Raw genomic sequence first — 49,896 nt, forward strand, 5'->3', positions numbered from 1 at the left:
GTGAACTGGCTGAACACACCAAAAATATTCAGGCCGATAACAAAGTGGCGTTAACCATCACTGATATCGAAAATGAAAACAGCCCCGGTAGCGGTGCCCGCATCACCTGCCTCGCTGAAGCGGTAAGAAGTAACGAGCAACAAGCTTTGAGTCTACTTTATCAACAGCGTTTCAGTGATGCCGAGATAATTCTGCAGCTGCCCGGTTTCCAGTTTTACCAACTCAATCTACAGGCCGTCAGACTAATTGCAGGCTTTGGCGACATCCAGTGGCTGACCCCTGATCAATTAACGTTAATATAACAAGGCGTCTGAACATTCAATAATGGCCGTATGAGTATCTGAAGAGCATGGCTTGACGCATTTCAGACATCAATGGCAATGAACGCATTGAACTCTGTAAGTCATGCCGCTAAGCCACCTTGAAAAGGAAATACCATCATGAATATGAGCAAACGCATTCTCATCTCATTGGCCGTCAGCAATCTGCTGCTGATTGGCAGCGCTCAGGCTGACTGGAAAACCATTCTTAATGATCTGGGAGAAGCAGGCAAAACGTTCTTGCCTGGTTCTGACTCCAGTGAAGATCTTGATACCAGTACCATTATTTCCGGGCTGAAAGAAGCATTAAGTGTCGGCAGCCAGCGTGCCATCGACAATATCAGTCAAACCAACGGCTTTCTGGATAATCCCCAGATCCGTATTCCCATGCCCCCGCAGGTGGAGAAAGTCGGCAGTCTGATGCGACAGTTCGGCATGAGTGAACTGGCTGACGAGTTTGAAACCAGTATGAATCATGCTGCTGAGAAGGCGGCACCCGAAGCCACTGATATCGTTGTCAATGCTATAAAAGACATGACGATTGATGATGCCAAACAGATTCTGAATGGTCCTGATGATGCCGCCACACAGTACTTCAGAGAACAGACCAGCGACAGACTGACCACCCTGTTTCGCCCGGCAATAAAAGACTCACTGGACCAGGTCGGCTCCACCCATTATTACAATCAGCTGAACGATAGGGTATCCAGTATCCCGGTGGTAGGTGAAAATCTCAATGTGAATCTCCCTGATTACGTCACTGAACAGGCGCTCAACGGCTTGTTTACCATGCTCGCACTCGAGGAAAAGAAAATTCGCGAAAATCCTGCCGCCAGAACCACAGAATTGCTGAAAAAAGTGTTTCAGCAGCAATAAGACTGTGGAAGCTACTCATCGGTAGGCTAATGTAATACCATAATGGCCACATAAATCGTAAAGGAATAATCATGCCGTATCCGCACCATATCAATTTGTCCAGTCAAGGCACTTCGCTCAAAGCCCTGTTCACGGGGTATTTGATGGTAGTAGCAGTAGGTTACATGATGGCCCTGGTACAAATTCAATTTACCCATGGTATGGCTGACGGGGAACTGGGTTTGTCTATTGATGATATTGTTTACAGTTATTACGGCCAACGTTCCGGCTCGGTACTGGAAAGTAAACTCAATGGGTCCATGCAGGTAATGGCACCTGAGCAAGAACGCCTCAAAATTATTAACTGGGTGTATAAAGGTGCTGATGAACAGGCTTTTTACGATAACGGTATCCGTCAGATCTTCGACAACCGCTGTATTGCCTGCCACAATCCTGATTCCGGCATGCCAGTGCCGAACTTCATTGAGTTCGAGAATATTGCCAAGCGTGCCGAAACAGATACCGGTGCCACCTTTTCTTCACTGGCACGCGTATCTCATATCCATCTATTCGGTATCGCCTTCATTTTCATGTTTGTCGGTCTGATCTTCAGTCTGGCAGCAGGTGTACCCAAACCGCTTAAAGTGACGGCGATTATCACCCCATATGTGTTCTTGCTGGTTGATATTTCCTCTTGGTGGTTAACCAAGCTGAACCCTTATTTTGCATGGTTGGTCATTATTGCCGGTGCGGCGATGGCATTGTCTTTTGCCTTTATGTGGCTGGTATCCCTGTATGAAATGTGGATCCTGCCGCATAAACATGTCGATAACCGTGATGCCTTACTTGATGAGTAATGTTTAATAGTTGGATATATAACCATACCAGGGCGACTTCTACAGTCGCCTTGGCTTGTTGGATATATTCCGACTTTATTACAACAGGGAAATGCCGCTTAGGGCTTGCAATTGACTCAACCGTTCTGCTTGTCTTCCAGCTGTTCCCAACGCGCATATAACTGTTCAAGTTCGGCTGTTAGATCCGCCAATTGCTGTTGCAGCTGACTGATTGTTGCCGCTTCTTTTTTATAAAAATCTGGATCAGCCATCTGCTGATGCAATGTTTCCTGTTCTGCTTCCAGCTTTTCAATTCTGGCAGGCAAGGCCTTGAGGTCCTGCTTTTCCTGATAGCTCAGTGCCGAGCTTTTCTGTACCGGCGGTTTCACTTCCAAGGCAGGCTTGGTTTTATTTCCCGCCCTCGCCGCTTTATCGGCTTTTTGCGGACGCTGGTGCAGCCAGTCATCGTAACCGCCGACATATTCCCGCAGTTTTCCATCCTCATCAAACACGATGCTGCTGGTCACCACATTATTCAAAAAAGCCCGATCATGGCTGACCAATAACAAGGTACCGCTGTAGTTGAGCAGTAAATCTTCCAGCAGTTCCAGCGTTTCAGCATCCAGATCATTGGTTGGTTCATCCATCACCAGCAGATTGGCGGGCTGGGTAAACAGTTTGGCCAGCAGCAGACGATTACGTTCGCCCCCCGATAAGGCTTTTACCGGCGTTCTGGCCCGTTCAGGCGTGAACAGAAAATCCTGCAGATAACCGATGATATGTTTGCGGGAGCCATTGATATCAACATGATCACTACCCTGCCCCACGTTTTCCACCACGCTTTCTTCTTCGTTAAGCTGGCTGCGCAGTTGATCAAAAAAAGCGATTTCCAGATTGGTGCCCAGTTTGACGGTGCCGGTCTCTGGCTCAGCGCGTTGCAGCAGAATCGACAATAAGGTGCTCTTGCCGCAACCATTCGGACCAATGATACCGATGCGATCGCCGCGCTGAATCAGCGTAGTAAAATCGTCAAACAGCACTTTTCCGTCATAACTCTGACCGATATGTTCGGCCTCAATGACCAGTTTGCCGCTGCGCTCGGCTTCTTGCAGCTGCATCGACACATTGCCCAGTTTGTCACGGCGCTGACTGCGTTCCCGGCGCAACTGCTGCAAAGCCCTCACTCTGCCTTCATTGCGGGTTCGGCGCGCCTTGATCCCCTGCCGGATCCAGATTTCTTCCTGCGCCAGTTTTTTATCAAACTGTGCATTCTGCTCGGCTTCTGCCGCCAGTATTTCCTCGCGTTTTTTCAGGTAGTTGGCATAATCTCCCGGGAAACTGAACAGCTGTCCGCGATCCAGTTGCACAATGCGGGTTGCCAGAGCCTGCAGGAAGGCCCGGTCATGGGTGATAAATAACAGCGTGCCGCCGTAGCTTTTAAGAAAGCCTTCCAGCCAGGTGATTGATTCAATATCAAGATGGTTGGTCGGCTCATCCAGCAGCAGAATATCGGGATGTTTGACCAGCGCCTGCGCCAGTAGCACCCGGCGTTTTTTACCGCCTGACAGGCTGTCAAAATCATCATCGGCATTCAGAGATAGTCTGGAAATCACTGTTTCCACCTGCTGTTCCATACTCCAGCCGTCAGCCGCTTCCAGTTTGTGCTGCGCTTGTTCCAGCTTGGCCAGCACCGCGTTTGAACTGTCCGTTTCAAGCTGATGCAAAACCTCATGATATTCCATCAGCAAGGGAGCAATATTTCCCAGTCCGGCGGCGACCACATCAAAGACTTTGCCGTGGGTGCCAATCGGCACTTCCTGTTCCAGCCGGGCAATTTTAATCTCCTGCACACCGGTCATTTCACCGCTATCAGCCTTGATTTCCCCGGCTATCAGTTTCATCAGGGTCGATTTGCCGGCACCGTTGCGGCCAACCAGACACACACGTTCGCCCCGATCCAGCTGAAAGTCGACCTTATCAAGCAGGTTGGGACCGCCAAAACTGACGGTAATTTGTTTCAATGACAGTAATGCCACACTCAGTCCTCAGCGGTCTGTGCCGCTTCCAGTTGTTCACTGGCCTCAAGCCATTGCATTTCGACCTGTTCCAGTTCAGTTTTTAAATCAGCCTGCTGTTGCAGGAGCTGTTTGAGTTTGTCTTTCGCCTGCTCACTGTAGAGCTCGTTATCCGCCAGTTTGTCTTCCAGCTCGATCAACGCTTTTGTCAGTTTGTCCATCTGCTGTTCCGCCTTTTTAGCGGCATTTCTCAGCGGTTGCAGTTTCTGGCGTTGTTCGGCAGCAGCGCGGCGGTCCTGCTTTTTATTATTGCCATTGCCGGCGGTTGCAGCCGTATCGGTTTTCTGGGGCTTGTCCTTGTTGAGCAACCATTGGCGGTAATCATCCAGATCACCATCAAAACGTTTTGCCTGCCCAGCTGATACCAGCCACAAATCATCGGTCACCGTACGCAATAAATGCCGATCATGCGACACCACCACCAACGCACCTTCAAACTCTTGCAAGGCCACTGTCAGCGCCAGTCGCATTTCCAGATCGAGATGGTTGGTAGGTTCATCCAGCAGCAATACCACAGGACGTTGATATACCAACAAGGCCAGCACCAGTCTTGCTTTTTCGCCGCCGGAAAACGGCGCAACCGGACCCAGTGCCGCTTCACCATGAAAACCAAAGCCGCCGAGGAAGTTGCGCAGCTCCTGTTCTCCGGCCTGCCTGTCCAATCGCTGCAGATGCTTTAGTGGACTGTCGTCAGGATAGAGTTGTTCCAGCTGATGCTGCGCAAAATAACCGATACCAATATCCTTGGCTTCCTTGCGCTTGCCCGTCAATGGCGGCAGCTCATCGGCGATCAGTTTGATCAGCGTTGATTTACCCGCACCATTAGGCCCCAGCAGGCCGATACGATCGCCGGGCGCCAGACTGAGTTTGATATTGCTGATAAGCGGTTTACCGGCATAACCGACTGAGGCTTTATCCAGACTGATTAAAGGCACGGACAAACGTGTCGGTGGCAGGAAACTGAACTGAAACGGCGAGTCGACATGTGCCGGCGCAATTAACTCCATGCGTTCCAGTGCCTTGATTCGGCTTTGTGCCTGTCTGGCTTTGGTCGCTTTGGCTTTGAAACGGGTGACAAAACTGCGCATATGCGCGATTTCACGTTGCTGTTTCTGATGCGCCGCCTGCTGATTTGCCAGATGTTCGGCCCGCGCCAGTTCAAAGTCGGAATAAGAACCGGTGTAGAGTTTGATGCGCTCCTGCTCGATATGTGCGATATGCGTGACCACGCGATCAAGAAAGTCACGATCATGCGAAATCACCAGCAGCGTACCCGGATAATTACGCAGCCACTCCTCCAGCCAATACACCGCTTCCAGATCCAGATGATTGGTCGGTTCATCCAGCAACAGCAGGTCAGAACGGCACATCAACGCCTGTGCCAGATTCAAACGCATGCGCCAGCCACCCGAAAATGAAGTGACCGGTGACATTTCCTGCCCGGCTGTAAACCCCAGACCATGCATCAATTTACCGGCCCGGCTGTTGGCCGTATAAGCGTCTATTGCAGCCAGTTTGTCGTGCAATACACTTTGCAAATGGCCATCATCGTCCGCTTCCGCTTGTGCAAGTTCGGCGTTTAACCGGGTGAGTTCCGCATCCCCTTGCAGCACATACTCTATGGCTGGTGTATCTACGGCGGGTGTTTCCTGGGCAACATGGGCAATGACCCATGACTCAGGAATGGATACCGAACCGGTATCAGCATGGAGTTGATCCCGCAACATAGCAAACAGACTGGATTTGCCGGTGCCGTTAGCACCGGTCAGACCCACCCGCTGTCCGGGATGAATGATCAGGTTGGCAGATTCAAATAACAGACGCGTACCACGACGCAATGAGAGCTGGCTCAGTTTTATCATGGCGCACATCCCTGTGCGCCACCGCTCCGCGGCAGCCCACGGCTGTGCAACTTTGATCCCGTCAAATTTGTCATGGCGCGCATTGTACCAAGGCCAGCCGTTGAAAATCAGCTTTTATCGACGCTGCCTATTTGACCTTGCCATAAGAGTGATTCATATTGAATTAAAAGCTGGCTGACCAGATCTGATTAGCAGAAGAAATTTTTGCAACCAGGCCAGATAGCCAGTCTGCGGAATATAGGGAGGCATGACCCCAGATGACCGCGCGGCGAGATAAGCGAAACATATTCGTACTGGGCTACGACGAGGCTCACAGTACCGATCTCTTGCAGATTCGAGACGCCGAACGCTTCCTGTTTCATCCACTGCTTCACTCAAGCGAGGTCATCCACCAGGATAATTATTTCATCGACGAGAAGCTGGGCAAGGCCAGAGATATACTCAATTCATTCGAAGGCTCCATCGATGCCATCATCTGCCATTGGGATTTTCCGGCCACCTCGATGGCAGCCATACTCTGTGAGGAGTATGGCCTGAAATCCCCCTCACTAGAAGCCGTACTCAAATGCTCACACAAGTTCTGGAGCCGGCTGGAGCAGCAAAAGGTTGTGCCCGAAAACACACCTGCATTCTGCGCGGTAGACCCTTTCGACGATCAAGCCGAGGACAAACTATCGCTGGAATACCCTTTCTGGCTCAAACCGATCAAGGGGTATGGTTCCATGCTCGGCTTTCGTATCAACGATGCGCACGATTTCAAGCGGGCTTTGGCGATTGTGCGCGACAAAATCCGCCGTATCGGCGATCCCTTCAACACCATCCTGGACCGGATCGATTTGCCCGCCGCTGTTGTCGGCGTGAACGGTAATTACCTGATCGCGGAACAGTTTATCCACGGTATCGAAATAGCTCCAGAAGGCTCGGTTCAAAACGGCAATTTCACCATACACGGCGTCATCGACATGGTGCGCGATAAGAATCACAAAAGCTTCCTGCGTTACGAATATCCCTCCCAATCACCACCTAAAATTCAACAAAGAGCCATCAACATAGCAGAAAAGGTGCTCGGTCAAATCGGTTTCGACAATGGCTGCTTCAATATGGAGTTCTTCTGGGACAGGGAAACGGACGATCTGTGGATCGTGGAGATCAATCCCCGCATTTCGCAGTCTCACTCATACCAGTTCGAGAAGGTGAACGGCATGTCCAATCATGAAGTGGCGATCCACGTCGCACTGGGAGACAAGGCGCATCTTCGTCATGGCGATGGTCCCTACAAACATGCAGCCAAGTTCCTGCTACGGCATTACACGCAGCAGGATGCACTGGTAGAGCGAGCTCCGTCCCGGGCGGACATGGAGCAGCTCAAAGCGCTGCAACCGGACACCGATGTCGAGATCAGAGTCAAGCAGGGACAGCGGCTTTCTACGCTTTGCGACCAGGATCCCTACAGTTATATGCTGGCAGAAATAGAAGTCGCTGCGCAAACCACGCACGAGATGCTGGAAAAGTATCACCAGGCAGTGGCTTTGCTGCCTTTCGAATTTAGAGCAGTTAACGGATCGAAGCAGGAGGAGAGCGGCCAAACATGACTTTCGAACAGATAGACACGGCTAGCCTGCCCTGGGACATCGAAGTCCACGAGCATATTTGGATCCCGCTGGCCGACGGCGAACGTCTGGCGGCCAGGCTTTGGCTGCCAGTGGATGCCTTCCGCCGCCCGGTGCCGGCGATCCTTGAGTACATACCATACCGCAAACGCGATCTCACCCGTGCTCGTGACGCTCTCACCCATCCATGGCTCGCCGGACATGGTTATGCCTGCATACGTGTAGACCTGCGAGGAAGCGGCGAATCCGATGGCGTGCTGAAGGACCAGTACCGGGAACAGGAACTGGACGACGGTGTACAGGTGATAAACTGGCTGTCGGAACAGCCCTGGTGTGATGGAAACGTGGGAATGATGGGTATTTCCTGGGGCGGCTTCAACGCCCTGCAGGTCGCCGCAAAAAGGCCGCAAGCGCTGAAAGCCGTAATTTCCGCCTGTTCCACCGACGACCTCTATGTCGATAACATGCACTACATGGGCGGCTGCCTGCTCACGGACAACCTGTCGGAATCGACGACGATGTTCACCGCCAACAGTTCGCCGCCCGATCCCGAGCTTGTCGGAGAAAGATGGAGAGAGATGTGGCTGCAGCGCCTGGAAGGCAGTGGTCTTTGGCTTGAGACCTGGCTGCGGCACCAGCATCGCGACAGCTACTGGCACCATGGTTCCGTCTGCGAGGACTATGGTGCTATCCAGTGCCCTGTAATGGCCATCGGCGGCTGGGCCGACGGTTACACCAATGCCATTTTCAGATTGCTAGCGCACCTGGATGTACCGCGCCAGGGCTTGATCGGCCCTTGGGGACACAAGTATCCTCATCAAGGCATTCCGGGGCCGGCCATCGGTTTCCTGCAGGAATCCTTGCGCTGGTGGGATAGGTGGCTGAAAGACATCGACACCGGGATCATGAAGGAGCCCATGCTGCGGGCGTGGATGCAGGACAGCGTGCCGCCCACCACCTATTACCACGAAAGGCCCGGCCGCTGGGTCGGCGAAAATGAATGGCCCTCGAAGCGAATCGATCACAAGCGTTTCGTGCTGAAGCCTCTATGCCTTGTTCCTGACGATACGGTAGCGCCTCATAACATGCCCATAGATCTAACTATCTCATCACCACTCAGCGTGGGGCTGTTCGCCGGAAAATGGTGCTCCTACGCTGCGGCCCCCGACTTGCCACATGACCAGCGCGAAGAAGATGGTGGGGCCTTGATTTTTGAGAGCGAACCACTGGCAGAGGATATCGAGATCTTGGGGGCTCCTTCCCTGAAACTCACCCTTTCCAGCAATCAGGCCATAGCCATGATCGCGGCGCGGCTTTCAGATGTGGCGCCGACAGACAAGGCCACACGAGTAACCTACGGCTTGCTGAACCTCAATCACCGCTATGGGCATGACCACCCGGAAAATTTGATGCCGGGCGAAGAGTTCGTAGTGGAGCTAAGACTCAATCATATCGCCCAAGTTTTCCCGGCTGGCCACCGCCTGCGCCTGAGCCTTTCCACTTCTTACTGGCCCTTGGCCTGGCCGCCGCCCCGGCCGGTTCAGTTGACGATAAAAACGCTGTCCTCCTACCTGAGCCTACCCATAAGACCCCGGCGTGATGCCGATATCGATATCCACTTTGAATCACCGCAGGGCACACAGCAAATAGCCATCACCCAGCTAGAACCACCCCATCACAACTGGCTGGTTCATCGTGATCTCGCTGAGGATCTGTCTACACTGGAAGTCATACAAGACCAGGGGAAATACCGCATCGAGCAGATCGACCTGGACGTCACCAACCGGATATGGAACTGGTACAGCTATCGTGACGACGACTTCTGCTCACCAAAAGGGGAAACCAGGACGGAACGTTGCTTCCGGCGCGGTGACTGGTCGGTGCGCACCACGACACATACCGTGTTGACTGCTGATAATACCAATTTTTACATTTGGGCCGAACTGGATGCCTGGGAAGGTAAAAAACGCATCTTCTCCCGCAACTGGGATGTCACCATCCCACGCCTTTTCCTATAAAGCATGCTTAACACGCGTCTTACTCGTATTAAGGCATGGCCGGCAACTGCCAGTCGATCGGTGTTTTACCATGCTGCAGCAAATACTCATTGGCCTTGCTGAAATGGCGACAGCCGAAAAAACCACGATGGGCCGATAATGGCGAGGGATGCGGCGCTTTTAAAACCAGGTGACGCTGCGGATCGATGACGGCCCCCTTCTTCTGGGCGTAACTGCCCCACAACATAAACACCACATGCTCGCACTGCTCGTTAACAGTCGCGATCACCTTGTCGGTAAATTGCTCCCATCCCTTGCCCTGATGCGAATTGGCTTTTGAATCTTCCACCGTCAATACGGCATTAAGCAATAATACCCCCTGCCTGGCCCAGCTCTCCAGATAACCATGATTAACCGGTTCAACACCCAAATCTGTCTGCAATTCCTTATAGATATTGACCAGCGAGGGGGGAATCTTGACCCCCGATTGTACCGAAAAGCACAAACCATGAGCCTGTCCCGGCTGATGATAGGGATCCTGACCGAGAATCACCACTTTCACCTGATCCAGTGGCGTGGCCTCCAGCGCGTGAAACCAGTTTTGTGAGTGGGGATAAATCGTTTTATGGTTATCTTTTTCAGCACGCAGAAACTGTTTCAGAGCCAGCATATAGGGGGCGGCAAACTCAGCGCCTAACACCTCCTGCCAGCTGGGAGCCCTTTCCAACACCATCTTTGTTTCCCTTTATCTTGTGATAAAGTGCCTATGATAACGAATTCAATAGCTGGCTGTCGCATCACGGCCGGCGGGTGGCCAAGCAGGGACTTTATTGTGGAATTGTTAAAAACCCTTACTTTATTCGGCGCCACCGCAGTGGCTGAGATTGTAGGTTGCTACTTGCCGTATCTGTGGTTGAAACAGGGACATTCCGTCTGGTTACTGTTACCGGCAGCACTCAGTCTGGCTATATTTGTCTGGCTGCTGACTTTGCATCCTCATGCGGCAGGCCGGGTTTATGCCGCTTATGGCGGTGTTTACGTCAGTGTCGCTTTATTTTGGTTATGGGCCGTAGATTCGGTACGCCCGAGTTTCACTGACTATATTGGCGTCGCGGTATGTCTGCTGGGCATGTTTATTATCATGTTCGGGCCGCGGCAGGTTTGAATTCAGCCGCACTGGCAGCGTTAGCAAAACTCAACTAAAAAATGCAGCAGCTCCCTCCTGCTTTAAGCTGGGAGAGGATTGGAGGGAGCTGTGCATATACCTGTGATATCGTGCATTTCCAAGTATCACGGGTATAAACGTTTAGTGACGCATTTTTTCCTTAAACCTGGCCATTTTGGCTTTCAATTGTTCCTGCTGTTCCGGTGTCAGTACATTGAACACATCATGATGAAATTTTGCTCTTTCAGTCGCTCTTTGTTTTTGCAAGATCATCGATTGATCGATCAGAGATTCCAGTTCGGCCTCATTGAAATTATCTGACATGGTCAAATCATGAATGGCTTTTCTGATTTCCCGGCTCTGGCCTTTTTGTGCCTGACGATCGGCATGACGTTTTTCCATCATCGCTTTAATCTGGGCTGTCTGCGTATCGCTCAGATCCAGATCACGCAGATGAAAAGGAATATCACCCGCTTTTTTATGCTTCATCTGATGATGAGATTTATCGCCACATTCCTGACCGGCATGTTCCACCGGATTGGCCATAGCGGCAATGGGTATCAGGCTCAGTAAAATCATTAACTTCCGCATATTCTTCTCCTTGTTTAGGGTTTGGCGCTGGTGAGATGCTGCGGCTAAAGCCGTCATCCCCCTAGACAGTGCCAGTATCTCCCAGCCGGGCGTAAAGAAACGTTAGCCAAAGGTAAAGTTAGGTAAAGTTGGTTCCAGCTGTCTGGTGACGCTCATGGCTTGCGGCTATGATGAACACAGATAAGAGAGAGGGCTATTGTGGCAAACCTGCTGATTATTGATGATGATGTTGAACTGGCAGAGTTGTTTCAGGACTATCTGCAACAGGAAGGTTTCAACGTCGAAACAGTCTTTAACGGCCGCAACGGACTTGATGCCGCGTTGAGCGGCAGTTTTGATCTGGTCATCCTCGATATGATGCTGCCGGATATCAAAGGCACCGATATTCTGGTTCAGATCCGGCAGCAAAGCCTGATTCCGGTGCTGATGTTTACCGCCAAGGGGGACGATGTTGATCGCATTATTGGTCTGGAATCCGGCGCTGATGATTATGTTCCCAAACCATGCACACCGCGGGAGCTGGTTGCGCGGATTCGTGCCATTTTGCGGCGCACCGATAACAGCTTTGGCAGTGATATGGATAAAGTCATCAAAAATGGCCCCTTGCAGCTCTGGACAGAAAAACGCAAAGCCGTCTGGTTTGAGCAGGAACTCGATCTGACCAGCACCGAGTTCAATCTGCTGGAAGCGCTGGCAAGGCAGGCCGGTCAGGTTGTGAGCAAAAATGAATTATCCGAACGTGCACTGGGGCGCCCGTTAGCTCGTTTTGATCGCAGTATAGACGTTCATATGAGCAGTATTCGTCACAAACTGGGGCAGCAGGCTGATGGCCATCTTTATATCCAGACCATTCGTGGTCAGGGTTATCAATTAATTAAAGAGTAATCATGGGGCGCTTATTCTGGAAATTCTTGTTCAGCTTCTGGCTGACCTTATTACTTGCCGGTATCAGCGTCGGCACCCTGGTCTGGTTGAAACAGGCGGCTGATAACGAAGAAGACTTTAGCAAAGTCAGATTAATTGATCGGCATGGCTTGCCTTTTGTGTCGGTCGCTGCAGATATTGCAGAACACGGCGGTTTGCCGGCGCTAATCGCATTCTTACAACAGCTCGACAATTCACCGATGCCTTCTGTACTGGCCATCAATGAAAACGGCGAAGACATCCTCAGCCGCGAAGTGGATGCCGATGCCCTATCACAAGCCAGAGAATGGGTTGAAATGGGCAAACGCCGCGTAGTCAGGCTCATCCCGTCGCAGCAAGGCAATCTGCTATTGTTTGCACCGATGCCATCGGAGCAGCAAGTCTTCAGCCAACAACCGAGAAAGCGCCCGCCGCCGCCTCATGCCAGACATTGGCCATTAATATTACTGTTTGCCTCAGGCTTTATAGCCAGTCTGATGTTCAGTGCGCTGCTGGCCTGGTATTTCACCCGCCCTATCCGCAGCTTGAAACAGGCGTTCAATGCTGTCGCCCAGGGCAAACTCGATACCAGAGTCAGTCCAGAGATGGGCCATCGTCAGGATGAACTTGCCGAACTGGGGCAAAATTTTGATTATATGGCTTCTCAAATCAGCAGTCTGGTTAACGGTCAGCGGCGCTTATTACACGATGTTTCTCACGAACTGCGTTCGCCTTTAGCACGGATGCAGGCTGCCATCGGAATTGCCCAGCAGCAACCGGACAAGGTGGAGCCGACATTGCAGCGTCTGGAACGCGAAGCGCAGCGAATCAGCGATTTGGTTGGTGAACTATTGTTATTGTCTCGTATGGAAACCGGCGTCAATCATCGTCACGACAGCAAAGTCGATCTCACCGTATTGCTGGATGAAATAGTTGAAGATGCCCGCTTTGAAGCCGCCAGCAAACAAATTGAAATTATTTATCAATCAGCTGAAAACATTCAGATTCACGGTCAGCAGGAGTTGTTGCATCGCGCCATTGAAAATGTATTACGCAACGCAATCAAATTCAGTCATCCCGGTAGTGAAGTCAAAGTGACTATTCACAAAGACAACGCCCAAAAACAACTCACCATCAGCGTAGAAGATCAGGGACCCGGCGTGGCGGAAGCCGAACTGGAGAATATTTTCCAGCCTTTTTTCCGGGGTAAAGCCGAGCAGCGGCGCGATAGTATTGGTCTGGGGCTTACCATTGCACAACGGGCGGTTGAAGCTCACCGGGGCCATATTGAAGCCCATAACCGCAGTGCAGGCGGTTTACAGATCATCATCATCCTGAATCTCGTTTAAAAGCCTTCCCGCCAAGCGCATGGAAGGCGTTAAAGTTATGATGCTTGCCAGCTGATTAAATTAGTTTTATATTCATTTGATAATGATTATCAATATCAAATAAGACCTTATGCAATTTTCCCAATACATTCAGCAATCACGCCGTAAACACCTCCTCACTCAAAGCGAACTCGCCGAACAAATGGCCTGCCGTTTCGCCGAGTTGAGCGAACTGGACAGTAACACTATCAGCCGCTGGGAGCGGGGGCAGCATACCCCCGCCATTGACCGGCAGCGTTTATGTGTTGAATTTTTTGGCGACAACCCGGTTGAGAAACTGCCGTTCCACCTTGCTCATACATCCGCGGTAACCCCTGCTCAGAATCAGGCCCGGCAACGTTTGCTCAAACAGCTGTCGCAACAACGTTTTAATACACTGGTCGGCGGCTTGCCTGCATTTTCACCCGACTCACAGCTTGAAAGATGCCGTCACGGCTCAGAGGAAGCAGCTTATATTGAGTTTATATCGACACTGCGCAATCGACTCAGTCCGGAGCAAATGCCGCTTACAGCAGCTGTAATTATTGACTGGCTGCGGCATCCCGGTGCTTATCTATGGTTAATAAAACATCAATCACACCCGCTCCTGCACTGTTTGTTTGTGCACCTTAAACCCGCTGTTTACCAGCAATTGCTCTATCAACATCGCGAAGAATCAACATTAACGGCAGATGACCTGGCCTCGCCCGATGAAAACAGCTGTCTGTATATTATCAGTCTCTACAGCACGGGAAACGAGACGTTGGTGGATTTGTATCTGCACCTGTATCAGCACTGCTTTCAACATCGGGGCCGATTGCAGTCATTGGGTATGCTGGCAACGCATAATGATGATATAAAACTCGGCCGCCACTTAGCGATGCAAGTCAAACAAACCAGTCCGGCATTAGCCCACGGCACCGTGCAATATCTGGCAAAGCGCCACACCTGGGCCACGCTGACCGGTCATATCAGTCAACTGCTGCTGATGCCTGCAACACGCCTGTCGATACAAACCAGCACTATCAGCTAGGCATAAAATAAAAGAAATTTATTTTACTATGCCTTTTTAATCGTTAATAATAATCATTATTATTTGCAACTGAAGGAATGCTTGATGACATTCATGGAGGAACGACATCAACACTCCCTCTCTCTAAAGTCTGAAAACCGAGTTGTTGCCAGCATTCTGCTGGCAACTTTTTTCAGCCCTTTCTCAAGATAAATCAGGATCAATACTGATCTTTTGTGCATATTTGCATACAATGAACTTGTGCAAAACAGGTTATTGATGCTGAAACATGTCCGACAAAATTGTGAAATCCGACTCTCAATGGCGAGAGCAGCTCACCGAAGAGCAATTTTCTGTAACCCGCCACGCTGCTACTGAACCGCCGTTCTCAGGTGTCTATGTCGATCATCATGATCAAGGCATCTATAAGTGTGTCTGTTGTCATCAGCCCTTATTCTCTTCCGACGACAAGTTTGATTCGGGTTGCGGCTGGCCCAGTTTTTCTGCGCAAATCGAGCAGGGTGCCGTCACGCATCACGCTGATTACAGTCATGGCATGGATCGAACAGAAGTGCGGTGCCGGCATTGTGATGCGCACCTGGGACATATCTTCGACGACGGCCCAGCTCCCACCGGTTTACGCTACTGCATCAATTCGGTAGCGCTGGATTTCGATGGCGAAAAGTGACTGGTTCGTCTACATCATCGAAGCCGATAATGGCAACCTTTACACTGGCATTACCACCGATCTGCAACGTCGCTTCCAACAACATTTGAATAAAACCGGGGGCGCCCGCTTTTTTCATACCAGTCATGCCAGAAAACTGGTGTTTCAGGAGCAGCACCCCGACCGCAGCAGCGCCTCCAAAAGAGAAGCCGCGATCAAGAAACTATCAAGACAAGCCAAACTCACCCTTATCGAACAGCAATAACACCATGTATAATGGTATGTTTTTCTGATTCGACTCGTCGACTAATCTCACTACAGGATTTTTGCCTTGCTAACTACTGCAAACATCACCATGCAATTCGGGGCCAAGCCTCTGTTCGAAAATGTTTCCGTTAAATTCGGTGACGGCAACCGCTACGGCCTAATCGGCGCTAATGGTTGCGGTAAGTCCACCTTTATGAAGATCCTTGCCGGGCAGTTGGAGCCCACCGCCGGCAATATCAACCGCGATGTGAACGAATCATTTGCCGTATTGAAACAGGACCAGTTCGCCTATGAAGATCAGCGTGTTATTGACGTTGTGATCATGGGGCAGCCCGAGTTGTGGGAAGTGCATCGCGAACGCGACCGTATCTATAACTTGCCGGAAATGAGCGAGGAAGACGGTATTAAGGTCGCGGAACTGGAAGGTCACTATGCCGAACTCGACGGTTATACCGCTGAATCCCGCGCCGGCGAATTATTACTGGGTGTCGGTATTCCGGTGGAGCAGCATTACGGTCCGATGAGTGAAATCGCACCCGGCTGGAAGTTACGTATTCTGCTGGCACAGGTGCTGTTTGCCGATCCCGACATCATGCTGCTCGATGAGCCGACCAACCACCTTGATATCAACACTATCCGCTGGCTGGAAGATATTTTGAATCAGCGTAACAGCACCATGATCATCATTTCGCATGATCGCCACTTCCTCAACAGTATCTGCACCCATATGGCTGATATGGATTACGGTGAACTGCGTATTTATCCCGGCAACTATGATAACTACATGCTGGCTTCCACCCAGGCCCGTGAACGCCAGATGTCTGATAATGCGAAAAAGAAAGCGCAAATTAAAGAGTTACAGGAATTTGTCTCGCGCTTTTCTGCCAATGCATCCAAAGCCAAACAGGCCACTTCGCGGCAGAAGCAGATTGAAAAAATCCAGCTGGATGATATTAAACCGTCCAGCCGTGTGAATCCGTTTATCCGTTTTACGCAGGAAAAGAAACTGTTTCGTAATGCGCTGGAAACCAGTGCAATCAGCCAGGCTTATCAGGCAGAAAAACCGTTGTTCCAGGATTTCAGCTTTATGACTGAGGTCGGCGAGCGCATCGCCATTATCGGTCCTAACGGTATCGGTAAATCGACACTGGTAAAAACGTTAGTCGGTGAAATGACCGCTCAAGCAGGTGAAGTCAAATGGTCGGAAAATGCCAATATTGGCTATTACGCCCAGGATCATGATCACCTGTTTAAAAGTAACATGACTTTGTTTGAGTGGATGAGTCAATGGGCTGGGCCGGAAGACGACGAACAGGCCATTCGCGGCACTTTGGGCCGACTGCTTTTTTCCGGCCATATGATCGATAAAAAGGTCAATGTACTCTCAGGTGGCGAAAAAGGCCGCATGTTGTTAGGCAAGCTGATTCTGCAACGTCCCAATATTCTGGTAATGGACGAGCCAACCAACCATATGGATATGGAATCCATTGAATCGCTGAATATGGCACTGGAACAATATGAAGGCACTTTGTTCTTCGTCAGCCATGATCGTGAATTTGTCTCCTCACTGGCAACACGCATCTTTGATATGGAAAACGAAGGCATTACCGATTTTGCCGGCAGCTATGATGACTACCTGCAAAGCCAGGGTATCGTTTGATAAAATCGTTTGAGTTGTAACGGCACATTAAGCTAGAGCCAACGATCGCAGCAGGCACTTTAGGTCGAGACCATGTCGAGCCCGTTAAAAAATAGATAAGTGTTCTTACCATTGTGTTTGCTGCAATACATGGCGTCATCAGCCCGGCCGATCAGCTCATCAGGATCATGGCCATCACGTGGCGCCACCGCAATGCCGATACTCGCCGTTATCTCAACCGCCTTATCACCTACCTGGAAGGAACGGCCCAGATTATGTAGGATCTTTTTGGCAATTTCATCGATATCGTCTTCACCAGCCAAGCCTGTCAGGATTACCAAAAATTCGTCACCGCCGACACGTGCCACAGTATCATCCTTACGGATACAACTGGCCACACGCTTCCCCACTCTGGCGAGGATTTCATCACCTATCGCATGGCCGTATTTATCATTGACCGGTTTAAAACCATCCAAATCAATAAACATCACAGCGGTATGGAGTTTACTTCGTTGCATGGATTTTAGTGACTGGGACAATCGATCTATTGCCAGCGAACGATTGGGTAAACCGGTGATACGATCATAATAAGCCAGCCTGTTCAATTCTTGCTGGCTCTGTTCCAACTCTATGGCTGCCGCCATACTCATTTTGATATAACGGCTGATATTGAACCCAAAAAATACCGTTATCAAAGTTAGAATCAATAAAATCCCCCCCAAAACCGGGGAATTATTATTAATAAATAGGGCGCCAGGCTGATCTGCACGCCATACAATAGTGGCAAGATTTTTACCCAAAGGGTTTATCACAGATTTGGCAAGATAATCAGCAGGGCCCTGCTGTGAAGAAAACAACATCATCGAATTAAACTTAAAATCCTGGGCCCAGCCATTTATCATCGCTGCGTCCAGTTTCTTGCTCATCAATAACAAGCCATAGGCCTGCCCGAATACAAAACGCGGATCCTGATCGTCATGGGGAGTAATGGGCACACAGGCGACCATATGTAGCTCAAACCCCATCTTGATGAATCCGGTCACCGGCACCGGGTCGGTCATTTCTGCTTGCAGTGCCTGCTGCATCAGATACTGATATGGCTCAGCAGTAAGCGCCTTATTCGGATCTGCTTCAACTTCACCGTCAACTATGGACATGATAATAGTTTTATCCAGATTAGCGACAGCCACACGGGAAATGCCAAAACTATCCCCCATATACGATCCCAGAAAATTATCCTCGATGAACTCAGGATCGAGTCTCAGACTCAGTTTTTCTACCGAGTCATTCCAATAAGCATAATCCTTGGTTAACTTACCCATACCTTCCAGCTCATTTCTGATTACACTGTCAAAAATGGCTGTAGAGGTTTCAGCAGATATCGTATTGAGCTTTTCTGCAGAATGAAACAGCAATATAACCAGATAAACTGACACCACAGCCAATATCATGAACAACAGATACAAACTGATTTTCAATTTGCTTAACACCCTGCAAATGTTGTTCATATCCCTGATGCTCCCCCCTAGCTTCAGACAACCGCCCTGTCGCAGCGCGCTAACTCCATCGCTATATCACAGTAAACGACCGATTTTTTTATAAATAATCAATTATCTTTTCAAAGAATCTGTTCATCTTACTTAATAACCATCCAAAAAGTATAGATTTCCTATAGTTAGGAAAATTACTGCACAGCATAATGTTTCTGTATATATTAAGTGCATAATTTTATTTCAGGGATCGCTATGATGTTTTATCAGAACTTGCCGAAACAGCATTACCTGGTGGTTACCTTGCTGGCTTGCCTATTCTTTATCACCGCACCATTGAAAGTGCAGGCTGCGTCCGCAGCTGAAATTGATATCGGCGTAACAGAAACATTGAAAAATTTCCGTTCTGAAGTGCCCGGAGGGGGCAAATTTCTGCAACGCGCTGAAGGGGTATTAGTCTTCCCGAAAGTTATCAAAGCCGGATTCGGTATCGGCGGCGAATATGGCGAAGGCGCACTGCTAATCAATGGCCAGACGGTGGATTACTACAGTACTGCTGCCGCTTCCATTGGTCTGCAATTAGGTGCCCAAAGTAAATCACTTGTTGTAGTTTTCCTGTCCGGAGATTCATTAAAACAGTTTCGTGACAGTAAAGGCTGGAAAGCCGGTGTCGATGGCTCTGTCGCTGTTGTAGAATGGGGTGCAGGCGAAGACATCAACACCATAGATATTGAAGATCCCATAGTCGGTTTTGTATTCAGCAATAAAGGGCTGATGTTCAACCTGACATTGGAAGGTTCTAAATTTACCAAAATACAGAAATAATAATGACAGACATTAATCCAGATTACCCACCTAAAACCTGTGAAATCGACCGACTGGTGACGCACTCACGTCTGGTTGATGCCGCTCTGGCCGGAACCAAGACCCAGCAACGTCGTAATGGCGTTTATGGCTATCCGGGCGAAACCTTCGACCTGGCAGGAGAACAATTTGTCATTACGCAACTTGAAAGACAGTCATTAGGGGATATGAGCGAAGCTGATGCCAAAGCCGAGGGTTTTCCAAACCTGCAGACCTATAAACAGCTGATTATCAGCATGCATGCAGGCATGGACTGGAATGACGCACATCAAGTCTGGGTGCACAGCTTTAAGCAATCTGAATAACTAATCCAGGGCTTCAGACTGGAATGAGTCGCAGCGGGCTAAATCAAAGGGTTGTGTCGTTTCCAGCCGTTGGCTGAGCACATCACGTAATGCGCTTCGCATACCTTCTTCCAATACGGGGTGATAAATGGGCATGGCGAGCAACGCTTCAACGCTAAGCTGCTGCTGTATTGCAAGAGCCAGTATATGGGCCATGTGCCCCGCATCTGGTGCCGACATTTCTGCGCCAAGCAGTCGTCCGTTAGTTTTATCTGCATAAATCCGCATCAGACCAACGTTCTGCAGAGCCGCACGTGCACGCCCCTGATCAGTATAGCTCGCCTGCCCAACCACCAGCGGATGAGACTCACACTCTGCATAGGATCGCCCCACCATGGCCGTTTCCGGAGCACTGAAGACAATACTCAAAGGCGTCCTGCGACAAAAAGCCTCGACTTTCTCAGCCACCGCATTATGACCGGCTATGTGCCCTTCATCTGCGACTTCGTGTAATAACATCGTATCAGCACTGGCATCGCCGGCTAAGAAGACCGGTAAATCAGCGACTTGCATTGTCTGAGGGTTGATGTCGGGCATCCCGTTGTCATCCAACGCCACACCAAGATTGTCAAACCCGATATTATCAATATTCGGCTGACGGCCAACGGCCGCAATAACCTGATCCACTTCTACGCTGTAAGCACCGGCTGTCACCTGAATACCCGTATCAGTGGTTGTTAGCTCCGCATTATCACCAAGATGAATGGCAAATTCTTTCTGTAGACTGTCATGTAACGCCTGATTGACAGCCGGATCCGTTAAACCAGCAAGTTCGTTACCTGCGCCAAAGCCGGTGACCGTTATACCCAGCCTTGCCAGCGCCTGAGCAATTTCAACACCAATCGCTCCCAATCCGATAACCGCGACGCGTTGCTTGAAGTCATGCTGTTCAAATAGCGTGTCTGTGGTGAGTAACTTGTCACCCAGTGACAGCCAAGCGCTGGGCACAATGGGTCTGGAACCCGTTGCAATGATGATTTTCCGGCCAGCAATCTGCTGATCGTTAACTTCAACTAGATTCGCACTCAATAACCGCGCTCTGCCGCTGATGTTTTTGTCTCCCAACTCGTGGACGGCCTTGAGTGTGCTGGCAACATAATAATCTCGCAAATCACGTACCCGTTGCATGACCGCTGGAATATCGATTTGCAATGCCTCTGCATGACGAATGCCAAATGCTTCAAAGCTATAGCGCCGGTGAAAAGCATTCGCGGCTTCGATCAGCAGCTTGGAAGGCATGCAACCAACACGGGCACAGGTCGTGCCATAGGGACCATCATTAATCAGCAGATAACGGTCCGTAACCTTTTTGACTTCCTTGATCGCAGCTAAACCGGCCGTGCCCGCACCGATTACCACCACATCTGCCTCAGTCTGGATTGACACGCCGTCTATCAAACCATACTGTCAGCTTAATCTTCTATTCTGAATCCGACTTTGATGGTGACCTGCCAGTATTTCACTACACCTTCTTCGATACAGCCGCGGGTTTCCACCACCTGAAACCAGTGCATGTTCTTGACGGTTTCAGCTGCTTTAATAACGGCATTTTGAATAGCCTGGTCTGAGCTCACAGGGGAGCTACCGGTCAGTTCGATAAGTTTGTAGATATGTTCACTCATGTTAATTCTCCTTGTTTTTACGCAGATATATAAACCAGTACACCAGACCGACAAACAGGCCGCCGCCCAGCATATTGCCTAACGTCACTGGTATCAAGTTATGCCACAAAAAGCCACTGATCGTGAGTTTGTCCAACACCAAATAACCCAAAGGCTGCAACATGGCAGGGTCAGCCTTTGCCACTAAACCCGCGGGAATGAAATACATATTAGCCACTGAATGCTCAAAACCCATTGCAACAAATGCCGTGATCGGAAACAGGATCGCCAGCACTTTATCCACCACGCTGCGCCCGGCATAACACAACCAGACTGCCAGACAGACCAGCACATTGCACAATATGCCCCGGAAAAAGGCCTGGATCCAGTCCAGATTGACTTTGCTATGGGCAATCGCAATCGCTTTACTACCAACCGCCCCCTCAGCAAGCAGCCAGTGCCCACTGAAATAAATCATCACCAGAATACCCAGTGCGCCTACAAAATTGCCAAGGTAAACAATCAACCAGTTTTTCAGTAACTGTGCCAGACTGACCTGACCATCAACACAAGCCATCACAATCAGATTATTGCCAGTGAACAATTCAGCGCCGGCCACTACGACCAAAATCAAGCCCAGACAGAATGCAACACCGCCAATCAGACGCATCAGGCCACCAGCCACCCCGGCGCTATCATAAGTCACCAAGGTGAAGAAAACGGCGCCCAAAGCAATAAAGGCACCTGCCAGCATGGCTAATACAAATACCTGCACAGGATCACTGCTACTTTTGGTGACGCCTGCCTGTTGTATGTGGGCAGCAATTTGCTGCGGGGTGTAGGCATCAACTGAAAAACGTTCCATAGCAGGCACTCTCGATGTCTTATGACAGTACTATCATAAGACCAAGCTGACCCGCATTTCCAGTCCGGCAGCCAACTACAATAAATTTATGATTTTTATATCTTTTAACAGCATTGACTTGTATAATTGGGGGTTTTACATCCCGCTCATCAGTTTTGCGTTCAAAAACTGACTTTCACAGGTTTTACCATGTCCACAGAACAACTCGATCCGATCCCCTCATTCAGTGAGTTGGGAATCGCCGCCCCTATTGTAAAAGCTATTCAGGAAGCCGGGTACGAAACCCCCTCCCCGATTCAGGCACAAAGTATTACACCACTGTTGCAAGGTCGTGATCTGCTCGGTCAGGCGCAGACCGGTACCGGTAAAACAGCCGCCTTTTCTTTGCCGCTGTTAAGCCGCATTGATGCCCGTCAGAAAACACCCCAAATTCTGGTACTCACGCCTACCCGCGAACTGGCTATTCAGGTCGCCGAAGCTATTCAAGGCTACGGACGTCATTTAAAAGGCTTTCACGTACTGCCTATTTACGGCGGCCAGAGCATGAGTATCCAGCTACGCCAGCTGCAGCGTAACCCGCAAGTGATTGTCGGTACACCCGGCCGTATTCTGGATCATATTCGTCGTGGCAAACTGGTATTGGAAAATCTGCAATCCCTGGTTTTGGATGAAGCAGATGAAATGCTGCGCATGGGCTTTATCGATGATGTGGAAACCATTCTGCAGGAAACGCCTGAAACTCGTCAGGTCGCGTTGTTTTCCGCCACCATGCCCAAACCGATTCACCGGGTTGCCCAGCGTTATCTGAAAGATCCGGTGGAAGTCCATATCAAGTCGAAAACATCCACAGTTGATACCATCAATCAGCGTTACTGGCAGGTGACCGGTTTACACAAACTGGATGCGCTCACCCGGATGCTGGAAGTAGAAGATTTTGATGGCATGCTCATTTTCGTGCGCACCAAAAATGCCACTGTTGATCTGGCCGAGAAACTGGAAGCCCGCGGTTATGCCAGTTCTGCGCTTAATGGTGATATGAATCAGGCTTTACGCGAAAAAACCGTCGAGAAAATGAAAGCCGGCAAAATCGATATTCTGGTAGCGACCGATGTCGCCGCCCGTGGTCTGGATATCGAACGCATGAGCCATGTTATCAACTACGATATTCCCTACGATACCGAATCCTATGTGCACCGAATCGGCCGTACCGGCCGGGCAGGCCGCAAGGGTGAAGCGATTCTGTTTGTTGCACCGCGTGAAAAACGTATGCTCGGCGCTATCGAAAAAGCGACCAGACAAACCATCAGCAAGATGCAACTGCCCAGTAGCGAAGATATTGCCGATCGCCGTGTCATGGCCTTCAAACAACATTTGTCTGAAACCATCGAATCTCAGGATCTGGCATTTTTTGAAAACCTGATCACCCAATATCAGGAAGAACATAACGCTGATCCGGTAGAAATGGCCGCTGCACTGGCGTTTCTGGTACAAAAAAATCGTCCTTTATTACCGGTCAAACATGTCAGTGAACGACGCCAGCCCAAAGACAAACCGGAAAGAGAGAGCAAACGTTCAGCGGATCGCGAGCCACGCCAGACTCGTGAACCACGGCAGGTTCGTGAACGCAAGCATCAGCCTGAAGAAGGCATGAAAACTTACCGCGTCGAAGTAGGTGCCGCGGACAATGTTGAGCCGAAACACCTGGTCGGTGCCATCGCCAATGAAGCCGGACTGGAAAGTCAGTTTATCGGCCGTATCAGCATTATGGATGATCACAGTTTTGTCGATTTGCCGGATGGTATGCCCAAAGATATTTTCCAGCACCTGAGCAAAGTCTGGGTCAACAACAAACAACTGCAAATCAGCCTGCCTGACGATGTTCCCGCAGCTACGAATGACAGAAAAACGGCCAGACCACCACGCAAAAATGAGGCACCGAGAAAACGTTTATCTTTGCAAAAAGAGCGCTCAAACGCGGGCAGCAAGCGCCGCTAATCTGGTACTTAGATTCACAAATTATGTGATAGAGGGATTGCCACGGTAATCCCTCACATTATTCAATAACCATATGCGCCGTTCCTGACACAAGATCACGTCTCAAAACCGCAACTTCCTCAAATAATTCAGCCGTGCCACAATAGCCGCATGCTGAATATCATCTGGGTTGCCTTTTTTCTGATTGCTTTTATTGTTGCGCTGATAAAGCTTCTGATTCTGGGCGATCAACAGATTTTTTCCCAGTTGATGGAAGCCATGTTCAGCTTGTCCAAAACGGCATTTGAAATCTCACTGGGGCTGACAGGCATCCTGGCCTTATGGCTGGGTATTATGCGTATCGGCGAACGCAGCGGGTTTATTGAACTGCTGACCCGGGGGTTGGCGCCGCTGTTTCAACGTCTGATGCCGGAAATCCCCAAAAATCATCCCGCGTTGGGAGCGATGGTAATGAATATTTCGGCCAACGCGCTGGGCCTGGATAATGCGGCCACCCCCCTAGGCATCAAAGCGATGAAAGAGCTGCAAACCCTTAATCCGCTCAAAGAGACAGCCAGCAACGCGCAGATCCTGTTTCTGGTCATTAACACATCGGCCGTCACCTTGTTTCCGGTCACGATATTTACCTACCGGGCACAAATGGGCGCCGCTAATCCCACTGATGTCTTTATCCCGATTCTGCTGGCCACTTATATGTCCACCTTTATCGGTTTATTAACGGTGGCCTGGGTACAGAAAATTAATTTGCTGGACAGAGTTGTTATCGCCTATCTGGGCGGGTTCACGCTGTTGGTCGCGGCTGTATTGGCTTATTTTGCCAGTCTGTCACAAGCACAAATGCTAGCGCAGTCAGCCCTCGTCAGCAATGTGATTTTATTTTCTCTGGTGGCATTGTTTATTTCGGCTGCGGTATTCAGGCGGGTCAATGCCTACGATGCCTTTATTGACGGTGCCCGTGAAGGTTTTGAAACCGCCATTAAGATCATCCCCTATCTGGTGGCGATGCTGGTGGCGATCGGCGTGTTCCGTGCCAGCGGCGCTTTGGATTTACTGGCCGACGGCCTGCGCAGTCTGATACTGGCGCTGGGATTTGATGATCGCTTTATTGATGCGCTGCCGACAGCTTTAATGAAACCTTTCAGTGGCAGTGGCGCCAGAGCCATGATGGTGGATACCATGCAGGCCTACGGCGCCGACTCTTTTGCCGGACGACTGTCATCGATTGTACAAGGCAGTACCGAAACGACCTTCTATGTGTTGGCTATTTATTTCGGTGCTGTAGGCATTAAAAATATCCGCCATGCAGCCGGTTGTGGCCTGGCCGCAGATTTTGCCGGTATTATTGCTGCGATCTCAGTCGCTTACTGGTTCTTCGGTTAAACATTAAAAAAATCAAAATTTATTCCCTATTAGTGCTCAAATCTGCTAAATTTTAGCGCCCGTTCAGTACCTTGCACCCCACATCATGCTGCCAGTCAGCATATCTCCAGGTTCAACGTAACGGTCTTTTACTGTCCGTTTGGAGATTACATGTTTGAAACCGCTAATCCAGCCCGCTGAATCCATTTATGATGAAATTGCCGATAAGCTGGCCAGCCAGGGTTATTGCATTTTGCCCCAGCTGTTACCGGCCGTATTGACCAACGCTTTGCACCGACGCGTCATCAATATGGACGATGATGATTTCCGGCAAGCAGGTATCGGTCGTGAATTACAGTTCCAGCTCAATCAGACAGTACGCCAGGACCAAATCCGCTGGCTCAATCAACAACAGCCGGTAGATGCACAATATCTGGCTCAAATGGCGGATTTCCGCCTTGCCATCAACCGGCGTTTGTTTATGGGCTTATTTGATTATGAAGCGCATTATGCTTTTTATGCGCCGGGTGCTTTTTATAAAAAACATTTTGATGCGTTCAAGGGGCAGTCCAACCGCGTGCTGACCACCGTTTTATATCTTAATCAGGACTGGCAAGCAGCAGATGGCGGCCAGCTGCTGCTCTATAGCCCGGATGGAAATAAAGTCATTGAGCAGATCAACCCCGATTTCGGCAGTTTTGTTATCTTCCTGAGCGAACAATTTCCTCACGAGGTAGTCAAATCAGCATGTGATCGCTACAGTATTGCTGGTTGGTTTCGTTTACATGATCCTCTGCAGGCACCCTCTTTATGACCGACACTTTCGACATTCTTCAACTGGGTCATCCGCTTTTACGGCAGACTGCCGATCCTGTCGAAAATATCCAGGATACAAATTTTCAGAACATGCTGGATAAGCTGTTGAGCTTTGTGCTGGCGAAGGGGGGAATGGGTATCGCCGCGCCGCAGGTCGGTATCAGTCAGCAGGTATTTATTCTGTCCTCCCATCCCAATGCCCGTTACCCTTACGCACCGACAATGCCTTCTTTTTTTGTTATCAATCCGGAAATCACCTCGCGGTCAGAGACAACCAGCAAGGACTGGGAAGGCTGTCTAAGCCTGCCCGGCATTCGCGCATTGGTGCCGCGGCATGATGCCGTTAAGGTACGCTATAAAACCCGTAAGGGTGAAACCATTAATACCGAATACAAGGGGTTTATCGCCCGTGTCTTCCAGCATGAATTTGATCACCTGCATGGCACCGTCTTTCTGGATCGGGTGGATGATACCCATGAAGTCATGATGGAGCGGGAGTGGCAACGGCAAATCGCCAAATATCACCGTTGAGTCTCATACCACCACAATCCAAAGCACGTATATCCAAATTGTTTCGGTTAAAGAGATTGATTCTGGCGGCGGTTATTGTGAAATAATGAACGGGCTCTAACCAAACATACGGCCGACATAGCGGCTCAGTTTTTCTGATCGCTTCGGATCTCTCAAAGCCTGCATCACCGGCTCACGCATACCGGGAATAAACATCAGATCGGCCAGCAGCTGACTGAAACCGCTGTAACCGGTATCGTTATGGGCTAGTTGTTCAACGAACAGTTTACACAGACTGACTTGTTTCAATACCGGCCACAAACGGCCACAAATGATCGCCAGTATTTCTATATTCTGACTGCAACGATGTTTGAGTACATGCGCTGTCATCTGATCGACCAGCCCTTTTGCCGGACTGTTTGAAGCCGCACGCAGGCAGGCGCAAATCATGCTGATATCCGGTTGTTTTTCCTGTAGTTGAACATTCACCCTATGCACCAGTATCTCAACAATACCGGCCGCGGGTGCGGCATTTTCCAGAAAAGTACTGAGCACATTAAACGGCTCTGCAGGCACCCGTGGCAGGGTTTCAATCAGACCCAATGTTTCTTCATTGTCATCCAGTCTCACCGCGACATCGGCCACGCCCTGCATAGCCAGACTCTGCCAGCTGTCCAGGTCGCGTTTGCCGGTGAAATAGGCATAGGCTTCATGATAGAACTGTGAAGGTTTCAACGCCAGACTTTTGGTGGCATGGGCATTGAACGCCGCCATTTTGTCTTCACGCGGCGTGAAGGTGTAGAGACTGTCTTTTAAAGCGCCTTCAATCTGTTGTCCATCGGCTGCAGCCAGCATACATTCGCCGACACGATCCAGCAGCATCAGCAGAAACTCATCACGGGCAGCCTGAATCAACAATCCCTGTTCATCGAGCGGAAACTTCAGAAACCAAACATATTGTTTTTCGGCCGCATCCGGATGCCAGAAGATCACCCCAAACAAAGCACTGCGCTGGAAGGGGTAAGGGTACGGTTTTCTGGCCCATTCAAAACTGACAAAGTCATCAGGGCTCAATTTGCAGACGCGGCGACCCATATCAAACACACGGTATTTAGCCCCGCTTTGATGCAGGAACTCGCTCAGCGTCGTGATTTTATGGTCACTCATCGTATTGTGTCAGGTGCGGTATTCGGCATTGATTTTAACGTAGTCGTAAGAGAAGTCGCAGGTCCACACTAAATCTTCTGCTTCGCCACGCCCCAATATCACGGTGATCTCAATCTCAGGCTGGTCCATCACCAGCTGACCTTTTTCTTCGGTATAGTCAGCGGCAGGTTGCCCGCCATCAACAATACAAACCTGCCCCAGATAAATACTGACTTTGCCCAAATCAAAGTCACTGATTCCACTGCGCCCCACTGCCGCCAGAATTCGGCCCCAGTTCGGATCACAAGCAAATAAGGCGGTTTTGACCAGCGGTGAGTGGGCAATCGTATAAGCCACCTGACGGCACTCTTCTGCGCTCTGCCCCTGCTTGACCGCGATAGAAATAAACTTGGTTGCGCCTTCACCATCACGCACGACGGCCTGGGCCAGATAGCGAGTTAAATCATTGAGCGCATTCAGTAAACGGCGGGCTTCGGTACTATGGATATCACTGATTTCACTATTTTGTGCCTGACCGGTAGCTATCAAAACACAAGCATCGTTGGTCGAGGTATCACCGTCAACGGTAATGCGGTTAAACGATTGTGCCATTGCCTGATGCAGCATTTCATCCAGCACAGATTGTGACACCGCAGCATCCGTTGCGATATAAGCCAGCATAGTCGCCATATCCGGACGAATCATACCCGAGCCTTTGGACATGCCGGTTATCGTGACAGTCTGGCCTGCCAGTTCAAGCTGGACCGATTTTGCCTTGGCAAGGGTATCGGTGGTCATGATTGCATGGGCGGCATCAAACCAGTTCGCAGCCGAGAGCCGGGCGATAGCCTCAGGTAACACGGCCTCAATCTTACTGACCGGCAACGGTTGACCAATCACCCCAGTGGAAAATGGCAATACACTGTCTGCAGGCTTGCCTGTCAGTTCCGCCACCGCCTGGCAACAGGCATAAGCGGCTTGCATGCCTGCTTCACCGGTACCGGCATTGGCATTACCGGAATTAATCAACAAAAAGCGACTGGCCGTCTGCTTTTGATGTTGCTTGGCCACCAGAACCGGCGCCGCGCAAAATGCATTTTTGGTATAGACCGCGGCAGTATGACTGCCTGCCGCCAACTCAATCAATACAACATCTTTACGACCCGGTTTTTTGATTCCTGCACTGGCGGTTGCCAGCCTGATACCGGCAACCGGTAATAGCTCGTCCGGTTGCGGTGCCGTCAGATTGACTGCCATCAGTTGATAGCTCCGTGACAGTGCTTGAATTTTTTGCCAGATCCACAAGGACAAGGATCGTTACGGCCTACTTTATTGCCTTCACGAGTGTAAGGTTGTGAAGCTTCAGGGGCTTGTTCGGCTGCCTCTTCTCTGCCCATCTGCTGAGCCTCATCATGCTGATACTCCACATCACCGCTCTGGCGACGCTGCTCATCAACGGCATCCACATCTTCAGGTGCTCGCACCTGAACGCGTGAGATTAGTCTGATCACTTCATGTTTGATATTGTCGAGCATGGTGGTAAACAGGCTGAAGGATTCACGCTTGTATTCCTGCTTGGGATCTTTCTGCGCATAACCACGCAGATTGATACCGGTACGCAGGTAATCCATCTGTGCCAGATGCTCTTTCCACTGTGAATCCAGCGTTTGCAGCATGATGGCTTTTTCGAAATGGCGCATCAGTTCGGAGCCCACCGTGTCTTCTTTTTCTTTGTAAGCGGCTTCTGCTGCTTCTACAATCCGCTCGCGCAACGATTCTTCATGCAGACTGTCATCCTGTTCCAGCCAGCCGCTGAGATCCAGTTCCAGCGCATATTCATCGCGCAAAGCCTTTTCAAGGCCGCTCACATCCCACAGCTCATCTATGCTGTTAGGTGGAATATAACTACTGATGGTGTCATTAATCACACTGCTGCGCATGGAGCTAATAGCTTCTGATACATCATCAGCCGCCATCAGTTCATTTCGCTGCTCATAGACAACTTTACGCTGGTCATTGGCCACATCATCAAATTCCAGCAATTGTTTGCGAATGTCGAAGTTATGACCTTCCACTTTACGCTGCGCATTTTCAATAGCTCGACTGACCCAGGGATGCTCAATTGCCTCCCCTTCTTCCATGCCCAGTTTCTGCATCAGACCCGCCATGCGTTCTGAAGCAAAAATGCGCATCAGGTTATCTTCCAGCGACAGGAAAAAACGGGTTGAACCGGGATCACCCTGACGGCCGGAACGACCGCGCAGCTGATTGTCGATACGGCGTGATTCGTGACGCTCCGTACCGATAATGTGCAAACCACCGGCTGCCAATACGGCATCATGTCGGTTCATCCACTCAGTTCTGACTCGGGCTTTTTCCTCATCCTCTGCGTCTTCGCCCAAAGCTTCCAGTTCAGCTTCCAGACTGCCGCCGAGCACGATATCTGTACCCCGACCGGCCATATTGGTAGCAATAGTCACCGCACCCGGACGGCCGGCATGAGCAATGATTTGGGCTTCTTTTTCGTGGAACTTGGCGTTCAGTACTGCATGTGGCACTTTGGCTTTTTCCAGCAGCTCATGTAGATATTCCGAACTTTCGATAGAAGCGGTACCCACCAGAACCGGTTGCTGACGGTGTACGCAGTCGCGGATATTTTCCAGAATAGCGTAGTATTTTTCTTTTGCCGTCAGATAGATGCGGTCAGCCTCATCTTTACGTTGCATTTCCTTGTGTGTTGGAATGACCACCACTTCCAGGCCGTAAATGGATTGCAGCTCAAAAGCTTCGGTATCAGCGGTGCCGGTCATGCCCGACAGTTTATGGTAGAGACGGAAGTAATTCTGGAAAGTAATTGATGCCAGCGTCTGATTTTCGTTCTGGATCTTAACGCCTTCTTTCGCCTCTATCGCCTGATGTAGGCCTTCTGACCAGCGACGTCCCGGCATACTGCGGCCGGTAAATTCATCAACAATCACAATCTGATTGTCCTGCACGATGTAGTCCACGTCACGCTGAAACAGAACATGGGCCCTCAGTGCTGCGGTCACGTGATGCATCAAACCGATATTTGCCGCATCATAAAGGCTCGCATCTTCAGCCAGCAAACCGGTTTCTGTGAGCATCGATTCAATTTTTTCATGCCCCGCCTCGGTGAAATAAACCTGTTTGTTTTTTTCATCTAGCGTGTAGTCGCCGGGCACGGTGATCTCTTCACCCTCGCCTTCCTGTTTTGTCAGGCTGGGAATCAGTTTGTTGATTTGAATATACAGCTCGGAGCTGTCTTCAGCGGGACCGGAAATAATCAGCGGGGTACGCGCCTCGTCAATCAGAATCGAGTCAACTTCATCGATAACGGCGAAGTTAAGCTGACGCTGGACTTTCTCTTCCAGTCTGAACGCCATATTGTCACGCAGATAATCGAAACCAAATTCATTATTGGTGCCGTAGGTGATATCGGCATGATAGGCCTCGCGTCTTTCCTCATTAGTCATGCCGGAAACAATGACACCGGTGCTCAAGCCCAGAAAACCGTAGAGCTTGCTCATCCAGTTGGCATCACGCTTGGCCAGATAATCATTCACGGTAATGACGTGTACGCCGTCACCTTCCAGTGCATTGAGATAAACGGCAAGAGTAGCGACCAGCGTTTTACCTTCACCGGTTTTCATTTCGGCAATCTTGCCTTCGTTAAGCACCATGCCACCGATCATCTGTACATCGAAATGACGCATGCCCAACACCCGCTTGCCGGCTTCTCTGACTACCGCGAAAGCTTCCGGCAGAATATCGTCCAAAGTCTGGCCTTCATTCAGAAGCTGGCGAAACTCAGTGGTTTTGGCTTGTAATGCTGAGTCATCAAGTTGCTCTATATCAGCTTCAAACGCAGCAATCTCGTCGACTGTTTTGCGCATCCTTTTCAAAATCCGCTCATTGCGACTGCCAAATATCTTGCTGAAAAACTTGCTAACCATTATTTCGCCTTACCTGTTTATGACGGCACGTGCACCGGAAATAGTTGATAAATCGCGTGATTATAACGCGGACTCAATAGCAGATTGAAGATCACATAGATCCAAGTGGAGACAATCGCCCCTGAAAACAAGGGTATATACAGGCTGCAACGCAGTGCTGGCTGTTTACATGAGCTCTGATACGCGCATTTCCAGGTTGTTTAAGTACCCGATTTATTTGATGAAGTTGTACGGATTGATGTGTTTACCATCGCGCAGTACTTCAAAATGGACATGCGGGCCGGTTGAACGGCCTGTCGATCCCATCAGCGCCAGTTCCTCTCCTTTGCTGATTCTGTCACCTACTTTGACCTTGATGGTCTTATTATGTGCATAACGAGTGACATAACCGTTACCATGATCGACTTCGACCAGTCCGCCATAACCACCACGATTACCGACCCAGCTGACCATACCGTCCGCTACCGCGATAACACTGCTGCCGGATTTACCGGCAAGATCCACACCTTCATGGAAGGTTTTTTTACCATTAAACGGATCGATACGGTAACCATAGAAAGATGAAATCCAGCCTTCCTTAATGGGTTTACCATCGGGAATAGCGGCAGCAATATTGTCTTTAGTGATCAGGTATTGCTCCAGCGCCGACAGAGTATTTTGCTGGCCCTTCAAATCCAGCGACAACTGCTCAATGCCTTCATCAATAGCATCGCTGCTGAGAGGCAGACCATCACTATCAACCCCTCCTTGTGCCGGTTGCTCTGTGAGCAGATATTCAGAAGCATCAAAACCGGCAATTTCTGCCAGACGCTCGCTGAGCATCTTCAGGCGAATGGTTTCCGCCTGTAAACCTCCAAGCTGACGCGCATAAAAACCCTGAATAGCTTCGTTTTCAAACTGCACAGTAGTGTCGATAACGGCTTTTGATTGGGATTGAATGGAACTGAAGAGAGGAGGTGTGGCAGGTAAAAGCGGGGAAGTCGCTGAGCTATTCATCCAGTTGGCGAAGCTGAATGTACTGATGCTGACCAGGCTGATTAACAGCGTCGTCAGCACCAGCAGCTTCGTTCGCGTCAAATGCCAATGTTTATGGCGCTTGTTGTTTGAGGATATAATGATAACCTGCATTTTTATCCTTTCGTCAGTTAAAATTCATGTCAAAAAAACCTGAACGCGTCAGTCAAATATACAAGCAGGACAGTCACATGAAGTGTCTGGCCGCCCGTGCGCGACAATTGGACAAGCTTAACATTATTCTGCAAAAAAGCCTGCCCTTGCAATTCAGCAATCATTGCCACCTGGCTAATGTCACCGCAGACAGGATTATCGTCCACACCGACAATGCCGGCTATGCCAGCTTGTTACGTTTTCAGGCTCCGGTGGTTTGCAAGGCATTATCAGCATATTTGCCTGAGCCTGTATACAAACTCGAAGTCAAAGTCCGTCCCAAACAATCATTGATCGAGCAGACAGATCATGCTGCGGTGCATGTTTCTACAAAAACAGCGGCGTTACTGAAAAACACCGCTGCTACTATCGAAGACGGTCCGTTAAAAACCGCGCTCAATAAACTGGCCCAGCGCCGCCCCTCAGACTGAAGCTGATCAGCTGGTAAGAGATGCAGCCGGACGACTGAAAAGAATGGGGGCATCTTTGTCGTCTTCAAAGCTGACCAGCTCCCAGGCATCTTCCTGGGCCAGCAGTTTACGCAATAATTTGTTATTGACCTCATGGCCGGATTTATGACCGCTGAAAGCACCGATCAGGCTGTGACCCAGCAGATATAAATCGCCAATGGCATCCAGCACCTTGTGACGGACAAACTCATCTTCGTAACGCAAACCGTCTTCATTCAAGACACGGTAATCATCTACGACGATGGCATTGTCCATACTGCCACCCAGTGCCAGATTGTTTTCACGCAGTTTTTCGATATCTTTCATAAAACCGAAAGTACGGGCACGACTGACTTCACGCACGAACGAAGTGGAGGAGAAATCAACATCAACTTGTTGAGGTCGTCCGGTGAAGGCAGGATGCTCGAAGTCAATGGTGAACGAGACTTTGAAACCGTCAAACGGTTCAAATCTGGCCCATTTATCACCATCTTCCAAAACAACCGGCTTTTTGATACGGATAAACTGCTTGGCGACATTCTGCTCTTCGATACCAGCCGACTGCACCAGGAACACAAAAGGTCCGGCACTGCCATCCATGATCGGCACTTCTGCCGCATTTAGATCAATATAGGCATTATCAATACCGAGACCGGCAAACGCCGATAACAGATGTTCCACAGTGGAAACGCGCTGACCATGTTCAACCAGTGTTGTTGACAAAGCTGTTTCACCGACATTTTCGGCTTTGGCCTGTATTTCAACCACCGGGTCGAGATCGACTCTGCGGAAAATAATGCCTGTATCAGGGGCAGCAGGCCGCAGGGTCAGATAAACCATCTCACCGCTATGCAGACCGACACCGGTCGCACGAATCACGTTTTTCAATGTTCGCTGCTTAATCACGGTGCAATACCCCTTATACAGTTACAGATCGCGTAATGATATCACAAGCAGATAAATTCCAGCCATCAGTATTTAGTCAGCCTGTCGACGCAGAAAAGCCGGGATATCAAGATAATCCATATTGACATCGCCATTGGCGACTTGTTTCTGCTGACTGTTTTTTTCTTTACGAATGACTGTCGGTTCATCATAGTCAATCTCAACCGGTTTCTTGACGATTTCGATCTGTGGAGACTCGATTTCAGGTGCTTTTGGCACTGCTACTCTATCACCACCCAGACCAGTTGCCACTACCGTGACACGCAGTTCGTCAGTCATATCCGGATCAATCACCGTACCCACCACCACCGTGGCATCATCAGAAGCAAATTCCTTAATGGTATTACCCACCGCTTCAAATTCACCGATGCTCATATCCAGACCGGCCGTGATATTAACCAGCACGCCACGTGCCCCCGCCAGATCCACATCTTCCAGTAACGGACTGGAAACAGCCAATCTAGCCGCTTCAATAGCACGATTTTCGCCGGTAGCATGGCCGGTACCCATCATCGCCATTCCCATTTCGGACATCACTGTACGAACATCGGCAAAGTCAACGTTAATCATACCTTCACGGGTAATCAGCTCGGCAATACCTTGTACCGCCCCCAGCAACACATCGTTGGCTGATTTGAACGCATTCAGCAAGGTCATATCCTTACCCAGCACTTTCAGCAATTTCTCATTGGGAATGGTAATCAATGAATCAACATGCTGGCCCAGTTCCTCAATACCCGCTTGGGCCGTTTTCATCCGCTTGACACCTTCAAACGGGAACGGTTTGGTCACCACGGCAACAGTCAGAATGCCCATTTCCTTGGCAACCTGGGCAACTACAGGTGCAGCGCCGGTACCGGTACCACCGCCCATGCCCGCTGTGATAAAGACCATATCCGCACCTTTGATCACTTCCATAATGCGTTCCCGGTCTTCCAGTGCTGCCTGACGGCCTACATCAGGATTAGCGCCGGCGCCCAGACCTTTGGTAATGTCTGTACCCAGTTGCAATTGGGTGGTCGCAGAACTCTTGCGCAAAGCCTGCGCATCAGTATTAGCACTGATGAAATCAACCCCTTCGATTTGATTGAGCACCATATGTTCCAAGGCGTTACCGCCGCCACCGCCGACACCGATTACTTTGATGACCGCGTTTTCTGTATATGTATCTATAAGTTCAAAAGTCATGGTTTCTCCCCCTAAAAAGTTGTTCAAACAAACATGCCTGATTACTCAGCTTAAAAATTCCCCTGGAACCAGCTTTTCATTCTTGCCAGCATGCCTTTAAACCCGTCCGTTACCTTCATTTCACCGTGCCCTGAGGCACTCTCCTCGTTGCCGAATAACAGCAACCCGACACCTGTGGCGTGAATCGGATTACGTACCACATCAACCAATCCCCCTACGTGTTGCGGCACGCCGAGACGCACAGGCAGATGGAAAACTTCTTCCGCTAACTCAATCACGCCTTCCATCTTGGAACTGCCGCCCGTCAGCACAATGCCGGCAGCCAGCAACTCCTCAAACCCACTGCGACGCAGTTCAGACTGAACCAGCATCAGCAATTCTTCATAACGCGGCTCCACCACTTCAGCCAACGTTTGTCTGGCTAATTGGCGAGGCGGCCTGTCACCGACACTAGGCACTTCGATGGTTTCATCTTCACGTGCCAATTGCGTCAAGGCGCAGGCATATTTAATTTTGATTTCTTCGGCGTATTGGGTCGGGGTACGCAAAGCCACAGCGATATCGTTGGTGACCTGGTCACCGGCAATCGGAATGACCGCCGTATGACGGATAGCACCATCGACAAATACCGCGATATCTGTCGTACCGCCGCCGATATCGACAATGCAGACACCCAGTTCTTTTTCATCCTGATCCAGCACTGAGTAGCTGGAAGCCATCTGCTCCAGAATGATGCCGTCTACTACCAAACCGCAGCGCTCGATACATTTGCTAATGTTTTGCGCCGCACTCACCGCGCCGGTAATTAAATGAACCTTGGCTTCAAGTCGTACCCCCGACATGCCTATAGGTTCACGAATACCTTCCTGATTATCGATAATGTATTCCTGCGGCAAAACGTGCAGCAGTTGCTGATCGCCCGGGAAATGCACAGCACGTGCCGCATCGAGAACACGGTCGATATCACCCTGCATTACTTCTTTATCGCGAATGGCTACTGTGCCGTGCGAGTTAAGGCTGCGGATATGACTGCCGGCAATGCCTGCATACACGGAGTGGATCTGACAGCCAGCCATCAACTCGGCTTCTTCCACTGCCCGTTGGATAGATTGCACGGTGGACTCGATATTAACCACCACACCTTTTTTCATTCCTCTGGCTGGATGTGAACCGATACCGATGATCTCCAGTGCATGCTCACCCGGTCCGGCATTATGAATAGGTGCAGCGACGATCGCCACCACCTTCGAGGTACCGATGTCCAATCCAACAATGAGCTCTCTTTCATTTCGTTTTGACATTACACTGTTCCATTAAAATCAGGTTGCTGACCAGACTTCCATACCACGGCCAGCCCATTGGTATAACGCATATCTACCTCGGCAATCTGTGACCGGAAAGTCGCCAGCCCGCCGTTAAAAACCCGAATAAACCGCTTTAATCGTGTTTCGCCCCCGGCCCGGCCCAGCTTGAGATGTAAACCTTCGGCAAAATCCACCTGCCAGGCACGGCGTTTATCCATATTGACGGCAACTACTTTCAGCCCCAGTTGGTTGACCTGACGCTGGATCTCCACCAGCCGTCTGGCCATTAATTCACTGGTGCCGTCAGGTCCGTTCAGCTGTACCAATCCTCTCGGAATCGTTGCCGATGGCGGTGTAAATACCGCACCACTGGTATTCACCAGGCTGTTTTTGTTCCAACGCGCTATGGCTTTTTGTTCTTCCACAATCAGGTGCAGCGTGTCAGGCCACACCCGTCTGACCTGAATCTGTTTCACCCAGGGCAAAGCCTCCCCGGCCTGACGGATCCTGGCTACATCCACGTCCATAAAACTGCCGCGGACAATCGGTGACACGACTTTCACCAACGCCTCTTTATCAGCATGGCGAAATTCGCCTTCGACGGTGACGTGTTTCACTGGTAGCGTATCTTCCTGTTGCAGATACATTCCGCCGCCAATCACAGTAACCAGAATCAGCAACGTCACCGCCTGCCGCCAGAACTGTTTCCAGCTGCGAGGCTGACGTGACGGCTTAGGCTGTTGACGGGTAGCGCCACTTTTACGTTTCACTGCCATCAGTTTTCATCCTCAAAACTGGTTTCCAGAATACGCCAGACCAGATCGTCAAATTCCAGTCCCGCCTGCCTGGCGGCCATCGGTACCAGACTGTGATCGGTCATGCCCGGCACACTGTTGGCCTCCAACAGATAAAACTGACCGGCACCATCACGCATAAAATCGATTCGGCCCCAGCCTTTCATGTCCAGGCCGTTGAACGCCCGCAACGCCAGTTGCTGCATTTGTTGTTCGCTCTGCTGATCCAGGCCGCACGGGCACAAATATTCCGTAGTGCTGGCTTGATATTTGGCTTCATAGTCATAAAACTCGCGCGGGGTTTTCAGACGAATCGCCGGCAGCGCTTCTTCACCCAGAATCGCCACGGTGTATTCCTCACCCTGAATCCACTGCTCTGCGATCACATCGTCGTCATACTTGAGCGCCAGACTGATCGCGTCTTTCAGCTGTATCTTGTCACTGACCTTGCTCATACCGATGCTGGAACCTTCGTTGACCGGTTTGATAATCAAAGGCAGTCCCAGTTTGGCAATCAACTGATCGATATCGGTACGTGCATTTACTGTTTCAAAAGCGGGGGTAGGTAATCCTTGCTGTTGCCAGCTCTGCTTGCTGATGCGTTTGTTCATCGACAAAACAGACGCGGTCACATTACTGCCGGTGTAGGGCAGGTTTACTGCCTGCAAGAACCCCTGAATCTCACCGTCTTCCCCACCACGGCCGTGCAATATCACAAAGGCACGATCAAACTGGCCACTGCTGAGCTGATGGCAGATATCAAAGCTGACATCAACACTGTAGGCATCCACACCTTTACGTTGCAGTCCGGCCAGAACAGCCCGACCACTGATCAACGAGATCTCACGTTCAGCTGAGCGGCCGCCCATTAATACGGCAACGCGACCAAATTCTGCGGCTGATGCAATTGTCCGTGTCATCACGCCCGCTCCCCGATAATGTGCACTTCCGGTATCAACTTCACCCCCTGTGCCTGCTCCACTTTCTGCTGCACCAGTAAAATCAGGCTTTCTATATCTCCTGCGGTGGCATTACCGTCATTAACAATAAAATTGGCATGTTTAGTGGAAACACTGGCACCACCCACGGCCAAGCCTTTCAGTCCGCTTATTTCGATAAGGCGTCCGGCATAATCACCCGCGGGATTTCTGAACACGGAACCCGCACAAGGCTGATTAGTCGGCTGGCTGGCATTGCGTTTCTTCAACAGTTCACGAATAAGGTCCAATTCAGCCGCAGCGTCCCCTTGTTCGAACGCCAGCGTCGCGGCCACAAACCACTCGTTGGCAGGAATCGCCACGTGACGGTATGAAACCACAAACTGATCGGCTGGCCGCTGATGCAATTGACCGCGGCTATCAATAGTGGTGACCTCGCTGACATAATCCCAAGTTTCTGCTGCATGGGCGCCGGCATTCATGGCTAAAGCGCCGCCCAGCGTACCGGGTATACCGGCAAGGAATGCGGCACCTTTCAGGCCGGCCTTGGCAGCCTGTTTGGCCAGTTTGCTGCAATAAACACCAACCTCGGCATGAACGGCATTGTGTTTCACTTCAATATGCTGCAACACACCGGCGGTCGCGATCACCGTGCCGGCAAAGCCCCCGTCCCGGATCAATAAATTACTGCCCAGTCCAAGCCACATGACCGGTTCAGACTCGGGTAACTGCGATAAAAAACGCGCCAAATCATCGATATCGCTGGGACGATAAAAACACTGGGCAATACCGCCCACCCGCCAGGAAGTATATTTGGCCAATGGCTCATTCAGTCTCAACTCACCTTTCAGGTTCTGATATAAAGCCATCATTCAACACCCCCGCTCAGTTGTTGCGGCAGCGCCTGTGCCATTCTGCCAATATCCCCTGCGCCCAGCGTCAACAACACATCACCGTCTTTTAACAAACCCGGCAGCAGCGCAAACAAGGCTTCTTTATCTTCAGCAAATACCGGTTCTACCTGTCCGCGCAGGCGAATTGCCCGGCACAGGCTGCGGGCATCGGCGCCGGCAATTTTGCTTTCGCCGGCCGGATAAACCTCCAGTACCACCAGTACATCGACCAGAGACAGCACCTGGGCAAAGTCTTCAAATAAATCACGGGTCCGGGTGTAACGATGAGGCTGGAATACTACAACCAGACGCTGACCCGGCCAGCCACCTCGCGTCGCAGCCAACGTTGCCGCAATTTCTGTCGGATGATGACCATAATCGTCAATCAAAATGGCATGGCCGTCTTCAGCTTTAACCGGTCCTAGCAGATTAAAGCGGCGGCCAATGCCATCGAACTTGAGTAAAGCCTGCTGACAGGCTGTTACGCTCACCTGCAGATTGCGGGCAACTGCCATCGCCGCCGTCGCATTAAGTGCATTGTGCAGACCGGGCATATTCAACGTGATCGGAAACTGTTTACCACTGTTTTTTTCGATAATGGTGAAAAAGCTCTGTCCCTGATGCTGGCTTAACTCCACCAGCTGATAATCGGCTTCTTCATCGGTGCCATAGGTAATAAAAGGCCGCGTCACTTCAGTCAGCAATTCTTTCACTACCGGATCATCAAGACACATCACTGCCAGGCCATAGAACGGCAAGTGATGCAGAAACTCGACAAAAGTGGCTTTCAATTTGCCGAAATCACCGTCATAAGTCGCCATATGATCTTCATCAATATTGGTGACCACGGCGATCATCGGTTGTAAATACAGAAACGAAGCATCACTTTCATCCGCTTCCGCGACCAGATAACGTCCGGTACCCAGACGCGCATTACTGCCGGCACTGTTCAATCGGCCGCCGATAACAAAAGTCGGATCCAGCTCCCCTTCACTGAGTAAAGCGGCGATCAGACTGGTTGTGGTGGTTTTGCCATGGGTACCGGCCACTGCGATGCCATAACTGAAACGCATCAATTCGGCGAGCATTTCTGCCCGAGGCACAACCGGAATACGATGTTCACGGGCCGCATGTAACTCGACATTGTCCTCGTTGACTGCGGTGGTCACCACAACCACATCGGCCCCTTTCAGATAACCGGGGTCATGGCCGATCATGATGGTGGCGCCCAAGGTACGCAGATGTCTGATCAGACTGTTTTCAGCCAAATCAGAACCGGTCACCTGATAACCCAGATTGAGCAATACTTCGGCAATGCCGCCCATACCGACGCCACCAATGCCGATAAAGTGAATATGTTTCACTCTGCTTTGCATGGCTGATGTCAGTTTATCCATGCGCCAGCTCCATACATTTGTCAGCAATTTCTGCTGCTGTGCCAATTTTGGCGACTTTCCGCGCCGCGTTGGCCATATCCAGTAATGCGTCACGGTCAGTATTCAAGCAGCAGATTTTGTCAGCCAGCAGACTGGCGCTGAGTTCATGATCGGCGATAAGCTGGGCAGCACCGGCTTCAACCAACAAAGCGGCATTATGGGTTTGATGATCATCGACCGCATGAGGAAACGGCACCAGCAGCGCCCCGACACCAGCCGCGGCCAGTTCTGCCACCGTCAAAGCACCTGCCCGGCAGATCACCAGATCGGCCCAGGCATAAGCACCTGCCATATCGTCAATAAAATCAGTGACATTGGCTTGTACACCAGCTTGTTGATAGTTATGACGACAATCTTCCAAATGGCGACTGCCGCATTGATGAACAACTTGCGGACGTTGTGCCTCGGCTATCAATGCCAATGCCTGAGGGATCGTATTGTTTAATGACCTAGCACCCAGGCTGCCGCCTAATACCAATAGATTCATCACACCGCTATGTTCGCTGAAACGCACATGGGGCATCGGCAGATCTTCTATAGTTTTACGTACCGGATTTCCCACCCATTGCGCTTTGACCTTATCGGCAAAACTATGAGGGAATCCTTCCAGAACGACGCGTGCCAATTTCGACAACAGACGATTGGTCAAACCGGGAATGGCATTTTGTTCATGAATGATCAGCGGTTTACGCAGCAACCAGGCCGCCACACCACCGGGGCCTGATGCAAAACCGCCCAGTCCCAGCACCACATCGGGTTTTAATTCACGTATCAGCTGTAAAGCTTCCCAGACAGCTTTTATCACTCTGAACGGGGCCATTAACCAACCCATCGCCCCATTGCCACGTAATCCCTGCACTTTTATTTCAGATAATAAATAGCCCGCCTGCGGCACCAACTGTGCCTCTATACCTTTGGCGGTGCCGATCCACGACACTTCAACCGTGCGCTGTCTCAGTTCCTCAGCCACAGCCAAAGCCGGAAACACATGTCCGCCCGTACCACCCGCCATGATCATCACCCGCGTCATCGTCTTATCCTCGCCGACGCTTTTTCGGGCAGACGTGTTTCCATATCGACACGAAGCAACAAGGCAATGGCGATACAGACGATAACCAGACTACTGCCGCCATAACTCATTAACGGCAAGGTCAGTCCTTTGGTTGGCAGCGCCCCCATATTGACTCCGATGTTGACGCAGGCCTGCAAGCCCAGCCAAATGCCGATGCCGTAGGCAATTTGAGCACCGAATACCTGACCGGACATTTCAGCGGCACGTCCAATTGCCAGCGCCCGCCAGATAAAGACAAAAAACAGCCCGATGACAGCCATGGCGCCAATCAGGCCCAGTTCTTCAGCCAGGATGGAATAAAGAAAATCGGTATGTGCTTCCGGCAGATAAAACAGTTTCTGCATGCTGCTGCCAAGTCCGACCCCCAACCAGTCACCGCGGCCAAAAGCGATCAGCGCCTGGGTCAACTGAAAACCGCTGCCGAATGGATCCGCCCAGGGGTCCATAAAGCTTTGCAGACGTTCCAGACGATAGGGAGCAATCCATACCAATAATGCGAACAAGCCCCCCATCACCGCAATCAACGCGGCAAACACATCGAGTCTGGCCCCACCGAGAAACAGCATTGCCAGTACCGTCGACATAATCACCACCATCGACCCCATATCCGGTTGCAACAACAGCAGGAATGCCGCGACCCCCAGAAGCATCAACGGCGCCAGCACCTTGATAAATGAACCGTGCAACTGACCATGATGTCGCTGCGAATAATCAGCGATATAAAGGATGGCAAACAATTTGATAAGTTCAGCTACCTGTAGATTAACCGGTCCCAATGGCAGCCAGCGGGAACTACCGTTCACTTCACGCCCCACACCGGGAATCAGCACTAGAACCAACAATACGACACCCAACATTAACATTTGCGGCGCCATGCGTTGCCAGACGGCCAGCCGTACTGATACCACCGCCCAGGCTAAACCCAATCCGATGCCGGCAAATACCGCCTGACGCAGGAAATAATAAAGTGGCTGGCCGGTTTTGCTGTCGGCAATGGTAATCGAAGCCGAGCAAACCATAATCAACCCTATCAGCATCAAAGCGCCGGCCACAAACACGAGGCTGCGATCAAGCTGGAGACTGGACTCACTCATGTCGCCAACCTCCTTACCGCCTGTTCAAACACTTCGCCGCGCTCAGCATAACCACTGAACATGTCAAAACTGGCACAGGCGGGAGACAGCAAGACATTGTCACCGGGCTGCGCCGCTTTTTGTGCCTGTTGCACAGCATCATTCATATCTTTGGCATTGATTTGCATCACACCGGCAGGGATAGCGGCAGCAATTTGCGCTGCAGCCTCACCGATTAAAACCACAGCACGAACAGCATGCTGCAGGCTCGGCGTCAGTTCGGAGAAATCCTGCCCTTTACCTTCGCCGCCGGCAATCAACACAATCATGCCGTGGTCAGCCAGTCCTTCAATCGCAGCCACACAAGCACCCACATTGGTGGCTTTGGAATCATTGAACCAGCGCACCTCATTCAAGGTTCTGACCAGGCGGCAGCGATGCGGCAAGCCTTTAAATTCCTGCAGCGCCGATAACATGGCTGGCATAGGTAAAGCCATTGCAGAACCCAGCGCCAAAGCAGCCAGCGCATTGGCCTGGTTGTGTTTACCCACGATTTTCATCTGGTCGACTGCCAATAAAGGATATTCCCCCTCTGCCAGCCAGGTTTTGCCGTTATCTTCCAGCAAGCCGAAATCGACCCCTTTTGATGCCTGCAAACTGAAACCTATCTGGTTACGACCGGCAATAGCCATGGCGCTGACAACCGGATCGTCGCGGTTGATAACCATGACCCCGTCGCCATTGAAAATCTTCTGTTTGGCTTGTTGATAATCTGCTACCGAGTCGTATCGATCCAGATGATCCGGGCTCACATTCAACACCACTGCAGCAAAGGCATTTAGTGATGTCACGGTTTCCAACTGAAAGCTCGATAATTCGACAATGTAAAAGTCCGGAGCCTCTTCTGTCAGCAAATCCAATGCCGGTGTGCCCAGGTTGCCTCCTGTCAGCACATTCTTCCCTGCCAACTGCGCCATCAATGATAGTAAGGTAGTCACGGTACTCTTGCCGTTAGACCCGGTAACCGCCACGATAGGCGCATTGGCGTAACGGGCAAATAATTCAACATCCCCCACAATCTCGATACCGGCTTCTCTGGCAGCGCTGATTTCCGGCAAGCGCGGATCGACCCCCGGACTGAGCACAATCATGTCGGCTTTCAATAACCAGTCCAGATCCAGCCCTCCCGTTTTGACCAGCACTTGCGGAAACTCATGTTGCAGCGTTGTCAAACCAGGCGGCTGTTCGCGTGTATCCATGACCACGACGCCCAGCGCATGCTTTGTCAGAAAACGCGCACAAGACAATCCGGTCTGCCCCAGACCGACAATCAGACAGTTTTTATGTGTGAGTTCATTCACGGCTTGTGTCATCGTAATTTCAACGTCGCTAATCCAACCAGAACCAGGAATACCGTGATGATCCAGAACCGCACGATAATGCGGGGTTCCGGCCAGCCTTTCAGTTCATAGTGATGATGTATCGGCGCCATCAGAAACACGCGTTTACCACGCAACTTGTAGGAGGCCACTTGAATCATCACCGACAAGGTTTCAATCACAAACACACCGCCCATGATCAGCAGCACCAGCTCCTGCCTGACCAGCACTGCCACCGTACCTAAAGCCGCCCCCAGCGCCAAAGCACCGACATCCCCCATAAATACCTGTGCCGGATACGTGTTAAACCAGAGAAAACCCAGGCCGGCGCCAACCATGGCCGCGCAGAACACCGTCAGCTCGCCCGCATTGGGAATAAAAGGAATCGCCAGATAAGTGGCGAACTCAAAATGGCCGGCCACATAGCTGAACAAACCCAGCGCTGTCGCCACCATCACCGTCGGCATAATTGCCAGACCGTCAAGTCCGTCTGTCAGATTCACTGCATTACTGCTGCCGACTATCACCAGATAGGTCAGCAACATGTACCAGCCACCCAGCGGAATCAGCACCTCTTTGAAAAACGGCACGATAAGCTGTGTTTCTGCCGGCACTGAAGCAGTGATATACAAAAAAATGGCGGCACCGGCGCCGAACACCGACTGCCAGAAATACTTGTAACGACTGAGCAGGCCTTTGGGGTCCTGGCGCACCAGTTTGATGTAATCATCCACAAAACCAATGATGCCAAATGCCAAAGTCACCACTAATACGACCCAGATGTAACGGTTAGCCAGATCAGCCCACAACAGGGTGCTGACGGCAATAGCCACCAGAATCAGCGCGCCGCCCATGGTCGGTGTCCCACTTTTGCTGAAGTGTGATTCCGGGCCATCCTGTCTGACGACCTGGCCGATTTGTTTGAAACTGAGATGACGAATCATTGTCGGCCCGACAATGAGGGCAATACCCAGCGCCGTCATCACTCCCAGAATCGCACGCAACGTCAGATACTGGAATACATTAAAACCGCTATGGATCTGGCTCAGATATTCACTCAAAAACAGCAGCATCAGCGCATTCCCCTATCAGCCAGCTCATCTGCCAACTTATCCAGTTGCATAAAGCGCGATCCCTTAATCAGACAAGTTACTTCCTTGCTCAATTCGTTTCGCAATAAGTTCTGCAATGTTTCTATATCCTCGTAATGCTCGGCACCTTCGCCAAAGCTGTTTGTCGCACTGCGGCTACTGGTTCCGACGGTCAGCAGGCGGTTCACGCCGGCTTCCCGGGCCTGCAGCCCCATTTGCTGATGAATCTCTTCTGTCTTGCTGCCCAGCTCACCAAAATCTCCCAGCACCAGCCAGTGTTGACCGGAAAATTCTGATAAGGTTTTTAATGCCTGCAGATAGGAACCCGGGTTGGCATTGTAGGTATCATCAATAATGCGGGATTCACCGATCCCAGCCCTTAATTGCAGGCGGTGCGGCACTGCCTGGATCGAGCTCAAGCCTTTCACCATTGCCGCTACCGGAATCTCCAACGCCACGCAGATGGCAATGGCCGCTAAAGCGTTAGCGACGTTATGCATACCGGGAAGAGGTAAATTAAAGTGATGGCTGATGCCGTCAATAGCCACCATAAAATGGCTGGACCCCAGATCAAGTTGAACATATTCAGCGGTGATATCCGCCGGGTTTTCCAGCGCAAATGTCTTGAATTGCCTTGCTGCCAGCAAGGATTGCCAGAGTTCAACATGGGGCATATCAGCATTTATCACGCCGATACCGTGTGCCGGCAGGCCGGCAAAAATTTCACCCTTGGCGGCGGCCACGCCTTCCACACTGCCAAACCCTTCCAGGTGAGCAGGGGCGACGTTATTAATAATCGCTACATCAGGTTCAGCCACCGCTACCAGTCCGGCAATTTCACCGGGATGGTTAGCGCCCATCTCAATCACGGCAAAATCGTCATGCCGGCCCAAACAACACAAGGTCAGCGGCACGCCGAGATCGTTATTCAGATTGCCCTGGGTGGCGGTTACCGTGCCGACTTGTTTCAAAATAGCACTGACCATTTCTTTTACACTGGTCTTACCATTACTGCCTGTAATAGCCACGACTCTGGCCTGACACTGCTGCCGCCAATATTTTGCTATTTGAGCAAAAGCCCGGCGGACATCAGCAACCTGTATTTGTGGTAAAGGATCATCTCGCAGCTCACTGACCAGCGCAGCACTGGCACCGGCTTCACGGGCCTGCCTGATAAAGTCATGGCCGTCTACCCGTTCGCCTTTCAGCGCGACAAATAAATTACCGGTACTGATCTTGCGCGTATCAATAACTGCTCCAGAGACCAACACATCCCCAAACGGCTGCTGACACCCCACTACGCGGGCAAGTTCATTGAGAGACAACTGCAACCCCATCAATGTCCTCCCGCCACGTTGTAAATACCGTTTTCTATAGCCATCAATACATCCGTGACGATCAGTGCATCGCTGAACGGATATTTGATATGGTCAATTTCCTGATACGCTTCATGCCCTTTACCGGCGATCAGTACAATATCCATCGGCCCGGCATGAGAAATAGCGTGAGTAATGGCTAACTTACGGTCGAGTTCAACATGGATATTTTCCGGCTGACGACACCCCGCCAAAATGTCCTCGATAATGGCATGGTTATTTTCTGTTCTGGGGTTATCATCGGTAATGATGACTTTGTCTGCCTCTTTTTCGGCAATCTGCCCCATCAAAGGCCGCTTACCTTTATCACGGTCACCGCCACAACCGAACACACACCAGAGATGCCCCTGTTCCGGCAAATGCACCCGCAAGGTCTTCAATGCCTGCTCCAGCGCATCGGGCGTGTGAGCATAATCGATGACCACACTCGGTTGTGCGCCCCGCCCATGCGCTTCCATTCTGCCGGCAACCGCATGACAGCGCGTGATCGCTTGCTGGATTTCCTCTCGTGTCATGCCTAAGGCCTCTAACACACCAACTGTGGCCAATATATTGTCGACATTGAACCGTCCCAGAATAGGCAGAGCGACCTTCAGCGTCTGTCCATTGAAAGTCAGCTCAAACTGCATGCCATCACGATGACAATTGATGGCATCAGCACGAATATCGGCGTTTTCAACAGAGGAATAAGTAAGCAGTCTGGTACCTGCTTCGAGTTTGTCGATAACTTTGCGACCAAAGCCATCACTGGCGTTAATTACCGTCGTTTTAACGGACGCCATATCAAACAGACGCTGTTTGGCTGCCGCATACTCATACATGGTCCGGTGATAATCGAGATGGTCGCGGCTCAGATTAGTCAAAACAGCAATATTGATGTCCACACTGTTCAATCGCCCCTGCTCCAGCGCATGCGATGAAGCTTCCAGCACCACATACTGACAACCTTCCAGTTCAAACCCTGCCAGTAAACGCTGCATAGAGACCGGATCCGGTGTGGTCATGCCGGTCAGCTCAAGATCGCTGAGGCGGCCTGCCCCCAGTGTGCCGATTATTCCGCAGGGTTTGGCCATGCCTTCCAATGCCTGCGCAATAAACTGACTTACTGATGTTTTGCCATTGGTGCCGGTCACCGCAATCACGGTCATATGTTGCGATGGGTACTGATAAAAACGGGCGGCAATAAACCCGGCTTTCTGTGCCAGATTGGCTACCGGATAAGCACTCACCACGGCTTCATCCAGCAAAAGTTGTTCCCGTTCAGTCAATGTTTGCTGCTGATCTATCAATACCGCAAAAGCACCTTTATCCAGTGCTTGTTGCAAATGTTTTTCACGCTGCTCATCCTGCCTGGCCAGAGACAGGAATAAAGCCCCCGGCGCCACCCGGCGGCTGTCCATGCTTATATCCGCCAGCATACACTCCTGCACATTCACACCTTCCGCTACTACATCCTGCAGCAGCTGCGTCAACGATTGCTGTTTCACAATAGAAGTTATCATTTGTGGGCCACCTGTATCTGCGTTATCGGTAATGCATCCGGTGCAATATTAAGCAGCCTTACGGCGCCGGTCATGACTTCTGAAAACACCGGTGCTGCCACCAGACCACCGTAGTACTCCTCACCACGGGGTTCATCCACCATTACAACCATCACCAGCCGGGGGGCGCCGGCTGGAATAATGCCTGCAAAAACTGACTGATAACGTTTATCCGAATAACCGCCACTGGTCGCTTTTTTTGCCGTACCGGTTTTACCGGCTACCCGGTAATTGGCGACTGCGGCTTTTTGCGCTGTGCCCCCGGGCTGCACTACCAGTTCCATCATGTCTAACACCTGTTTCATGATGTCGGAGGAAAACACACGGCGACCGCGGGGTGTCTCATGTGTTTTGACAAAAGTAACCGGTCTTAATATGCCGCCACTGGCCAGAACACTGTAGGCACGTGCCAACTGCAAAGCACTGGTGGCCACGCCATAACCATAAGCCAAAGTAGCTCTGTCCAGTTTTCGCCATGACTGAGGATCGGGCATGCTGCCCATGGCCTCGCCCGGGAAGTAGGCACCGGTCGCCTCACCCAGACCAAAACTGGCAAAATCATGCCAGAGGTCTTTAGGTTCCAGTTCCAATGCAATCTTGCTGGCGCCGATATTGCTCGACTTCTGAATCAAGGTCGCTAAATCGATCTCTCCATAATCGCGAAAATCCCTGATGGGATGACCGCTAACTCTGAAAATACCGGGATGGGTATTAATAATGCTGGAAGCATCAAACTTGCCGGACTTGATGCCACTGGCGACCGTAAACGGTTTGACCGTGGAGCCGGGCTCAAACAAGTCGGTCACCGCCCGGTTACGGAAGTCACTGGATTTCAAACCTGTTCGATTATTAGGGTTGAATGAGGGTTGGTTGACCATTGCCAGCACTTCGCCGGTCTGTATATCCAGCACTACTGCCGTTCCGGCACGCGCCTGATGTTCGTTCACGGCCGCTTTCAGCGCCTGATAGGTCAGGTATTGCAGGCGCAGGTCAATGCTGAGACTGATATTTTCGCCCGCTTTGGCAGGCCGAATCAATTCGCCCCCTTCGACATAATTGCCCCGACTGTCACGCACCATGCGCTTGAGTCCGGGCACACCTGTCAGTACCGCATCATAGG

45 protein-coding genes are annotated in these 49,896 nt (G+C 50.8%); 19 read left to right on the plus strand and 26 right to left on the minus strand.

Annotated features, from left to right (window positions below; translation table 11 throughout):
• The 3 genes from OMP95_RS08445 to OMP95_RS08455 all read left to right on the plus strand — a co-directional run.
• Positions 1-302: hypothetical protein (locus tag OMP95_RS08445; RefSeq protein ID WP_266327828.1), on the plus strand; the 302-nt coding region annotated here is incomplete at its 5' end.
• A gap of 138 nt (positions 303-440) precedes the next feature.
• Positions 441-1,196 (plus strand): DUF4197 domain-containing protein, encoded by a 756-nt coding sequence (locus OMP95_RS08450; protein ID WP_266327829.1) that lies wholly within the window; start codon positions 441-443, stop codon positions 1,194-1,196.
• A 71-nt stretch (positions 1,197-1,267) separates the two neighbouring features.
• Entirely contained in the window at positions 1,268-2,032 is a 765-nt protein-coding gene (locus OMP95_RS08455) for an elongation factor-1 alpha (RefSeq protein WP_266327830.1), read from the plus strand.
• 116 nt (positions 2,033-2,148) lie between these two features.
• Here the strand turns inward: OMP95_RS08455 and OMP95_RS08460 are convergent, their stop codons facing one another.
• Positions 2,149-4,047 (minus strand): ATP-binding cassette domain-containing protein, encoded by a 1,899-nt coding sequence (locus OMP95_RS08460; protein WP_266327831.1) that lies wholly within the window; start codon positions 4,045-4,047, stop codon positions 2,149-2,151.
• Positions 4,048-4,049: 2 nt separating this feature from the next.
• On the minus strand, positions 4,050-5,948 hold the full coding sequence (locus OMP95_RS08465) for an ATP-binding cassette domain-containing protein (protein ID WP_266327832.1): 1,899 nt from the start codon (positions 5,946-5,948) through the stop codon (positions 4,050-4,052).
• Positions 5,949-6,205: 257 nt separating this feature from the next.
• Here OMP95_RS08465 and OMP95_RS08470 point away from each other — a divergent pair, with 257 nt between their 5' ends.
• On the plus strand, positions 6,206-7,540 hold the full coding sequence (locus tag OMP95_RS08470) for an ATP-grasp domain-containing protein (protein WP_266327833.1): 1,335 nt from the start codon (positions 6,206-6,208) through the stop codon (positions 7,538-7,540).
• The gene (locus OMP95_RS08475; RefSeq protein ID WP_266327834.1) at positions 7,537-9,576 is read left to right on the plus strand and encodes a CocE/NonD family hydrolase; all 2,040 of its coding nucleotides are present in this window, start codon (positions 7,537-7,539) and stop codon (positions 9,574-9,576) included. Before OMP95_RS08470 ends, OMP95_RS08475 begins: the two co-directional genes overlap by 4 nt.
• A 28-nt stretch (positions 9,577-9,604) precedes the next feature.
• Here OMP95_RS08475 and ung read toward each other — a convergent pair whose 3' ends face one another.
• Complete coding sequence (gene ung, locus OMP95_RS08480; protein WP_266327835.1) at positions 9,605-10,288, minus strand: uracil-DNA glycosylase; 684 nt, start codon at positions 10,286-10,288, stop codon at positions 9,605-9,607.
• Between the two features lie 99 nt (positions 10,289-10,387).
• On the opposite strand from ung, the gene OMP95_RS08485 reads away from it, so the two are divergent.
• Positions 10,388-10,720, plus strand: coding sequence for a YnfA family protein (locus OMP95_RS08485; protein ID WP_266327836.1), 333 nt, complete (start codon positions 10,388-10,390; stop codon positions 10,718-10,720).
• 141 nt (positions 10,721-10,861) lie between these two features.
• Here OMP95_RS08485 and OMP95_RS08490 read toward each other — a convergent pair whose 3' ends face one another.
• Positions 10,862-11,311: a Spy/CpxP family protein refolding chaperone gene (locus tag OMP95_RS08490; protein ID WP_266327837.1), complete on the minus strand. Its 450-nt coding sequence runs from the start codon at positions 11,309-11,311 to the stop codon at positions 10,862-10,864.
• Positions 11,312-11,509: 198 nt separating this feature from the next.
• Between OMP95_RS08490 and OMP95_RS08495 the strand changes: the two genes are divergently transcribed.
• The 6 genes from OMP95_RS08495 to OMP95_RS08520 all read left to right on the plus strand — a co-directional run bounded on the left by OMP95_RS08495 (position 11,510) and on the right by OMP95_RS08520 (position 17,187).
• The gene (locus OMP95_RS08495; protein WP_266327838.1) at positions 11,510-12,196 is read left to right on the plus strand and encodes a response regulator transcription factor; all 687 of its coding nucleotides are present in this window, start codon (positions 11,510-11,512) and stop codon (positions 12,194-12,196) included.
• A 2-nt stretch (positions 12,197-12,198) separates the two neighbouring features.
• The gene (locus tag OMP95_RS08500) at positions 12,199-13,563 is read left to right on the plus strand and encodes an ATP-binding protein (RefSeq protein WP_266327839.1); all 1,365 of its coding nucleotides are present in this window, start codon (positions 12,199-12,201) and stop codon (positions 13,561-13,563) included.
• 109 nt (positions 13,564-13,672) lie between these two features.
• Positions 13,673-14,614: a helix-turn-helix domain-containing protein gene (locus tag OMP95_RS08505; RefSeq protein WP_266327840.1), complete on the plus strand. Its 942-nt coding sequence runs from the start codon at positions 13,673-13,675 to the stop codon at positions 14,612-14,614.
• A 268-nt stretch (positions 14,615-14,882) separates the two neighbouring features.
• Positions 14,883-15,281 carry a peptide-methionine (R)-S-oxide reductase MsrB gene (gene msrB, locus OMP95_RS08510; protein WP_266327841.1) on the plus strand — a complete coding sequence of 133 codons (399 nt, stop codon included), beginning with the start codon at positions 14,883-14,885 and terminating at the stop codon, positions 15,279-15,281.
• On the plus strand, positions 15,268-15,525 hold the full coding sequence (locus tag OMP95_RS08515) for a GIY-YIG nuclease family protein (RefSeq protein WP_266327842.1): 258 nt from the start codon (positions 15,268-15,270) through the stop codon (positions 15,523-15,525). The genes msrB and OMP95_RS08515 overlap by 14 nt, the downstream gene beginning before the upstream one ends.
• 66 nt (positions 15,526-15,591) lie before the next feature.
• Complete coding sequence (locus tag OMP95_RS08520) at positions 15,592-17,187, plus strand: ABC-F family ATPase (RefSeq protein WP_266327843.1); 1,596 nt, start codon at positions 15,592-15,594, stop codon at positions 17,185-17,187.
• 59 nt (positions 17,188-17,246) lie between these two features.
• Here the strand turns inward: OMP95_RS08520 and OMP95_RS08525 are convergent, their stop codons facing one another.
• Positions 17,247-18,674 (minus strand): diguanylate cyclase domain-containing protein, encoded by a 1,428-nt coding sequence (locus tag OMP95_RS08525; RefSeq protein WP_266327844.1) that lies wholly within the window; start codon positions 18,672-18,674, stop codon positions 17,247-17,249.
• Positions 18,675-18,911: 237 nt separating this feature from the next.
• On the opposite strand from OMP95_RS08525, the gene OMP95_RS08530 reads away from it, so the two are divergent.
• Together OMP95_RS08530 and OMP95_RS08535 are read left to right on the plus strand one after the other, a co-directional pair.
• A complete protein-coding gene (locus OMP95_RS08530; protein WP_266327845.1) occupies positions 18,912-19,481 on the plus strand; it encodes a YSC84-related protein in 570 nt (189 codons plus the stop codon).
• Positions 19,482-19,483: 2 nt separating this feature from the next.
• A complete protein-coding gene (locus OMP95_RS08535) occupies positions 19,484-19,825 on the plus strand; it encodes an ASCH domain-containing protein (protein WP_266327846.1) in 342 nt (113 codons plus the stop codon).
• On the opposite strand, the gene OMP95_RS08540 is transcribed toward OMP95_RS08535, so the two are convergent.
• From OMP95_RS08540 to OMP95_RS08550, 3 genes are read right to left on the minus strand one after another with little or no spacing between them, the layout of a single operon-like run.
• The gene (locus OMP95_RS08540; RefSeq protein WP_266327847.1) at positions 19,826-21,250 is read right to left on the minus strand and encodes a dihydrolipoyl dehydrogenase; all 1,425 of its coding nucleotides are present in this window, start codon (positions 21,248-21,250) and stop codon (positions 19,826-19,828) included. It abuts the gene before it with no gap.
• A 26-nt stretch (positions 21,251-21,276) separates the two neighbouring features.
• The gene (locus tag OMP95_RS08545) at positions 21,277-21,486 is read right to left on the minus strand and encodes a dodecin (RefSeq protein WP_266327848.1); all 210 of its coding nucleotides are present in this window, start codon (positions 21,484-21,486) and stop codon (positions 21,277-21,279) included.
• 1 nt (position 21,487) lies between these two features.
• On the minus strand, positions 21,488-22,330 hold the full coding sequence (locus OMP95_RS08550) for a formate/nitrite transporter family protein (RefSeq protein WP_266327849.1): 843 nt from the start codon (positions 22,328-22,330) through the stop codon (positions 21,488-21,490).
• 189 nt (positions 22,331-22,519) lie between these two features.
• On the opposite strand from OMP95_RS08550, the gene OMP95_RS08555 reads away from it, so the two are divergent.
• The 4 genes from OMP95_RS08555 to def all read left to right on the plus strand — a co-directional run bounded on the left by OMP95_RS08555 (position 22,520) and on the right by def (position 27,031).
• On the plus strand, positions 22,520-24,325 hold the full coding sequence (locus OMP95_RS08555) for a DEAD/DEAH box helicase (RefSeq protein ID WP_266327850.1): 1,806 nt from the start codon (positions 22,520-22,522) through the stop codon (positions 24,323-24,325).
• Between the two features lie 150 nt (positions 24,326-24,475).
• A complete protein-coding gene (locus OMP95_RS08560; protein ID WP_266327851.1) occupies positions 24,476-25,705 on the plus strand; it encodes a nucleoside recognition domain-containing protein in 1,230 nt (409 codons plus the stop codon).
• Between the two features lie 154 nt (positions 25,706-25,859).
• Positions 25,860-26,498: a 2OG-Fe(II) oxygenase gene (locus OMP95_RS08565; protein ID WP_266327852.1), complete on the plus strand. Its 639-nt coding sequence runs from the start codon at positions 25,860-25,862 to the stop codon at positions 26,496-26,498.
• Positions 26,495-27,031, plus strand: a complete 537-nt coding sequence (gene def, locus OMP95_RS08570) for a peptide deformylase (protein WP_266327853.1) — start codon at positions 26,495-26,497, stop codon at positions 27,029-27,031. Before OMP95_RS08565 ends, def begins: the two co-directional genes overlap by 4 nt.
• A 96-nt stretch (positions 27,032-27,127) precedes the next feature.
• Here the strand turns inward: def and OMP95_RS08575 are convergent, their stop codons facing one another.
• The 4 genes from OMP95_RS08575 to OMP95_RS08590 all read right to left on the minus strand — a co-directional run bounded on the left by OMP95_RS08575 (position 27,128) and on the right by OMP95_RS08590 (position 33,207).
• Positions 27,128-28,177, minus strand: coding sequence for a DUF3549 family protein (locus tag OMP95_RS08575; protein ID WP_266327854.1), 1,050 nt, complete (start codon positions 28,175-28,177; stop codon positions 27,128-27,130).
• Between the two features lie 9 nt (positions 28,178-28,186).
• Positions 28,187-29,413 carry a bifunctional glutamate N-acetyltransferase/amino-acid acetyltransferase ArgJ gene (gene argJ / locus OMP95_RS08580; protein ID WP_266327855.1) on the minus strand — a complete coding sequence of 409 codons (1,227 nt, stop codon included), beginning with the start codon at positions 29,411-29,413 and terminating at the stop codon, positions 28,187-28,189.
• Positions 29,413-32,130, minus strand: coding sequence for a preprotein translocase subunit SecA (gene secA / locus OMP95_RS08585; RefSeq protein WP_266327856.1), 2,718 nt, complete (start codon positions 32,128-32,130; stop codon positions 29,413-29,415). Before secA ends, argJ begins: the two co-directional genes overlap by 1 nt.
• Positions 32,131-32,343: 213 nt before the next feature.
• A complete protein-coding gene (locus tag OMP95_RS08590) occupies positions 32,344-33,207 on the minus strand; it encodes a M23 family metallopeptidase (RefSeq protein WP_266327857.1) in 864 nt (287 codons plus the stop codon).
• A gap of 128 nt (positions 33,208-33,335) precedes the next feature.
• Between OMP95_RS08590 and OMP95_RS08595 the strand changes: the two genes are divergently transcribed.
• Positions 33,336-33,728 carry a DciA family protein gene (locus tag OMP95_RS08595; protein WP_266327858.1) on the plus strand — a complete coding sequence of 131 codons (393 nt, stop codon included), beginning with the start codon at positions 33,336-33,338 and terminating at the stop codon, positions 33,726-33,728.
• A gap of 6 nt (positions 33,729-33,734) precedes the next feature.
• Here OMP95_RS08595 and lpxC read toward each other — a convergent pair whose 3' ends face one another.
• From lpxC to OMP95_RS08665, 14 genes are all read right to left on the minus strand, one after another.
• On the minus strand, positions 33,735-34,652 hold the full coding sequence (gene lpxC / locus OMP95_RS08600) for a UDP-3-O-acyl-N-acetylglucosamine deacetylase (protein ID WP_266327859.1): 918 nt from the start codon (positions 34,650-34,652) through the stop codon (positions 33,735-33,737).
• Positions 34,653-34,724: 72 nt separating this feature from the next.
• Positions 34,725-35,879, minus strand: coding sequence for a cell division protein FtsZ (gene ftsZ / locus OMP95_RS08605; RefSeq protein ID WP_266327860.1), 1,155 nt, complete (start codon positions 35,877-35,879; stop codon positions 34,725-34,727).
• A 50-nt stretch (positions 35,880-35,929) separates the two neighbouring features.
• On the minus strand, positions 35,930-37,180 hold the full coding sequence (gene ftsA, locus OMP95_RS08610; protein WP_266327861.1) for a cell division protein FtsA: 1,251 nt from the start codon (positions 37,178-37,180) through the stop codon (positions 35,930-35,932).
• A complete protein-coding gene (locus tag OMP95_RS08615) occupies positions 37,180-37,959 on the minus strand; it encodes a cell division protein FtsQ/DivIB (RefSeq protein ID WP_266327862.1) in 780 nt (259 codons plus the stop codon). The genes ftsA and OMP95_RS08615 overlap by 1 nt, the downstream gene beginning before the upstream one ends.
• On the minus strand, positions 37,959-38,897 hold the full coding sequence (locus OMP95_RS08620; protein WP_266327863.1) for a D-alanine--D-alanine ligase: 939 nt from the start codon (positions 38,895-38,897) through the stop codon (positions 37,959-37,961). Before OMP95_RS08620 ends, OMP95_RS08615 begins: the two co-directional genes overlap by 1 nt.
• Positions 38,897-39,787 carry a UDP-N-acetylmuramate dehydrogenase gene (gene murB / locus OMP95_RS08625; protein ID WP_266327864.1) on the minus strand — a complete coding sequence of 297 codons (891 nt, stop codon included), beginning with the start codon at positions 39,785-39,787 and terminating at the stop codon, positions 38,897-38,899. The genes OMP95_RS08620 and murB overlap by 1 nt, the downstream gene beginning before the upstream one ends.
• Positions 39,784-41,205, minus strand: a complete 1,422-nt coding sequence (gene murC, locus OMP95_RS08630; protein ID WP_266327865.1) for a UDP-N-acetylmuramate--L-alanine ligase — start codon at positions 41,203-41,205, stop codon at positions 39,784-39,786. Before murC ends, murB begins: the two co-directional genes overlap by 4 nt.
• Positions 41,198-42,274 carry an undecaprenyldiphospho-muramoylpentapeptide beta-N-acetylglucosaminyltransferase gene (murG, locus tag OMP95_RS08635; RefSeq protein WP_266327866.1) on the minus strand — a complete coding sequence of 359 codons (1,077 nt, stop codon included), beginning with the start codon at positions 42,272-42,274 and terminating at the stop codon, positions 41,198-41,200. Before murG ends, murC begins: the two co-directional genes overlap by 8 nt.
• Entirely contained in the window at positions 42,271-43,410 is a 1,140-nt protein-coding gene (ftsW, locus tag OMP95_RS08640; RefSeq protein WP_266327867.1) for a putative lipid II flippase FtsW, read from the minus strand. The genes murG and ftsW overlap by 4 nt, the downstream gene beginning before the upstream one ends.
• On the minus strand, positions 43,407-44,762 hold the full coding sequence (gene murD / locus OMP95_RS08645) for a UDP-N-acetylmuramoyl-L-alanine--D-glutamate ligase (protein ID WP_266327868.1): 1,356 nt from the start codon (positions 44,760-44,762) through the stop codon (positions 43,407-43,409). The genes ftsW and murD overlap by 4 nt, the downstream gene beginning before the upstream one ends.
• Positions 44,759-45,841 carry a phospho-N-acetylmuramoyl-pentapeptide-transferase gene (gene mraY, locus OMP95_RS08650; protein ID WP_266327869.1) on the minus strand — a complete coding sequence of 361 codons (1,083 nt, stop codon included), beginning with the start codon at positions 45,839-45,841 and terminating at the stop codon, positions 44,759-44,761. The genes murD and mraY overlap by 4 nt, the downstream gene beginning before the upstream one ends.
• The gene (locus tag OMP95_RS08655) at positions 45,841-47,196 is read right to left on the minus strand and encodes a UDP-N-acetylmuramoyl-tripeptide--D-alanyl-D-alanine ligase (RefSeq protein WP_266327870.1); all 1,356 of its coding nucleotides are present in this window, start codon (positions 47,194-47,196) and stop codon (positions 45,841-45,843) included. Before OMP95_RS08655 ends, mraY begins: the two co-directional genes overlap by 1 nt.
• Positions 47,196-48,737: a UDP-N-acetylmuramoyl-L-alanyl-D-glutamate--2,6-diaminopimelate ligase gene (locus OMP95_RS08660; protein WP_266327871.1), complete on the minus strand. Its 1,542-nt coding sequence runs from the start codon at positions 48,735-48,737 to the stop codon at positions 47,196-47,198. The genes OMP95_RS08655 and OMP95_RS08660 overlap by 1 nt, the downstream gene beginning before the upstream one ends.
• Positions 48,734-49,896: peptidoglycan D,D-transpeptidase FtsI family protein (locus tag OMP95_RS08665; protein WP_266327872.1), on the minus strand; the 1,163-nt coding region annotated here is incomplete at its 5' end. The genes OMP95_RS08660 and OMP95_RS08665, both read right to left, overlap by 4 nt.

This window comes from Methylophaga sp. OBS4, assembly GCF_026319305.1.
Classification (GTDB): domain Bacteria; phylum Pseudomonadota; class Gammaproteobacteria; order Nitrosococcales; family Methylophagaceae; genus Methylophaga.

Bases quoted from the DNA above. Each gene is read 5' to 3' on its own strand.
- OMP95_RS08450 (WP_266327829.1), top strand. From the start codon at position 441: ATGAATATGAGCAAACGCATTCTCATCTCATTGGCCGTCAGCAATCTG.
- OMP95_RS08455 (WP_266327830.1), top strand. From the start codon at position 1,268: ATGCCGTATCCGCACCATATCAATTTGTCCAGTCAAGGCACTTCGCTC.
- OMP95_RS08465 (WP_266327832.1), bottom strand. From the start codon at position 5,948: ATGATAAAACTGAGCCAGCTCTCATTGCGTCGTGGTACGCGTCTGTTA.
- OMP95_RS08470 (WP_266327833.1), top strand. From the start codon at position 6,206: ATGACCGCGCGGCGAGATAAGCGAAACATATTCGTACTGGGCTACGAC.
- OMP95_RS08475 (WP_266327834.1), top strand. From the start codon at position 7,537: ATGACTTTCGAACAGATAGACACGGCTAGCCTGCCCTGGGACATCGAA.
- ung (WP_266327835.1), bottom strand. From the start codon at position 10,288: ATGGTGTTGGAAAGGGCTCCCAGCTGGCAGGAGGTGTTAGGCGCTGAG.
- OMP95_RS08490 (WP_266327837.1), bottom strand. From the start codon at position 11,311: ATGCGGAAGTTAATGATTTTACTGAGCCTGATACCCATTGCCGCTATG.
- OMP95_RS08500 (WP_266327839.1), top strand. From the start codon at position 12,199: ATGGGGCGCTTATTCTGGAAATTCTTGTTCAGCTTCTGGCTGACCTTA.
- OMP95_RS08505 (WP_266327840.1), top strand. From the start codon at position 13,673: ATGCAATTTTCCCAATACATTCAGCAATCACGCCGTAAACACCTCCTC.
- msrB (WP_266327841.1), top strand. From the start codon at position 14,883: ATGTCCGACAAAATTGTGAAATCCGACTCTCAATGGCGAGAGCAGCTC.
- OMP95_RS08515 (WP_266327842.1), top strand. From the start codon at position 15,268: ATGGCGAAAAGTGACTGGTTCGTCTACATCATCGAAGCCGATAATGGC.
- OMP95_RS08525 (WP_266327844.1), bottom strand. From the start codon at position 18,674: ATGAACAACATTTGCAGGGTGTTAAGCAAATTGAAAATCAGTTTGTAT.
- OMP95_RS08530 (WP_266327845.1), top strand. From the start codon at position 18,912: ATGATGTTTTATCAGAACTTGCCGAAACAGCATTACCTGGTGGTTACC.
- OMP95_RS08535 (WP_266327846.1), top strand. From the start codon at position 19,484: ATGACAGACATTAATCCAGATTACCCACCTAAAACCTGTGAAATCGAC.
- OMP95_RS08545 (WP_266327848.1), bottom strand. From the start codon at position 21,486: ATGAGTGAACATATCTACAAACTTATCGAACTGACCGGTAGCTCCCCT.
- OMP95_RS08550 (WP_266327849.1), bottom strand. From the start codon at position 22,330: ATGGAACGTTTTTCAGTTGATGCCTACACCCCGCAGCAAATTGCTGCC.
- OMP95_RS08555 (WP_266327850.1), top strand. From the start codon at position 22,520: ATGTCCACAGAACAACTCGATCCGATCCCCTCATTCAGTGAGTTGGGA.
- OMP95_RS08560 (WP_266327851.1), top strand. From the start codon at position 24,476: ATGCTGAATATCATCTGGGTTGCCTTTTTTCTGATTGCTTTTATTGTT.
- def (WP_266327853.1), top strand. From the start codon at position 26,495: ATGACCGACACTTTCGACATTCTTCAACTGGGTCATCCGCTTTTACGG.
- OMP95_RS08575 (WP_266327854.1), bottom strand. From the start codon at position 28,177: ATGAGTGACCATAAAATCACGACGCTGAGCGAGTTCCTGCATCAAAGC.
- argJ (WP_266327855.1), bottom strand. From the start codon at position 29,413: ATGGCAGTCAATCTGACGGCACCGCAACCGGACGAGCTATTACCGGTT.
- secA (WP_266327856.1), bottom strand. From the start codon at position 32,130: ATGGTTAGCAAGTTTTTCAGCAAGATATTTGGCAGTCGCAATGAGCGG.
- OMP95_RS08595 (WP_266327858.1), top strand. From the start codon at position 33,336: ATGAAGTGTCTGGCCGCCCGTGCGCGACAATTGGACAAGCTTAACATT.
- ftsZ (WP_266327860.1), bottom strand. From the start codon at position 35,879: ATGACTTTTGAACTTATAGATACATATACAGAAAACGCGGTCATCAAA.
- ftsA (WP_266327861.1), bottom strand. From the start codon at position 37,180: ATGTCAAAACGAAATGAAAGAGAGCTCATTGTTGGATTGGACATCGGT.
- OMP95_RS08615 (WP_266327862.1), bottom strand. From the start codon at position 37,959: ATGGCAGTGAAACGTAAAAGTGGCGCTACCCGTCAACAGCCTAAGCCG.
- OMP95_RS08620 (WP_266327863.1), bottom strand. From the start codon at position 38,897: ATGACACGGACAATTGCATCAGCCGCAGAATTTGGTCGCGTTGCCGTA.
- murB (WP_266327864.1), bottom strand. From the start codon at position 39,787: ATGATGGCTTTATATCAGAACCTGAAAGGTGAGTTGAGACTGAATGAG.
- murC (WP_266327865.1), bottom strand. From the start codon at position 41,205: ATGGATAAACTGACATCAGCCATGCAAAGCAGAGTGAAACATATTCAC.
- murG (WP_266327866.1), bottom strand. From the start codon at position 42,274: ATGACGCGGGTGATGATCATGGCGGGTGGTACGGGCGGACATGTGTTT.
- ftsW (WP_266327867.1), bottom strand. From the start codon at position 43,410: ATGAGTGAGTCCAGTCTCCAGCTTGATCGCAGCCTCGTGTTTGTGGCC.
- murD (WP_266327868.1), bottom strand. From the start codon at position 44,762: ATGACACAAGCCGTGAATGAACTCACACATAAAAACTGTCTGATTGTC.
- mraY (WP_266327869.1), bottom strand. From the start codon at position 45,841: ATGCTGCTGTTTTTGAGTGAATATCTGAGCCAGATCCATAGCGGTTTT.
- OMP95_RS08655 (WP_266327870.1), bottom strand. From the start codon at position 47,196: ATGGGGTTGCAGTTGTCTCTCAATGAACTTGCCCGCGTAGTGGGGTGT.
- OMP95_RS08660 (WP_266327871.1), bottom strand. From the start codon at position 48,737: ATGATAACTTCTATTGTGAAACAGCAATCGTTGACGCAGCTGCTGCAG.